Raw genomic sequence first — 57,403 nt, 5'->3', positions numbered from 1 at the left:
CCGACTCCTACCTGGAGTACGCGTTCTCGGTCATCCACTCCCGCGCGCTGCCCGACGCCCGCGACGGGCTCAAGCCCGTGCACCGGCGCATCCTCTACTCGATGCACGAGTCGGGCTACCGCCCCGACCGGGCGTACGTGAAGTCGGCCCGCGTGGTCGGCGACGTGATGGGCCGCTACCACCCGCACGGCGACACCGCCATCTACGACGCCCTGGTCCGGCTCGCCCAGGACTTCTCGCTCAACGTGCCGCTCATCGACGGGCACGGCAACTTCGGCAGCCCGGACGACGGCCCGGCGGCGGCCCGCTACTGCGTCACGGGTGACACACGTATTCGTCTTGCGGATGGAGCCAGTCCTCGGATCGCGGACCTGGTGAACCTGCCGCCTGATAGTGAGGCGGACGTCGACTTCGAGGTGCTCGACAAGGACGGGAAAGCCGTTCGAGTGAGCAAGGTATTCAACTCCGGCGTACACCCGACGATCCGGATCGAGACCGAGACGGGCTTTTCGTTGCGAGGTAGCGAGAACCATCTGCTGCTCTGCCTCGAAGCACCCATGAATGTTCCTGTCTTCCAGTGGCGCCGGCTGGACGAACTCACCCCCGGTGCCGTCGTCTGTGTCGCTCGCAACGCCTGGTCCCAGGTCACCCCCACCGCCCGTGAGTACATGCTGGGCATCCTTGGGGGCGCTTGGGCGTCCGAGGGCTTTGCCAGCGAGTCACGGGCGGGCTTCAGCAACACCGACGAGCACTTCTTCGGCGAGGTGCTCCACGCGTACGACCAGATCGTCGGTGGGCAGCGGTACGTCAGCAGACGGCACACGCGCCGCGATCGCAAGCTCATCCACGAGTTGGATGTTCAGTCCTGTGCCGGGGGCATGGACAGCTTCCGGGCCAGTCCCCTCGCGGAATTCATCGGCCATCAGGCCCGGGACAAGTTCGTCCCAGAGTTCGTCTGGAATGGTGGCTGGGGGGTGAAGCGGGCCTTCCTGATGGCGCTGTTCGAGGGAGACGGCGGTGTCCGGCGGGCCAAGGCTGGCTTCACCGTCCAGTACAGCACCTACAGTGACCGGCTCAGCCGAGAAATTCAGGAGTTGCTGGCGGAGTTCGGCGTCATCGCCGCTCGCCGCCGGTACCTGCGACCCAGTGGTTCGGTGGAGCACCGGCTACTCGTCTCGGGGCTGAGAAACATCAAGGCGTTCGCCAATCGAGTGGGCTTCCTACGGACCAAGCAGGCGAAGCTTCACCAGGTGCTGGGACACTCGCCGCTGCAACCGCACCGGCTGAGCAAGGACCACGTGCCCTTTGTGGCCGACTACGTTCGGGGTGCGCTGGACTTCGACCGCAGGGGCAGCGGCCGTAAGTGGCTGACCCAGCACAACTTCGACCGGGTCGAGCGCTGGGAAGTGGAGCGCCTCCGCATCATCGATCGGATCAAGGACCCTGAGATCCTCGCGACCATTCTGCCGATCATGGACTCGGGGTACCGGTTCGAGCGTCTGACCACGCTTGTCGAGTGCGAACCGACCGAGGTCTACTCGGTCCGGGTCGATTCGGAGGACCACTCCTTCCTCGCCGGTGGCTTCGTCAACCACAACACCGAGTCCCGGATGTCGCGGGAGGCCATGCTGCTCGTCGGCGAGCTGGGCGAGGACACCGTCGACGTCGAGCCGAACTACGACGGCTCGCTCACGCAGCCGACCGTGCTGCCCGCCGCGTTCCCCAACCTGCTGGTCAACGGCGCGTCCGGGATCGCGGTCGGCATGGCGACCAACATGATCCCGCACAACCTGGGCGAGGTCGTCTCGGCGGCGCGCTGGTTGATCAACCACCCGGACGCCACGCTCGACAAGCTCATGGAGTTCATCCCCGGGCCGGACCTGCCGACCGGCGGCCTGCTGCTCGGCCTCGACGAGGTGCGCCGGGCGTACGAGACCGGGCGCGGCGTGGTCCGGATGCGCGCCCGCGTGGAGATCGGCCCGCTGGAGGGCAGCCGGGGCCGGCAGGCGATCACCGTCGTCGAGCTGCCGTACGGCGTCGGCGCGGAGAAGGTCATCGCGGCGATCACCAACGAGGTCAACAAGACCAAGCGGCTCGCCGGCATCGCCGACGTCAAGGACCTCACCGACCGGGAGAACGGCACCCGACTGGTCGTCGAGTGCAAGGTCGGCGTCAACCCGCAGGCGCTGCTGGCCGACCTGTACCGGCTCACCCCGCTGGAGCAGTCCTTCGGCGTCAACAACCTGGTCCTCGTCGACGGGCAGCCGCAGACGCTCGGGCTCAAGGCGCTGCTGGAGGTCTTCCTGCGGCACCGCTACGAGGTGGTGACCCGGCGCAGCGCGTACCGGAAGCGCAAGCGCGAGGAGCGGCTGCACCTGGTCGACGGCCTGCTGATCGCGCTGCTGGACATCGACAAGGTGGTCAAGCTGATCCGGGCCAGCGAGGACGCCCAGGACGCCCGGGACGGCCTGATGCGCCGGTTCAAGCTCTCCGAGATCCAGGCCGGCTACATCCTGGACACCCCGCTGCGCCGGCTGACCAAGTACGACCGGCTGGAGCTGGAGGCCGAGCAGGAGCAGCTGCGCGCCGAGATCGCCAAGCTGTCCACCATCCTCGACGACCCGAAGGTGCTACGGAAGGTCGTCTCCGACGAGCTGGCCTCGGTGGTGAAGCAGTTCGGCGCGCCGCGGCGCACCACGCTGGTCGACGGCGACCTCAAGGAGGTGCTGGCCGCGTCCGCGCCGGCCGGCCCGCTGGAGGTGGCCGACGACCCGTGCCAGGTGATCCTCTCCGCCACCGGTCTGGTGGCCCGCACCGCGGCCGAGTCGGAGGAGACCGCCGAGGGGCGCCGCCGCAACGGCCGGGTCCGGCACGACGCGGTACGCGCGGTCGTCCACTCCACCGCCCGCGGGCGGGTGCTGCTGGTCACCAGCGCTGGCCGGGCGTTCAAGATCGACGTACTGCCGCTGCCGGTGCTGCCCGAGCAGGCCGGCACGGTGTCGCTGCGCGGCGGCATGTCGGCCGCCGAGCTGGTGCCGCTGGAGTCCGGCGAGACGGTGGTCGGCCTGGCCCCGCTCGGCCCGACGGCCGAGGGCTCGCCCGGGCTGGCCCTGGGCACCCGGCAGGGCGTGGTGAAGGTGTGCGCCCCGGACTGGCCGGTCCGCTCGGACGAGTTCGAGGTGATCGGCCTGCGCGAGGGCGACGAGGTGGTCGGGGCGACCTGGCTCACCGACGGCGGCGAGACCCTCGCGTTCGTCTCGTCCGAGGCGTCGCTGCTGCGCTTCGACGCGTCCCTGGTCCGGCCGCAGGGCATCAAGGGCGGCGGCATGGCCGGCATCAACCTGCCGGCCGGGGCGCGGGTCGTCTTCTTCGGCGCGGTCCGCACCGACGCCTCGGGGCAGGGCGAGCCGATGGTGGTCACCTCGACGGGCGCGACGGTCAAGGTCACGCCGTTCGGGGCGTACCCGGCGAAGGGGCGGGCGACCGGCGGGGTGCGCGCCCAGCGGTTCCTCAAGGGCGAGACGGACCTGGTGGTCGCCTGGGTCGGCCCGCGGCCGGTCGGCGCGACGCAGAACGGGGAGCCGGTGGAGTTGCCCCCGGCCGACCCCCGCCGCGACGGCTCCGGTTTCGCGGTGATGCTCGGCCCGACGGTGATCGGCCACCTCATCGAACGCGACTGACCGACGCGGCAGGGCCGGCGGCTACCGCCGCCGGCCCTGCCGCGTTGCCGCCGCCGACCCGCGTCGATCATGAGGTTGGCGGCGCCGAACCGAACATTTCCCACAGTCAACTCCATGATCGACCGGGGAATGCCAGGGGGAGGGGAGGACCGGGTCAGAGTTCCGGTTCCGGGCCCCGGCGGGACTCCGGCGACGTGCCGCGGAGGCGGGCGACCAGGCGCATGCCGTGGTAGATCACCAGAGCGGCGGCGGTGCCCAGGGCGATGCCGTTGAAGGAGAGGTCGCCGGCGGTCAGCGTGTAGTTCGCCGCGCCGACGATGAGCGCGACGGCGGCGGTCAGCAGGTTCACCGGGTCGTGGAAGTCGACCCGGTTCTCGATCCAGATCCGCGCGCCGAGGATCGCGATGAGGCCGTACAGGGCGGTGGTCGCGCCGCCCAGCACCCCGGCCGGCACGGTCAGGATCAGCGCGCCGAACTTCGGGCTGAGTCCGAGCAGCACCGCCGCAGCCCCGGCCACCCAGTACGCGGCGGTCGAGTAGACCCGGGTCGCCGCCATCACGCCGATGTTCTCCGCGTACGTGGTGGTGCCGGAGCCGCCGCCGGAGCCGGCCAGGACGGTGGCCAGGCCGTCGCCGAGGAACGCCCGCCCCATGTCCCGGTCCAGGTTGCGGCCGGTCATCGCGGCGACCGCCTTGACGTGCCCGGCGTTCTCCGCGATCAGCACCAGGATCACCGGGACGACCAGCACGACCGCGCGCAGGCCGAACTGCGGCGCGTGGAACTGGGGCAGGCCGACCCAGGCCGCCTCGCGCAGCCCGTCGACGGCCTTCGGGTCCAACTGACCGAGCACGGCGGCGAGCAGCCAGCCGACCACCACGCCGAGCAGGATGGACAGCCGGGCCAGGAAACCCCGGAACACGACCGTGGCGAGCAGGATCGCGAGCAGGGTGACCACCAGGCCGACCAGGGCCAGCGCCGCGCCGGCCACCACGATCCCGCCGAGCGCGGGGCCGATGTCCCCGCCGGCCTTCGCGGCCAGCACCGGCGCGATGAACGCGAACGACGACCCGAGGTACGACGGCAGCCGGTTGCGGGTGATCAGCAGGAACAGCAGGGTGCCGATGCCGGAGAAGAGCAGCGTGGTCGCCGGCGGGAAGCCGGTGATCAGCGGCACGGTGAACGTGGCGCCGAACATCGCCACCACGTGCTGCACGCCCACCCCCGGGGCGGGGCGGGCCGGCGGCGGGCCGGGCGCCGGTGGCGTCCACCGCCACCCGTCCGGGCGCCCGTCAGTTGCCGGTGAGGGCCCGGTCCCGGCCCGGGCGGGCCTGCCGCACGATCGCCGGGGACGGCTGCGCCGGACGGAGCGTGAGCAGGCTGCCGACCAGGCCGGAGAAGAACACCACCACGCCGAGCGCGATGGCGGTGGCCGACGGCAGCACCACCCGGAGGGTCTCGTGCGGGTTCAGGTCGCCGAAGCCGTCCAGCCCCCAGTAGGAGACGGCGCCGACGGTCCCCACCGTGCCGACGAGGAGCAGGAACAGGCCGACGGCGGCGCCGGTCTCCAGCCGCAGGAGGCGGACCCACCGCTCCGACGCGCGCTGCGGGACCAGCCGCTCCTGCCGCCCGTAGATCTCGGCGAGGCCGCCGAAGAGGACGAGCTGCAGCCCGACGAGCACCATCAGGCACGCGTAGACCAGCGTGCTGACGTCGAGCCGGACCGCGCCGAGGCTGAGCGGGCCGGGGGTGAGCGCGCCCACCCCGACCAGCCCGGTCAGGGCCAGCGCGGCCCCGGGCCGGACCAGGGTCTTGCGCGGGGCGAAGACGAGCAGGAAGCGCAGGTGCCGCCACCCGTCCCGCCAGGTACGCAGGTGCGGCGGGCGGGACCGCCCGTCCGGCGACAGGGTGGTGGGCACCTCGACGATGTCGTAGCCGGCCAGCGCGGCGCGGACCACCAGTTCGGAGGCGAACTCCATGCCGGGCATGCACAGCCCGAGGGCGCGGATCCGCTCGGCGTTGAACCCGCGCATGCCGCAGTGGAAGTCGCCGACCCCGCGCAGCCCGAACAGCATCCGGCCGAGCCAGCTCAGCACCGGGTTGCCCAGGTAGCGGTGCACCGACGGCATGGCCCCCGGGGCGATCCCGCCCCGGAACCGGTTGCCCATCACGACGTCGTGCCCGGCGCGCAGCGACTCGACGAACGGGCCGAGGTCCGACAGCGCGTACGAGTCGTCCGCGTCGGCCATGATGACGTACCGACCGCGGGCCTGCTCGATCCCGTTCAGCAGGGCGCCGCCGTAGCCGCGGATCGGGGCGTGCACCACCCGGGCGCCGGCCCGCTCGGCGATCGCCTGCGACCCGTCCGTGGAGCCGTTGTCGGAGACGAGAACCTCGCCGACGACCCCGCACTCCTCGAGCGAGCGGAGTGCCTTGCGGACGCAGATCTCCAGCGTCTCAGCCTCGTTGAGGCACGGCAGCAGGACCGTGACCTCGATCTCCTGTTCCTTCGTCATGCTTCCCGTTGCTTTCTGCCGTCGGGGGCGTCAGCCGTTCCGGCTCGCCGTCGATCGGTGGGGGCCGGTCAGTCCGGGCCGACCGCAGCCGCTGCCAGCCGACAGCCGCGGCGATCGGGAGGAACGCCAGGGCCGGCAATCCGTAGCGGAGGTCGAACATCGAGGTGGCGACCGAGAAGACCATGATTCCGATGCCGATCACCGCGTAGAGCAGGGCGATCATGCGCAGCCGTAGCCCGCCCCGGCCCGGCCACGCCGCCCCGAGCAGGGCGATCAGCGTCGCTGCGGCCAGCACCAGGGGCGGCGTGACCCCGTACCGGCCGTAGGTCTGCATGAACCGGCTCGCGGTGTTGGGCTCGACCTCCCGCGACGGGGCCGGCTGCCACTGGTAGTCGGGGCCGGCGGTGCGGGGCGTGCAGTCGTAGTCGACCGCCCAGTTGGTCGGGGCGAGGCGCGGCCGCCACAGGCTGGCCAGGCACGCCTCGGTCGGGCCGAGCCGGGCCGGCCAGAAGTACCGGGCCGTGTCCGACGCCACCGCCGCCAGGTAGTCGCCGGGCTGCTGTCGGATCACCTCGCGGGCGAACTCGTCGAGGTCCTCGGGCCGCTCGGCGTTGCGGATCGGGCTGTCCCGGTGCCAGATGAACCAGTCCGGCCGGTCGGGCCGCTGGCCCAACGGCTGCGTCGGGCAGAGCCTGCGCAGCCCGGGTCGCAGGTCCAGCCGGGCGCAGTCGGCGATCTGTGCGGTGCGGCCGTAGAGGAACTTGCCGCCCTCCATGCCGAGCGCGTCCCGGACCGTGCCGGTGCCGACGAACACCGCGCCGAAGAACGCGACGATGCCGAGCAGGTACGCCACCGGCGGCCGCCAGCCGCGCCACGGCAGCACGAGGAACACCAGCAGCGCGCCGAGGGCGACGATGCCGGTCGGGCGGGTGGCCATGCCGAGCGCGACGGCCAGTCCGGCGCCGAGGCTGGCGAGCGTGCCGGGCCGTTCCCGCCGGACCAGCAGCAGGGCGGCGCCGGCCAGCGCCACGGTGAACAGCGTCTCGGTGAGCAGGTAGTGCTCCAGCGTCAGCTGGGTGGCGTCGAGCAGGAGGGGCGCCGCGGCGAGCGCGGCCAGCCACGGCCCGACCCCGAGCCGGCGCAGCAGCAGGTACGCCGCGACGCCCAGGGCGAGCCCGGCGAGGTGCTGCACCGCCACCACCGAGGCGAGCGTGCCGGTCCACTCGAAGGCCTTGAGCAGCCACGGGAACGGCCAGCGGGGCTCCAGCTCGGGCCACTGCTGCGACCTGCGGAGGTACGCCCCGGAGTCGCCCTGGAACCAGAGCGCCGGCCGGTACGCGAGCATCATCACGACGCGCAGCGCGAGCCCCGCGGCCAGCAGCAGGACCAGCGCGGGATGCCGACGCGACAGGTCGGCCAGGAAACGAGCGGCCCGCCGCGCGGTCAGGCGTCCAACGGGCAAGGGAGACTCCACGGGACATTACAGACGGTCATGACGCACGGTGACGTTATCATGACGCACGGGGTCATAAGCGCTGTTCGACGACGGAGCGTGTCGGCGCGCTCGGTGGTCGTGCCGCGGGTGATCTGCCGACCCTGGTCCGAACGGGCCGTGCGGGCCACGTCGGACGGTCGCCGCCGGCCGACCATGCGGTCCTGGCGGCTGGGCGGCGCCGGTGGCTCAGGCGACGCCGGCCGGACGGAACTGGACGCTGACCCGGGGGCCCACCGCGCGGGTGGTCTTCGGGATCGCGTGCTCCCAGGTGCGCTGGCAGGAGCCACCCATCACGACGAGGTCGCCGTGGCCGAGCGGGAAGCGGAGGCTCGACCCGCCGCCGCGCGGGCGCAGCAGCAGCGGCCGGGGCGAGCCGAACGAGACGATGGCGACCATGGTGTCGGTGTGCGCGGCGCGGCCCAGGGTGTCGCCGTGCCAGGCGACGCTGTCCCGCCCGTCCCGGTACAGGCACATCCCGGCGGTCACGAACGGCTCGCCCAGCTCCGGCGCGTAGTGCGCGGTCAGCGTCGCCCGCGCCCGGGCGAGCACCGGGTGGGGCAGCGGCCGGTGGGCGGCGTACCAGCACAGCAGGCGGGGCACGTCGACCTCGGCGTCGTACAGGGTGCGGCGCTCAGCCCGCCAGGGCACCTCGGCGAGCAGCGCCGCCAGGACCCGGTCGGAACCGAGCACCCAACCGGGGAGGTGGTCCACCCAGGCGCCCCGGCTCAGCGCGTGCCGGCGCAGGCCGGCGAGGGAGCCGAGGGACGGCTCGTCGACGGCGAGGTCGAGCATCGACGGCTGGTAGGCGGCACCGGACATGACCCCACCCTACCGTTCGTTCGTACAGGCGTACGACGTCGGGCTTCCGTCACCTGCCGGTCACCTGCGGCACACGTGCGCGTCGCCGTCCGTCGCCGGGGCGGTCCTAGCGTGGTCCCGCTCCGCCCGGGTCGGGCGGATCTTCCGGTGCCGCGAGGAGGCCGTCCGTGCAGAGCCCGCCCGCCACCGCCCCGGTGGCCGCCCCGCCGGAGCGGGGCACGTCGCCCCGCCGGGCCGCCCCCCGGCTGGTCGGCTGGCTCGCCGCCGCGTGGCTCGGACCTCTGCTCGCGTACGCCCTGGGGGTCGCCGGGGTGCTGCCGGTGGTGGTGCTCGGGCTGACCGCCGCGCTGCTGCGCGGCGGCCGTACGCTGCTGGACCGGCTGGTGCTGGCCGGGGCGCTGCTGCTCGGGGCGGCCTGCGCCGCCGGGCTGCTTTTCTCCGCCTGGCCGTGGGGGCTGCACCCGGTTCCGGTGGCGGGCACGGCGCTGACCGTCCTGCTCGGCGTCGCCGCCGCCACCGGCCGCCGGCCCCGGCTGCCCCGCCCGGTCCCCGCCGACCTGCTCCCGGTCGCCGCCGCGCTGGTGGCGGCCGGGGCGCTGGCCTGGCCGTACCTGCGGGCGGGCGACCTCGCGGGTCGGCTCGCGTACGCGATGACCGGCGAGGACAACAGCCGGCACCTGGCCACGGTGGAGGGGATCCGCGCGGTCGGCGGGTACCTGTTCGCCGACCCGTCGGCGGCGGCCCGGATCGCGCCGGAGGGGATGGTCTGGTACCCGCAGGGCTTCCACCTCACCGCGGCGTTGCTGGACGGCTTCCTGCGCTCCTCGACCGCGCCCGCCGGCCCGGCCAGCACGCTCGACCACTACCTCGGCTGGTCGCTGGGCGCGTGGGGCCTGCTGGTGCTCGCCGTCACCTGGGCGGCGAACCGGCTCGCCGGCCCGCGGCTCGACCTGCCGCGCGCGGCGGCCCTGACCGGCGCGCTCACCGCCGCCTGCCTCGGCTCGGAACTCGCCCGCTTCGTCGTGTACGGCTACCCGGGCGAGAGCCTCGGGCTCGCCGCGACGGTGCTGCTGGTGGCGCTGGCCTGCCGGCCGGTGGCGCGTACGGGCACGCAGTTGGCCGTGGTCGGGGCGCTCTGCGTCGCGGTCGGCTTCGCGTACCTGATGTTCCTGCCGGTGGTCGCGGTGCTGGTGCTGGCCTGGCTGGTGCGCGACCGGCGCCGGCTGCGCCGCCGCCCGGCGGTGCTGGCCGTGGTGGCGCTGCTGACCGCCGTCCTGGCCCCGCTGCCGGCGGTCGCCGGCCTGCTGCGCACCGACCAGGTGGACAACGTCGCCACCGGCGGCGGGGTGTTCCCCCGCTACGACGCGTTCCTCGCGCTCGCCGGCCTGGTCGCCGCCGGCCTGTTCGCGGGCGGGCTGCGGCTGCCGGTGTGGCGGCGCTACGCGGGCGCGCTGGCCGCGGCGCTGGCCTTCGCCGGCGGCTTCCTCGTCTACTTCCGCGCGCTGGGCACCGATCCGCGCTACTACTACGGAAAGACGCTGCACCTGCTGCTGGCCGTGCTGCTCGTCGGCGCGGGCGCGGTGACCCTGCTGCTGCCCGCCCCGGGCCGCGCGGCGCAGTCCCGCCCCCGCGCGGCGCGGCCCCACGACCGTGCGGCGGAGTCCCGCCCCCGCGCGGCGCGGCCCCACGACCGTGCGGCGGAGTCCCGCCCCCGCGCGGCGCGGCTCCGCTGGCGCACGCCCCGGCCGGCGCGCGCGTTGGCCGCGGCGGCCGTGGTGCTGGCCTGCGCGGGGCTGGCCGGTCTGCCGCGCGGCACCGGGATCTTCGCCCAGCCGTTCGACGGGCGCACCATGACGTGGGCGGCGGCCTGGTGGTCGGGCACCCAGGCCCGCCCCGGGCCGGCGGAGCTGGCCGTGCGCGCGCTGGCCCAGGCGCCGGCCGAGGCCGGCGTGGTGACCGTGGTGGTCAGCGACCGCCGCCGCGAGGGCTACCTCGCCACCCTCTTCGTCGCCACCCTCCAGGGCACGCACGGGGCATCCGGGCCGGCCGTGTACCGGCTGCCGCTGTCCGAGCCGGCCCGCTCCGCCGCCCTGGTGGAGAGGGTGCCCGGCCGGATCCGGTTCGTCGCCGCGGACCCGGCCGCCGCCGGGATCGTCGAGGCGCTGCTGGCCGCCCACCCCGACCTCGCCGGGCGGGTCACGCTCCAGCGCCTGCGCTAGCGCCGGCCGGGCGCAGGACGGGTCAGCCGGGCGTCCGCGCGCCGACCAGGGCCAGCACCTCGTCGGCCACCCGGGCCCGGCCCCGGCCGTCCACCGTCGACCAGGCCCGCTCGGCCAGCGTGGCCCGCCGGCGCGGGGACTCCAGCAGCGCGCGCAGCGTCCGCGCGGCCTCCGCCCGGGCCGCCCGGCCGGCCAGCCCGGCGGCGGCCAGCGCGGGCAGCTCGCCCAGGCCGGCCGCGACGCCCTCGGCCACCACCCGGTGGTACGACTCCCGCTGGTTGTCCACCACGCAGACCAGCGCCGCCGCCGCGCCCAGGCAGCACAGCTCCCAGGTGGACGTGCCGGCGGCGCTGACCACCAGGTCGGCGGCAGAGATCAGGGCGGGCAGGTCGTCGGTGGGCGGGACGGGTCGCACGGCCTGCCCCCGGCCCGGGGCCAGCGCCGCCAGCGCCGCCCCGACGTCGGGCCGGCCGACGACCACGGTCAGGTCCATCGGGTGCCCGGTGGCGAGCAGCACCCGGGCCAGCACCGGCGCCGCCCCGAACGCGTCGGTGCCGCCGAAGAAGGCGAGCACCCGGGGCCGGCCGGCCGCCGTCGCCGGGCGCGGCGCCGCCGGCCGCGCGGCCACCACGGCGTCGCGCAGCAGCGGGTACGCCGTCCCGGCGAGCAGCCGCCCGGGCAGCGGCCCGTGCGCGGCGCCGAGGTTCTGGTCCAGGTACACGTCGGCGTCCTGCCCCCGGGTGTCGCCGTCGACGACCGCGAGGGTCACCACCCCCGCCGCCCGCAGCGCCCCCGCCCCCGCCGGGTCCAGCTCGTACGAGTCGAGCACCATCACGTCCAGCCCGTGCCGGCGGGCCGCGGCGACCAGGTCCTCGGGGCGCTCCGGCCCCGGATGCAGCGGCACGCCCCGGTCGGCGAGCTGGCGGGCCGCCCAGGCGACCCCCTCGACCGTGCCGAAGAACTCGACCCGGGCGCCCCGGGCGAGGAACTCCTCGGCCAGGGCGAGGCAGCGGACCAGGTGCCCGACGCCGCGGGTCGGCCCGGCGTCGCAGCGCACCCCGACGCGTACCGTGCTCAGGACTCCTCCAGCCGCTTCTGCCGTACCGAGGCGTTCAGGGCGCGCAGCGCCGGCTGACCGTCCAGCCAGTCGGCGAGCTTCGCCAGCGGCACGCTGACGTCGCCGAAGTGGTCGGTCACCGCCCGGACCAGCGCCCAGTCATCCTCGGTGTCGAGCGTGAGTCGCAGGGCGGAGCGGTCCGGCGTGAGCGTCACCCCGAGCACCCGGAACAGCTCCGGGTGGGTGTACGCGTACGAGGTTACGTGCACCCGGTGGTGCGCGGTGGCGATCCGGTGCAGCGTACGCAGCGTGTCGGCCCGGATGATCTCCGCGTCGAGCCCGCGCGGCAGCGTACGGGCGATCGAGGTGCTGACGTAGTCCAGCCCCGGCACCGCCCGGTACACGTCGGCGACCAGCCGGACGATCTCCGGGTCCAGCAGCGGGCAGTCGGCGGTGAACCGCATGACGGCGTCTGCGGGGTGCCGGTCCAGCGCGCCGACGAACCGGTCGAGCACGTCGTCGACGGGTCCCCGGTGGCAGGCCACGCCGAGCCGGGCGCACTCCGCGACCACCGCGTCGTCCACCGGGTCGATGCTGGTGGCGACCACCACCTCGGCGAGCACCCCGCCCTCGGCGGCGGCGCGGACCACCCGCCCGAGCACCGACCGGCCGGCCAGCGGCCGCAGCACCTTGCCGGGCAGCCGGGAGGAGCCCATCCGCGCCTGCACGATCCCGACGATCCTGGTCACGGCTGCCCCCCGCCCTCGCGGCGCTCCCGCAGCGCCGCCTTCGCCCGGCGCTTCGCCGCCCCCGCGCCCCGCTTGGCCAGCCGCGCCGGGGCGATGGCCAGCCGGCCGACCCGGTAGCTGAGCGAGCCGCTGAGCAGGTTGATCGTGGCCTCGGCCCGGCGCAGCGCCCGTTCCCGGGAGGTCAACAGGTCCTCGGTCCAGCGCAGCAGCGCCGCCAGCCGGGTCAGCTCCTCCTTCTGCCGCAGCCACGCCTCGCGCAGTTGCTGGTGGCTGTCCAGTCCGGGCGGCGGCGCGGTCGGCTCGACCGCGCGCAGCTCCTCGGCGAGGGCGAGCCGGGCCGTCCCGTCGAGCCCGCGCAGCGCCGCCGTGACCGCCACCTCCGCGTCCACGGCCGCCGCCACGGTCGCCCGGTCCAGCTCCCGCCCGGCGATCCCGCCGAGCACCACCGTCAGCCCGGCCACGTCGAGGGTGGACGGCCAGGGGTGGGCGTACCCGCCGGTGACCAGCGCCGCGGCGAACCGCCACAGGCCCCGGGCCAGCACCACGTCGACCGGCCACCCGTCGGCGGCCCGCCAGCTCGGGTCGAGCACCGCGAACACCGGTGCGGGGCCGGCGGCGTCGGCCACCACGACGTTGTCGGGTGCGGCCAGGGCCACCGCGCCGCCGAGCCGGCCGGCGTGGTCGGCGTGCCCGGCGAGCCAGTCCGCGTACCCACGCAGCAGCCGCCGCAGGGCGTCGAGGTCCCGGCGCAGGCAGGCGTCGAGCAGCACCGTACGCAGCAGCCGCCCCTCGGGCACCGGCCCGGCCAGCGCCGCCGGGTCGCGCCAGGCCGCCTCGCGGGTCGCGAACGGGGCGTCCCGCGTCGCCGTCACCGGCCCGGCGACCCGCCACCGCCAGCCCTCGGTCACCTCCACCGCGCCGATCCCGGGCGGCCCGGTCTGCACCAGCGCCACCGGCAGCCCGTCGGTCCGGGCCGACGGCGTCGGCCGTCCGTCCGCCTCGGGCCCCGCGAGCGGCGCCGGCGACCCGTCCGGGGCGTGGCCGGCGCGCACGGCCAGCACCAGCCACCCGGGCGCGAGCGCCGCGCCGAGGCCGGCGTGCAACGCGTCGACCGCCAGGCGCGCCGGGTCCTGGAGCACCGGCCGGCCGGCGAAACCGCCGGCGCACGCGCCGTGCAGCACGGCGTCGAACAGCCCCGACGTGGTACGGCCGGCCAGCGCCGCGGCGTCCACCAGCGCGGTCGGCGCGGCCGTTGCGGGGTACGCGGCGAAGCAGCCGGACGGGCGCAGCCCCACCCCGGCCAGCCGGTCCCGGAGCTGGTCGAGGCTGGCCGGCCGCCCCGTGTCCAGCGCCCCGCCGACCGCCCAGTCGGCGTCGTCGCGCCCGGCGTACCAGGGCGCCGCGGCGACGATCCGGTCCAGCCCGGCCGGGTTGTCCAGCCGCAGCAGCAGGGTCCCGCCCGGGGCGAGCGCGCCGGCCAGCCGCTCCAGCAGGCCGTCCCAGCCGACCCGGGCGCCCTCCACCGACTCGACGGCGTCCAGCCCGCAGGCGGCGACCACCACGTCGAACGTCTCGTCGGCGGGCAGCCCGCCCGGGCCGCCGACCACCACCGAGACCGGGCGGTCGCCGGCCCGGTCGGCCAGGGCGACGCCGTCGGGGTAGCTGCGCAGCAGGCAGGTCACCTCGGCGTGGCCCAGCCGCTCCAGCAGGGCCGGGTCGTGCGGACCGGCCAGCAGGACGCGCGCGCCCGCCGGCACCACCCGCTCGACCAGCGCCGCGAGCGGCCCGCCGCCGGGCAGCCGCCGCTCGGGCAGGTCCGACCAGGCCAGCATCTCCCCGCCGGGCAGGGCGATCCGGGGCGCGGTCTCAGTCGTCAACTCGTTCCTCCTGGAGGTTCGCCCAGCCCAGCAGCTCCCGCAGCTCGGCCGGCGCGCAGCGGTGGTCGGTGCCCAACTCGGCGCGGGCGATCTCGACGGCGGTGGGCAGGTGCACGGACTCGCCGTGCAGCTCCGGCCACTGCCGCCGGATCCGGGCGGTGCCGCCGAACGTCGGGTCCTCGTCGGCCAGCACCATCGGGTCGCCGTAGACGGCGGGCTCGCACCCCGCCGCGATGCCGTAGAAGATGGCGCTGGTCAGCCGGTTGGACGCGACCCGGCGGTGCCGGCGCAGCTCGGTGAGCTGCTTGTCGAGGAACAGCGGGTCCGTGTCCTTCCACCAGTGGCCCCGGTAGCCGTGGCAGATCACCCGGAACCCGGCCCGCTCGTAGAGCCGGCGCACCCGGCGCATGCCGTACTCGTGCCAGTACAGGCAGACGGTGACCGGGCCGGGCTCGGTGTCGCGGATCCGCGCGATCAGCTCGCGGTGGTCGCCGCGCACGTGCTGGCCCTCCCAGCCGTGGAACGGGTACCAGATGGTGCCCTCCCGCTGCTCGGCCGGCGGGTCGTCGGGGCGCAGCGACAGCAGGTACGCGAAGGGCGCGCCGGTCACCACGACGTTGCGCCGCCCCACCGACCAGGCTCGCCGCCGGGTCTGCTCCGACCACAGCAGGCTCGGCGTGCCCGCCACGTACGGGTGGCCGGGCGCGAGGCCGTCGCCGATGTTCCAGCCGTGCTGGACGTACCCGTTGATCCGCGGCGGGTGTCCGTCGCCCAGCCCGCAGTAGCGGGCCAGCACGTGCGCGTGCCCGTAGAAGTGGTTCGCGTGGTGCATCCGTGGCCCCTCAGGCGGCGGCGCGCGCCGGGGCGGCGTGCAGCGCGGCGGCCAGCGCGTCGACGACCCGCTCCTGGTCGGCGTCGGTGAGGTCGGGGAACAGCGGCAGCGAGAGCTGCTCGGCGTAGAACGCCTCGGCGACCGGGCAGGAGCCGCGCCGGTAGCCCAGGTCGGCGAACGCCGGGTGCCAGTGCGCGGGGATGTAGTTGACCTGCACCCCGATCCCGGCGGCCCGCATCGCCTCGTACACCGCGCGGCGGCGGCCCCCGTGCACCCGGACCGGGTACAGGTGCCAGGCCGGCTTCGCCCAGGCCCGGCGGCCCGGGATCGACACCCCCGGCAGGTCGGCCAGGGCCTCGTCGTACCGGGCGACCAGTTCGGCGCGGCGGGCGAGGAAGGCGGGCAGCCGACGCAGCTGGCTGCGGCCCAGCGCGCAGAGCACGTCGGGCAGCCGGTAGTTGAGCCCGAGCTCGTGCACCTCCTGGTGCCAGCCGCCCTCGTCCGGCCAGCGCTGCTCCTCGCGTACGCGGACCAGGCCGTGGTTGCGGAACCGCCGGGCCCGGGCCAGCAGCGCCGGGTCCACGGCGGCGACCGCGCCGCCCTCGGCGGTGGTGAGGTTCTTCGTGGGGAAGAACGAGAAGGTGGTGAGGTCGGCAAGCGACCCGACGGGCCGGTCGTGGTAGGTGGCGCCGATGGAGTGCGCGGCGTCGGCGAGCAGCAGCGCGCCGGTGCCGCCCAGGGCGGCGCGCAGGGCGTCGTAGTCGGCCGGGTGGCCGGCGTAGTCGACGGCCGCCACCACCCGCGTCCGGTCGGTGAGCGCGGCGGAGACGGCCGCCGGGTCCAGGGTGAACGTCTCGGGCTCCACGTCGGCGAAGACGACCTTCGCGCCGAGGGCCACGGCGGTGCTGGCGGTCGCCACGAACGTCATCGGCGGGACCACCACCTCGTCGCCGGGGCCGACCCCGGCCGCCGCGTACCCGACGTGCAGCGCCGCCGTGCCGTTGGACACGGCCGCGCAGCCGGCCCCGCCGGTCCAGCCCGCGAGGTCGGCCTCGAACGCGTCGACCTGCGGGCCGGTGGTGAGCCAGTCGCTGCGCAGCGCCGCCACCACGGCCGCGACGTCGTCGTCGGTGACGGACTGCCGCCCGTACGGGAGCATCGCCGTCACGCCGCGATGCCGAGCATGTCGCGCAACTGCTCCACGCTCAGCCACTCGTCGTTGCTGTCCGACTGGTACGCGAACCCGTCCGGCACCGGCTCGCAGTCGGCGGGCGGCTGGTAGCCCCAGCCGGCGATCGTCGGCTGGACGACGAACCGGTCCGCAAGACGCACGGTCCGCCGGCTGTCGTCCGGCGCGATCATCTCCTCGTGCAGCTTCTCGCCCGGCCGGATGCCGACCTCGTGGGTGGTCGCGTCCGGGGCGACCGCCTCGACCAGGTCCATGATCCGCATGCTCGGGATCCGCGGCACGAACAGCTCGCCGCCGCGCATCTGGTCGAACGAGTCGACGACGAACCGCACCGCCTGGTCGAGCGTGATCCAGAACCGGGTCATCCGCTTGTCGGTGATCGGCAGGCTGCGGCCCTCGGCGGCGAGCCGGCGGAACAGCGGCACCACCGAGCCGCGGCTGCCGACGACGTTGCCGTAGCGCACCACCGCGAACCGGGTCGGGTGGTGGGCGGCGTAGTGGTTCGCCGAGACGAACAGCTTGTCGCCGACCAGCTTCGTGGCGCCGTACAGGTTGATCGGGCTGGACGCCTTGTCGGTGGAGAGCGCGATGACCTTCTTCACGCCGGCGTCGATCGCCGCGTCGGCCACGTTCTGCGAGCCGCTGATGTTCGTGGCGATGAACTCCGACGGGTTGTACTCGGCGGTGTCCACCTGCTTGAGGGCGGCGGCGTGCACCACGTACTCCACCCCGTGCATCGCCCGGGTCAGCCGCTGCCGGTCCCGGATGTCGCCGAGGAACCAGCGCAGCCGGGGGTCGTCGCCCAACTGCTGGCGCAGCTCGTACTGCTTGAGCTCGTCCCGGGAGAACACGACCACCCGGGCCGGGTCGACCTCGGCCAGGATGTGCCGCAGGAACGTGCGGCCGAAGGACCCCGTTCCGCCGGTGATCAGAATGGACGACCCGTTCAACTCGCTCAACTGGTGCTCCGATGGTGGTGGGTTTCTCGGCCTGGTGGCCGGCGGACGGATCGGACGCTAGGCCGGGTGGGTTAACTGGCCGACGCCACGCGGTGAACGCGTGCGACGCTCGCGGTGAACTGGGGCGCATCCGTGGGGGCGACTGACCAGGTCCGTCGCCCGCGCCCGGCGGCCGTCAGATCAGCTCCCAGCCCAGCGCGGTGCCGCGGGGCACGTCGCGGCGGAACGTGCGGCCGAGCACCCGGTCGAGGTCGGCCGGCGGCAGCCCGCCCGCCGGCCGGATCGACCGGACGTTCTCGACGGTCACCGGGTCGCCGGCCCGCACGTCGGCCACCACGTACAGCGACCGCCGGAAGCGCAGCCCCTCCCGCTCGGTCGGGGTGGGGCCGATGGCGGTGGTGCCCAGCGCCGCCCAGGCCCGCTCGGCCTCCACGCGCAGCTCGGCCAGCTCGGTCGGCTCCAGCGAGAAGTCCGAGTCCACCCCGCCGTCGGCCCGGCGCAGCGTGACGTGCTTCTCGATCAGGCAGGCCCCGAGCGCCACCGCGGCGACCGGCACCCCGATGCCGGGGGTGTGGTCGGAGAGCCCGACCGGCACGCCGAAGGCGTCGGCGAGCACCGGCAGCCGGCGCAGGTTGCTGTCCTGCGGCGGCGCCGGGTAGGACGCGGTGCAGGCCAGCAGCACGATGCCGCCGGCGCCGCCGTCGCGCGCGGCCCGGACCGCCGCGTCGATCTCGCCGATCGTGGCCATCCCGGTGGAGATGACCAGCGGCTTGCCGGTGCTGGCCACCAGCCGGATCAGCGGCAGGTCCACCAGCTCCGACGAGGCGATCTTGTACGCCGGGACGTCCAGCTCCTCCAGCAGCCGCACGGCGGTGGCGTCGAACGGCGAGGAGAACACCGTGAGCCCGTGCCGCCGGGCCCGCTCGAAGATCGGCTCGTGCCACTCGTACGGCGTGTGCGCCCGCTCGAAGAGCTGGTAGAGCCGCTCGCCGCCCCACAGCTCGTGCCCGCCGGAGATCCGGAACTCGGGCGCGTCCACGTCGATGGTGATCGTGTCCGGCGTGTACGTCTGGAGCTTGAGCGCGTGCGCCCCGCTCGCCGCGACCGCGTCCACGATGGCCAGGGCCCGGTCCAGGTCACCGTTGTGGTTGCCCGACATCTCGGCCACCACGAAGGGGCGCTCCCCGGTGCCGACCGCGTGCGGCCCGATCTTCACTGTCGCCGTCATCGGAATCGCGGCGTGGATACCCTCGCCGTCAGACGGGGGAGGACACGCCGCTCCCTCCTTTCGGGTGATCGTCCTACATGGATGAGAAAATGTGCGGTATGGGTGGGGTGGTGAAACGGGCGTTCAAGTACCGCTTCTACCCGTCCCCTGAGCAGGCCGAGCAGTTGAACCGGACGTTCGGTTGTGTGCGCCTGGTGTACAACCGGGCACTTGAGGCGCGTACTCGGGCGTGGGCGGTGGACCGGCAGCGCACCACCTACGTGCAGACGTCGGCGTGGTTGACGGAGTGGAAGCGCTCGGAGGAACTCGGGTTTCTGAACGAGGTGTCGTCGGTGCCGTTGCAGCAGACGCTGCGGCACCTGCAGGCCGGGTTCGCCGCGTTCTGGGACAAGCGCGCTCGGTATCCGCGGTTCAAGTCCAAGCGCAGGTCCCGGGCGTCGGCCGAGTACACCCGCTCGGCGTTCCGCTGGCGCGACGGGGAACTGACTCTCGCGAAGATGGACGCGCCGCTGGACATCGTGTGGTCCCGGCCCCTGCCCGAGGGCGCGCAGCCGTCCACGGTCACCGTGTCCCGGGACGCCGCGGGCCGGTGGTTCGTGTCCTTGCTGGTGGAGGACCCGACCGTTACGCCTCTGCCGCCGGTGGACGCGGCGGTCGGGGTGGACGCCGGGATCATCAGCCTGGTGACCCTGTCCACCGGGGAGAAGGTTTCCAACCCTCGGCATGAGGGTGTCGATCGGCGGAAGTTGGCCAGGGCGCAACGTGACCTGTCCCGTAAGGAGAAGGGCTCCCGCAACCGGGCCAAGGCCCGCGTGAGGGTGGCACGGATCCACGCCCGTATCGCCGACCGACGGCGGGATCACCTGCACAAGCTGTCGACTCGACTCGTCCGCGAGAATAAAGCGGTCGTGATCGAGGACCTCAGCGTGCACATCATGGTGCGCAACCACTGCCTGGCCCGTGCCATCTCCGACGCGGCGTGGTCCGAACTGCGCAGAATGCTGGAGTACAAGGCCGCCTGGTACGGGCGGGCGGTGGTCGCTGTCGACCGGTGGTATCCGTCGTCGAAGACCTGCTCGGCGTGCGGTCGGCTCCATCCGGCCATGCCGCTGTCGGTCCGGTCGTGGACCTGTTCCGGCTGCGGGGCCGAGCACGATCGGGACGTCAACGCCGCCCGCAACATCCTCGCCGCCGGGCTGGCGGAGAGGTAAAACGCCTGTGGAGGGACGGTAAGACCCGACCCGCGCACGCGGTGACGGCACAGCCCGACGAAGCAGGAACCCCCTCGGGTGACCGGGGGAATCCCCGCCCTTCAGGGCGGTGGAGGATGTCAAGTTCCCCTGCCCAGTTCCGTCCACACCACCTGGTGCGGCGTGCCGTCGACGTCCCGCTCGTAGCGCCGGACGATCTCGAATCCGAAGCGCCGGTGCAGTGCCAGCACCGGTCGGTTGGTGGCCAGCGTCTCCCCGCCGAGGGTCCGCGCGCCGAGGGTGTCGAAGGAGTACGCGATCGCCGCGCGTTCCAGCGACAGCCAGGCCGGCATGAGCCGCCCCCGCGCGTCCAGCCCCTCGACGTCCAGGTAGAAGCCCCAGGTCAGCGCCTTCTCCGGGCTGCACACTCCGGAGAAGGTCACCACCCCGCAGGGCTCGCCCCGGTGCTCGTGCACCAGCAGCCGCCGGTCCGGGTCGGTGCGCACCGCGGCCCACCAGGCGGCGTGCTCGGCCGGGCTGATCTCGTGCCGGGTGAGGCTGACCTCGCGGACCCGCGGGTGGTTGCGCCAGCGCAGGATCGTCTCCACGTCGGCGTTCCCGGCCGGACGGAGTCGGTCGGCGTCCCGGGTCGGACGGAGGCCTTCGGCGTCCCCGGCCGGGCGGCGGCGGTCCGCGTCCCGGGCGGTGGGTCCGCTCATCCCCGGCCCGCCAGCGCGCTGGGCTGCTCGGCCGCGGCCTCGACGGGCCGGCCGGGCGGCCCGCTCCCGGGGTCCGCCCCGGCGGGCGCGGGCTCGGCGGCACGGGCCGGACGCACCCGGCCGGCCAGCCGGTGGGCCCGGCGCAGCGTGCTGTACGCGAGGTAGCTGTCCCGGGCGACCAACCGGTGCTTCAGCCCGGCCACCCCCACCGGCCGGGGGTAGCCGCCCGCCGGCAGGTACCGGCGGTAGTGCTCGGCCACCCGGCGGAAGAACGCGCGCCGCAGCCGCGGGTGCACCCGGCCCTCGTTGCCCATCACGACGAGGTAGTGGTTGACCATCAGGGCGAACAGGTCGGTGCGGATGCACTCCTGCGTGACGTGCCGGGCCACCCACTCGTGCAGCCGCTCGTACTGCGTGAACGCCTCGAAGTGCCGGCGGCTGCGGGTGGAGGTGATCGCGCCGAGGCGGCCCTGCCGGTAGCGGTAGCAGACCCGGTCCAGCACCGCGATCCGCTCGGCGGCGATCAGCAACGGGTGGCTGAACGGGATGTCCTCGTACCAGCCGGGGTGGAAGCGCAGCCCCAGCTCGTCGAGGAACGCCCGGCGGACCACCTTGTTCCACGCGGTGTGCTGGACCCGCAGCAGCTCGGGCCGGTCGGCCAGGCGGACGCAGCCGTCGACCCCGCGCAGCAGGTGGCTGCTCGCGTCGACCTCCAGCCGGCCGTTCTCGTGCACCCGCAGGTGGTCCAGCAGCAGCACGTCCGGCTCGTCGCGGCGCAGCCGGTCCAGCACGGCCGGCACGCTGCCCGGGGGCAGCCAGTCGTCGCTGTCGACGAACCAGACGTACCGGCCGGTCGCCGCCTCCAGCCCGGCGTTGCGGGCGAGGCCGAGCCCGACGTTGCGGGTCAGCTCGACCACCCGCACCTGGGGACGCCCGGCCGCGTACGACCGCAGCATCTCCCCGCACCGGTCCGGGGAGGCGTCGTCGACCGCGACCAGCTCGACGGCGTCCGCCTCGGCGGCGGGCAGCCCGCCCAGGACCGACTCCAGGCACTGGTACAGGTACGCCTCGACGCCGTGCACGGGCACGACGATGCTCAGCAGTGGGCTTCGCGTCGGCTCATTGACCACGCCCGACACCTTCGACCGCCCGGATGGACGGCCCCGGAACCTGGCGTTGCCGCCGGGCGTGGGGTGGCTGAACAACCACCCCACGGAGGGTTAACGCTTGAGGATCTGCCGCACCCGGCCACCCACCGCCGCCCGTACCCGGGCGTGCAGCCGCTGGCTGTTCAGCTCGGTGACGGTCTCCGTCAGCTCCTCGTTCCGGTCGCGCAGCCACTGGATGCGGGCGATCAGCTCGGCCGGGTCGACGGCGCTCTGCGCGCGTACGGCCGGGGGGTACGTCGTCTCGGCGACCTGCCGGTCGAAGCGGGTGGCGCTGTCGCCGTCGGCGAACGAGTGGCCCAGGTCGTGCTTGGCCAGGAAGCCCACCATCGTCTCGAAGCGGGCCTTGTGCCCGTTGTTCAGCGCGGTGTAGTCGGCCTCGTCGTAGAGCTGGATGGCGTCGATGTCGGCCGGCACGTCCTTCATGATCCGGTGCGGGATGTCGAAGTAGCGGGCCAGTTCCAGGGTGCGCGAGTCGTGCGCGAACAGGTAGCCCGGGGTGCCGGCGATCAGCGCCGTGATCGTGCCGTGGATGCGGGTGCCGAAGTTGAAGTCGAACCGGGACAGGTAGTCCATCCAGGTCCACGGGTCGACGAACATCCGCACCTTGTCCTCCAGGAACAGCGGGTGCGAGGTGTGGATCGGGATGGCGGCGCTCTTGCCCCGGTCCTCCTTCGCGTCGCCGTACAGAAGGGTGCCGAGGGTCTTCAGGTCCTGGGGGATGTACCGCAGGTTGGGGTAGCGGTGGTGCGAGGTGATCACCTTCGCCATCGACTTCACGTACGGGGAGATCGTCAGCGCGACCCGGTCCTCGACCGTGAGCGTGGCCTTCTTCTTCTCCACCCGCAGGCTGTCGCCGTGCAGGAACATCGACGGGCAGCCGATCACGTCGACCGCGGTGAAGCCCAGGGCGCGCAGGTAGCTCTCGGTGATCTCGCCGCGGACGCCGATCGTGTGCGACCGGTCGAGCACCGCCTTGACGAACCTCTTCACCCCGTCGTCGAGCGGGCGCAGGTACTCGCGGTCGCCGTCGACGTTCGTCTGCGCGCCGACGCCCATGACCACCACCGGGATCTTGAGCCGCTCGATGAGCCGGGTCATGTTGACGAGCCGGTGGGCGTAGCTGCGGCGGAAGGCGTTCGCCAGCGGCACCACGAAGACGTCGTACCGCTCGTTGATCTCGTCCGCGTCGCGCGGGTTGGCGCGGAACTCCGAGGAGGCGATCTCCGCCGTCGCGGTCCGCAGGATCTTGTGCGCCGCGTGGCTGAACACGAGATTGCCTGTGTTGTCGCCGATCCAGTTGCGCTCGAACGTCTCCTCGGGGGAGTAGACGTCGAACGGGCCCTTCTTGGCCCGCAGCAGGATCCGCTTGTGCATCAGGGGCTTCCCTCTCATCGTGTCCGCGCCGCCGCGATAGTAGGCCATCGCGGCCCCGCCGTCGGGTACGCGCACGCCGAGCGGCCGTCGCCGGCCCGCCAGGTAGGGTGCCCGGCATGACCAGCGCCCCCGCCGCCGTACGCGCCGAGGCACCGGCCCGCCCGGCGAGCCGGCTGCCCTCGCTGACCGGGCTGCGCTGGATCGCGGCCCTGCTGGTCTTCGGCTACCACGTCGGCACGATGCGGGTCGTCGCCGAGCCCGACTACCAGGCCGTCGTCAGCTGGACGTTCAGCCTCGGTCTGTCCGGCGTGGAATTCTTCTTCATCCTCAGCGGCTTCGTGCTGCTGTGGTCGGCCCGGGACGGGGAGCGCCGGCGGGACTTCTGGCGCCGCCGGCTCGCCAAGGTCTATCCCAACCATCTGCTGATGTGGGCGGTGGCGCTGCTGGCCGGGGTCTGGCTCTTCGCCGAGCCGGTGAACGTCCGCGCCGCCGTGGAGAACCTCCTGCTCGTCCAGGCCTGGGACCCCACCCCGGGATACTTCTACAGCGTCAACTCGGTGAGCTGGTCGCTGTCCTGCGAGCTGTTCTTCTACTTCTGCCTGCCGTTCGCGCTGCCCGTGGTGCGGCGGGTACGCCCCGGGGTGCTGTGGGCGGTGGTCGTGGCGGTGCCCCTGCTGATCCTGGCGCTCTGGCCGGGTCAGCGCCTGGTGCCGCAGGAAAGCACCTGGTGGTTCACCCAGATCTTCCCGGTGGTGCGCTCGCTGGAGTTCTGGATGGGCGTCGCCGCGGCCGAGCTGCTGCGGCGGGGCCGCTGGCGGGGCCCCCGGCTCACCGTGGCCAGCCTGGTCTTCGTGGCCACCTGGATCGTCGCCGCGCAGTGGGTCCGCGCCGAGCTGTGGGCGGCGCTGCTCGCCGCGGCGTACGTGCTGGTCATCGCGGCCGCGGCCGACGCGGACGTGCGCGGCGCGCGGACGCCCTGGCGTAGCCGCCCGATGGTCTGGCTCGGCGAGGTCTCCTTCGCCTTCTACCTGGTGCACGTCTTCGTCATGATCACCGTCCTGCGGCTGGCCGGCCGGCTCGGCGCGGGCCTGCCCGGCTGGTGGGGGCCGCTGGCCGCGATCGGGTTCCTGCTGGTGAACCTCGGGCTGGCCGCGCTGCTGCACCGCTTCGTGGAGGTGCCGCTGACCCGCCGGCTCGGCCCGTCCCGCCGACCCCGGCCCCCGGCCGTGGAATCCGCCGTCGCGCCGCCGCCGGCCGTGGAATCCGCCGTCGCGCCGCCGCCGGCCGTGGAATCCGCCGTCGCGCCGCCGCCGGCCGTGGAATCCGCCGTCGCGCCGCCGCCGGCCGCGGAACCCGCCGTCGCGCCGCCGCCGGCCGCCGCGCCGCCCACGGTCCCCGGCCAGCGCGGGCGCCCCCGCGAGTACGCCGCCCTCCCCGAGCGCTGACCGCCCGGGTCACGACCGGAGGGTTGGCACGTCAGCGACCCGACACGCCGGGAGAACCGCTCCTCCTCCGTCAACCTTGACCGTCACCTGGCCGGAGACCTCGTAGTCGACACGCCCGGCGTCCGTGCGCCGTACCGCCGGCGGCGGTAGCGTGGACGCGTGCCGCCCGTCGCGCTCACCTGTCCTCTGTGGTGGGTCGCGCGCTGGGCCGCCCGGATGCTGGCCAGCCTCGCGGTCGCGGTCGCCTTCTCCCTCGGGGCCGGCTCGCTGCCGTTCGACGCCGTGATCCCCGCCGACGCGTCTGCCGCCCGGTCCCCGGCCGGCGGCCTCTCCATCAGCGCCGTCGGTCACACCGATCCCGGCGCCCCGTTCGTCGGCCGGCCGGTCGTGCTCGGCGCGCCCGCCGGGGCAGCCCCGGCTCCGGGCGCCCCGGTCGGGCTCCGCGCCGTCGCGGACCACGCCGCGGCGAGCGTGGGCACCGCCGCCGCGCACGGCACCGCCGTCGCGCACACCGGCAGCACCGTCGCCGCGAGCACCGGCACCGGCACCGCGAGCACCGGCACCGCCGCCGTAGCGCACACCGGCACCGTCGCCGCGCACGGCACCGTCGCCGCGAGCACCGGCACCGGCACCGCGAGCACCGGCACCGCCGCCGTCGCGCACACCGGCACCGCCGCCGCGCACGGCACCGTCGTCGCGAGCACCGGCACCGGCACCGTCGCCGCGCACACCGGCGCCGTCGCCACGAGCAGTGGCACCGCCGCCGCGAGCAGCGGCACCGTCGTCGCGTACACCGGCAACGCTCTCCCGGCCGGGGCGGCCGCGCCGCCGCTTTCCACCGGGCACCCCGTGGCCCGGGCGGCCGGGCCGGGCCGGGCGCCGCTCGGGCCCGCCCCCGCCGCTTCCGGCCCCCGCGCGCCCCCGCGGCCCTGACGCCCCGCGGGCCGAGCCCGCTTCCACCGCGCTCCAGGACCCCTCGCGTTCCCGCCGGCCCGACTCCGGTGGCGCTCCCGCGCCGCCCGGTCGGCCGGTGCGGGCTCCGCTTCCGCATCCACCCCGTGAGGTGCCGACGTTGGACACCGTTCTCTACCAGTTCCTGATCGAGGTGCCGCAGGCCGCCGTCATCTGGTCGGTCCTGCTCGTGCTGGCGCTGACCGTGCTCACCGTCCTGGTGACCCGCCCGCAGCGGGACCAGCCGGCGGGCGATCCCGCTCCGTCCGCCGTCGAGGCCGCCGCCGAGGAGTTGGCCGACCTGCGCCGGTACGCCGAGGAGGTGGCCGTGGCGGCGGCCGGCGCCGCGCGGACCGCCCGCCGCCGCCGCGACGCGTGGCTCGCCGCGCAGGAGTCCGCCGAGCGGGCCTGGCGGGCGTACGACGCGGCGGAGACGGCCGCCCGCCGGTTCGGCGGCGCGGGTGCCCTGCCGACGCCCCGCACCCCCCGCACCCCCACCGAGTACGCGGCCCGCGAGCGCTGGCTGCACCACGCCGCCACGGCCGCCCACCTGCGCGGCGAGCTGTCGATGGGGCAGCTCTGCGACGTCTTCGCCCGACGCGGCGGCTGGGACCCCCGGCGGCACCCGGTGGAGCAGGAGGTCGTGCTGGCCCGTGCGGTACGCGACGGCAGGCGGGCCGGGTACGTGGCGGCGGCGGAGCGGGAGCGGGCCGCCTGGCGCGACGCCGAACTGGCCGCCGAGGCCGCCCGGATCCTGGTGGCCGAGGCGTCCGCCGCGGCTGAGCGGGCCCGTCCCGCCCCGGCGCCCGTCGCCCCCGCGGCGGCCTCGTCCCGGCGGCCCGCGTGGGTGGCCCGGTGGCGTCCGGCCCGGGCCGGCTGACCCCGGCCTCGCGTGGGTGGCCCGGTGGCGTCCGGCCCGGGCTGACTGGCCCCGGCCCCGCGTGGGTGGCCCGGTGGCGTCCGGCCCGGGCCGGCTGACCCCGGCCCCGCGTGGGTGGCCCGGTGGCGTCCGGCCCGGGCTGACTGACCCCGGCCCGGGCTGACTGGCCCCGGCCCGGCCTGACTGGCCCCGGCCTGCCCACATGCTGGGCCGACGGGCCGAACTTTGCCGGGTGAGCCCGGTCACGTCGCCTCGGAAACGGGCGTCGGCAACCATTCGGTGTGTGTGGCGACCGCAATTCCCCGACGATCACGACCGATTGTCCGATTGTCGACCGGCGGCGCCGGAATGGTCGCCTATCCCATTGAGTCACGTCAGTTCCCGGATGTGCCGCAAAAAAATCGGCCGTCGAAGGTTTAAGCAGGTGACGCCCGGTTGGCAGGCCGGCGACCGGCCAGTAGTGTCGGCCCGTCCGGTGCGGTAACCGATCGCAAGAGGCGACGCCGCGCCGACCCGCTCAATCGTGACCAGCACGAACCGGGGACCCAGTGCACGTGTGGGGTGAATCCGCGGGCCGCGGCCCGCGGTAGGGCGATCTTCCCGCCCGAATCCGTCAGCTAACCCGGTAGGCGGTGTCGGAAGGAGTTCCATCCTCGTGCAGCACCAGCACACCTCTTGGTTGTTCGTCCCGTGGAGGAACGCGTGAACGACAACCTGAAGCAGCAGCTGCGGCGTCTCGCCGCCCGGCGGCCGTACCGGATCGTCGCCGGCTCGGCCGCGGCGCTCCTGCTCGCCTCCGGCACCGGGGCGCTGCTCGCGAACGGCGACGACGCCCCCGCCCCCCGGCAGGCCACGACGGCCGTCGCCGAGATCGCCCCCCGCCTCGACGGCGCGGCGACCCGGGGCCAGGCCCGGGCCGTGACCGACGCGCCGAGCGCCACCTCGACCGCGCCGAACCCGGACCTGACGGCCACGGCCGCCCCCACGCGGTCCGAGTCGAAGCCGGCCGCCCCCAAGCCGCCGTCGTCGAAGGCCCTGGACTACGACTACCAGGCGCAGACGACCTACTACAACTGCGGCCCCGCCGCCGTGCGCAACGCGCTGTCGGCCACCGGGATCGCCAGCGACCAGGACACCCTGGGCGTCAAGCTCGGCACCACCGAGATGGGCACCAACTCGGCCGAGGACACCACCCGGGTGCTCAACCAGATGGTCAAGGGCAGCCCCTACAAGACCCGGATGATCCCGGGCAACGCCGCCACCCCGGCGCAGATGGACCAGCTCCAGGCCGACGTGGTCAGGGCGATCTCGGCCGGGCGGGGCGTCGTGGTGAACATCGCCGGCTCCGCCACCGACGTCGACGGGGGCTGGCACTCGTTCCCCGGCGGCCACTACATCGCCGTCGTCGGGTACGAGGACCAGGGCCGCACGGTGCGGATCGCCGACTCGGCGAACCCGGCCGTGCCGTCGTACTGGATCAGCACGATCGCGCTGGCGAACTGGGCCGCCACCCGCGGCTACTCGGCCTGACCCCTCCTCCCCGCACACCGGGCGCCGGCTTCCCCGAGCCGGCGCCCGGTGTCGTCTGCCGGTCCGTGCTCTCGCCCGGCGCCGGTGACGGTGGGACACTGCGCCCCATGACCGACGACACCGGAACCCGACGCGTGGTGGTGCTGCTGCACGGCATGGGCGCCACCGGTGAGGTGTGGCTGCGCTGCGCGCCGCTGCTGGAGCACCGGTGGCCGGGCCGCTGGCTGGCGCCCGACCTGGCCGGGCACGGCTGCTCCCCGGCGCTGCCCGGCTACTCGTTCGCCGGGTTCGCCGACCGGGTGGCCGAGACGCTGCGGCCGGGGGACCGGCTGGTGCTGCTCGGGCATTCGCTGGGCGGGGTGGTCGCCCTGGCCCTCGCCGCGCGCGGCCGGCGGCTGCCGGTCGACGCCGTCGTGGCGCTCGGCGTCAAGGCCGTGTGGTCCGCCGCCGAGCTGGACCGGGCCCGCGAGCTGGCCGCCCGCCCGGTCACCTGGTTCGCCGACCGGGACGAGGCGGCCCGCCGCTACCTGCGGGTTTCCGGCCTGACCGGGCTGCTCGCCCCGGAGGATCCGGCGGTGGACGCCGGGCTGCGCCGCGAGGACGGCCGGTGGCGGCTGGCGATGGACCCGGCGGCGTTCGCGGTCGGCGCGCCCGACCTGCCGGCCCTGCTGGCCGACACCGACGCCCCCGTCGTCCTGGCCCGGGGCGAGCACGACCCGATGGTCAGCGACGCTCAGCTCGGGGAGTTCGGCCGCCCGGTCGTCACCCTTCCCGCCCTGGGCCACAACGCCCACGTCGAGGACCCGGCCGCGGTCCTGGCCCTCCTCGCCCCGTACGCGGCGCCAACGCGGGGCTGATTCCGCCCCGTACGCGGCGCCAACGCGGGGCTGATTCCGCCCCGTACGCGGCGCCCGCGCGGGGCTGACCTCGCCCCGTACGCGGCGCCCGCGCGGCTGACCACGCGTCGGCGGGCGTGGTCGCCGGGGCGTGACGCCGCCGCTCCCGGCGTGGAGAGCGGCGACGCCACGTGCGGCCGTCAGCAGTAGCAGCCGGTGGACGGCAGGGACGACGGCGCGGGGACGGCGGTGCCGTCGTAGATGGCCAGGAGCATGTTCTGAAGGCAGCGGTTGGCGCCATTGACGCGGACCTCCAGGTGCAGGTGCGGGCCGGTCACGTTGCCGGTGGCCCCGGTGTAGCCGATGACCTGGCCGGCGCTGACCCGGGAGCCGGAGGCGACCGAGCGAGACGACAGGTGGCAGTAGAGGTAGTACGCGCCGTCGTCGCCGGTGATGCCGATGCCGTAGCCGCAGCTGCCGCTCGCGTAGCCGACCGTGCCGGAGGTGATCGCGTACGTGGTGGTGCCGGTCACGGTGGGCAGGTCGATCGCCGGGTAGTCGTGGTGCGGGTCGTCGTACTCGCTGCGGGGCAGCACCGACTTGCCGATGACCAGACGGTAGTTGCCGGTGCCGCTGCCGCCGCTGCCGCCGACCGCGTACTGCCAGGAGGCCGTTGGCCGACTGGAAGTTCTTCACCGTCGTGGTGGTGGCGGGGCCGTAGGCGCCGTCGGCCGCGATGCCCTGACCGCGGTAGCGGAGCAGGTACTGGGCGGTGGTGACGTTGGCGCCGGTCGAGCCGCTGCTCAGCGTCGGCCAGGCCGGCGCGGCGGCCTGGGCCGCCGTGGGCCGGCTGACTGGCCGGGGTGAGGGCGCCGGGTCAGGCTGTCGGGGACAGGGGGGAGCCGTCGTGGGCGACGGCCTCGGCGGCGCGCGGCGTGGGCGCGGCGGTCGGGTCCCCGCCGGCCGCCAGCTCCCGTCGGGCCGCCGCCAGGAACGCCTCGGCGTACGACTCGGCCGGGAAGTCGCCCAGGTACCGGGCCCGGGTCGCCCAGCGGGCCGCCGCCGACGGGTCGGTGTCCAGCAGCCGCCCGAGCACCTCGTCGAGGTTGCCGGCGTCCCGCCGCAGCATGTAGCCCGACCCGGCCAGCGGGAACCGCTCGACGAACCGGTCGCCGTCGGCGCCCATGTCCGTCACCGCGTACGGCTTGCCCGAGTAGAGGTAGTCGGAGATCACGCCGGAGACGTCCGAGACGAGCGCGTCGGAACGGTTGACGCAGTCGACCAGGGACATCCCCCGGCTGGCCGCGGCACCCCAGACGTGCTGGCGGCCGGTGCGGGCACGGTCCGCCGCGAGCAGCTCCTCCAGCCGGGCGAGCTGCCGGGCCGACGCCGGGTTCTGCGAGGTGTACGGGTGGGCGCGCAGGATCACCGTGGCGCCCCGGGCCAGCAGCCCCCGGACGATCGTCTCGCCCACCGGCAGCGAGCAGTAGTTCGCGTCGGCGTGGTGCCCGGTCCACGTCGGGGTGTACAGCACGGTCGGGTTCGCCAGGGCGGTGACCTGCGCCCGGCGTACCTCGATCGACTCGACCTGCGGGCGGCCGACCACCACGAACTTCTCGGCCGGGATCTCCACACCCGCGCGGGCGTACCGGTCGATCGCCGCCGGGCCGGCGACGAAGATCCGGTCGAAGATGGCCGAGACCGGGTTCGCGCTCGGCGCCTTGTCGCTGTCGCCGTGGTGGATCTGAATGTGGGTGAGCTGCGAGAACCGGATGCAGTGGCTGTTCTTCGCCCCGTGGTTGACATAGAACGCCACCCGCAGGCTCGGCACCAGCGCCTCGTCCATCGACCTGGTGGTCGGGCAGTAGACCACGGGGGCCGTGGTGGCCGCCGCGATCGGGGCGAGGAACTCCGGCTCCCGGACCATCACCAGGAACGGCCGGCCGATCCGCTCCAGGTACGGCAGCCACATGGTGACCTGGTACTCGGAGCCGGGCGGGGCGGAGAAGTGCAGCAGGAACTCCGGCTGGTGCCGGCGCAGCGCCCGGGCCACCGCCCCGCCGCCCGCGCCCGGGCGGAACCGGCGGCGGGCCAGGTCCAGGGCGACCGCCCCGGCAGCGGCGCCGACGAGCAGGGCCGCCACCAGCGCGACCGCGGCGGGCAGCGCCAGCGCGGCGGCCAGGGCGACGGCGGCGAGCAGTGCCAGCAGGGCGTCGCCCAGCCCGGCGGCGACCAGCGGCGTCCACGACCGGACGGGCAGGTTGGCGGCCCGGATCTCCAGGTTGCCGGCCTGCCGCAGCGGGCCGACGAGCAGCACCAGCCCGAGCAGGACGAGCGCGGTGGCGGCCAGGGCCGGGTCGAAGCCCGCGTCGAGCCGGCGCGCGTACCCCACCAGGATGCCGGCGGCGAGCAGCACGGCCTCGGCGGTGCTGTCGGCCGCCGGCCGGACCCGGCGCTCCCAGGCCGCGGCGGCGAGGGCCGCCACCGCGAGCGCCAGCCCCCAGCCGGTCGCGCCGGTGAGCGCGAGGACGAGGAACGCCAGCACCGCCAGGCCGGTGGCCGCCGCCCGGGCGGTCAGCTTCCTGACCAGGTCACCACGCATGTCGGTACCCGTTTCTCCCGCCGCGCCGGCGAACTCAGCCGGCCGTCGCCGGGGCCGCAGGCTTGCCGGCCTGGCCGGGAATGCCCGCCGCGGGCGCCTCACCGGGTGCCCGACGCACGTCGATGACCTGCCCGGTGAGCTCCGAGACCAGCACGTCCAGCGACGACTGGGCGACCGTCTCGGCGGCGAGCAGGGTGTGCTCCGGCTCCTCGCCGAACGCCTTGGTGCGCATCGGGGTGGCGGTGCGCTCCGGGTTGATGCAGTTCACCCGTACGCCGTACTCGGCCCACTCGTCCGCGAGGGCCTGGGTCAGGTTGACCAGCGCGGCCTTGGTCGCCGAGTAGAGCGCGTAGCGGGCCCGGCCCCGGGTGTACGAGCTGGAGGTGTACAGCAGCAGCTGGCCCTTGGTCTGCTGCAGGTACGGCAGGGACTGCCGGGCGATGGTGACCGGGCCCACGAAGTTGACGTGCAGGACCCGGTCCATGGTCTCCTGGTCCATCTCGGTCAGCTCGCCCTTCTCCAGGATGCCGGCGGTGACGACCACGTGGTCGATCCGGCCGGTGGCCTCGAAGGCGGTCCGCAGCGCGGCCTCGACGTCCTCGGCGCGCTCGACGTGGGTGCCGGTGGTGGAGCGGCTGAACGGGAAGACCTGCGCGCCGTAGCCGCGGGCCAGCTCGGTCAGCTCGTGGCCGATGCCGTAGCTGCCGCCGAAGACGACGATCGTCCGGCCCGTCAGCTCCTCGGTGTAGGCGCGCTGGTCGGTCAGCCGGGGCGCCTGCGCGGCGGCGAGCTGGAACAGCTTGTCCGCCAGGTGCACGTCGACCGGGTGGGTGACCTTGATGTTCTCGTCCGAGCCGTCGATCACCTTGATCGGGGTGCCGGGCAGGTAGCGCAGCACCACGCCGCAGTCGTCGGTGGCGGCGAAGTTCGGGTCGTCCGCCGCGATCCGGTACGCCTCCCGGATCGTGCCCGAGCGGAACGCCTGCGGGGTCTGGCCGCGGCGCAGGGTGGAACGGACCGGGATGTCGGTGATGCAGTCGTTCTCGTCGACCTGGACGATCGTGTCGGCCGACGGGATGGCCACGTCGACGGCCGAGTACGTCCACAGCGCGTTGACGCACTCGCGCACGATGCGGGCGCTGACCAGCGGACGCACGGCGTCGTGGAAGAGGATGTTGACGTCGCCCTCGCCGACGGCGTCCAGCGCGATCCGGGTGGTGGCGTTACGGGTGTCGCCGCCCTCGATGACCTTGCTGACCTTGCGGAAGCCGGCCTTGTCGACGATCTGCTGCGCCTCGGCGACGTGCCCCGCGGCCATCAGCACGATGATCTCGTCGATCTCGGGGGCCGCCTCGAAGACCGCCAGGGTGTGCTCGATGATCGGCTTGCCGGCGATCTTCAGCAGCTGCTTGGGGATGCCGAGGCCCAGCCGGGTCCCGGTGCCGCCGGCCAGCACCACCGCCACTGTCCGCGCGGGCCGCCACGGTGCCGGGGTCTCCGGTGCGGCGTCCAGGCCAGCGGTGTGGTCCTGCGTCATGTGCCGATCCTCACTTCCAGGGAAGGGATGCCAAACGTTGGGTTGCGACCGCACTACGGCCGGGTGAACGATAACGCGTACACCGCGCCGCCCCCAGGGACGACGCGGTGGGTCGGCACCCGCACGACACCGTACGGGCGCCGCAGCCCTACTTGCCGTTCGAGAATTCCTCGTAGGCGCGCAGCACCTCGTCGGTCGGGCCGTCCATCCGCAGCACGCCCGACTCCAGCCAGATCGTCCGTTCGCAGGTGTCGCGGACGGAGGAGAGCTGGTGGCTGACCAGGAACACCGTCCCGGCGCTCTCCCGCAGCTCGCGTACCCGCTGCTCGCTGCGCTTGCGGAAGCCCTTGTCGCCGGTCGCGAGCGCCTCGTCGATCAGCAGCACGTCGTGCTTCTTGGCCGCCGCGATGGAGAACCGCAGCCGGGCGGACATGCCGGAGGAATACGTCCGCATCGGCAGCGAGGCGAAGTCGCCGCGCTGGTTGATCCCGGAGAACTCGATGATCTGTGGAGCGAGCCGCGCGACGTCGTCGGGGTGCATGCCCATGGCCAGGCAGCCCAGTGTGACGTTCCGCTCACCGGAGAGGTCGTTGAGCAGGGCGGCGTTGACGCCGAGCAGCGACGGCTGGCCCTGGGTGTAGACCGCGCCCCGGTTGACGGGCAGCAGCCCGGCGATGGCCCGCAGCAGGGTCGACTTGCCGGAGCCGTTGCTGCCGATCAGCCCGATCGCCTCGCCCCGGTACGCGGTGAAGCTGACCCCCTTGACCGCGTGCACCTCGCGGACGTTCGGCGCGGAGGTGCGGGACACGATCCGCTTCAGGGCGGCCACCGGGCTGGTGCCGCCGGTGGCGCCCTTGTGCACCCGGTAGACCACGTGCGCGTCGTCGACCACCACGGTCGGGATGCGCTCGGTGATCCTCGGCAGGGTCACGGTGACGTCGTTGGACGCCTCGATGTAATCAACCACGGCCGTACTCCTGTTCCCCGCGCCAGAAGTAGATGAAACCCCCGACGCCCATCAGCAGCGCCCAGCCCACCGCGTACGCCCAGGCCTGCAGCATCGAGGAGCTGAGCAGCGGCGCGCCCTCCAGCAGCGCGTGCCGGGCCAGCTCGATGTAGACCAGCATCGGGTTCGCCTCGACCAGGCGGGTCGCCCAGCCCGGCAGCCTCTCCTCGAACAGGGCGACGCTGTAGAGCACGCCGGAGCCGTACATCCAGGTGCGCAGGACGAACGGCATGACCTGCTTGAGGTCGGCGATCTTCGCGCCCATCCGGGCGACCGTCATGGTCAGCCCCGCGTTGAACACCGCCTGGAGCAGGACCGTCGGCACCAGCAGCAGCCACTCGACGGTGAGCGGCTCGCCGGTCACCAGCACGATGCCGACGAGCACCAGCAGCGAGGCCATCAGCTGCTGGAACTGGGTGAGCATGACGGCCAGCGGCAGGCAGGCCCGGGGGAAGTGCAGCGCCCGGATCAGCCCGAGGTTGCCGGTGATCGACTGGGTGCCGTTCTGCACCGTGGTCTGGGTGAAGTTGAAGATGAACAGCCCGGCGGTCAGGTACGCGATGAAGTTCGGGATGCTGTTCTGGTCGAGCACCACACCGAAGATCAGGTAGTAGACCGCCGCGTTGGTCAGCGGGGTGAGCACCTGCCACAGCTGCCCGAGCCGGGCGTTGCTGAACGAGGCGACCAGCTTGGCGTTGGAGTACGCGGCGATGAAGTGCCGGTACGCCCACAGGCGGCGGGTGTACTCCGCCAGGGACGGCCGCTCGCCGGCGACCCGGAGCCCGTACCGGGCGGCCAGCTGCGCCTGGGTCAGGCCGGCGTCGGGATCGGCCAGCGCGGTGTTGGCCATGGGATGGGCGCTCCGATCTTGTGGGGCAACGGGATGCGCGTGAACGATATCGAGCGTGGCCGGTGCGTGGAGCGCCGCCTCGTCGCTGCGTGGAAGGTAGTCCAAAACACGTCGGGACGCAACCGTACCGTCGTTGCGCTACATTGTTCCACGTGACAGCCGAGAAGAGTCACGTGACGACCGGGAAGCGGCGGGCGCCGGCCGGCGCGGCGGTGCTCCGTGGGGAGATCACCACGGCCATCCGGCGCGCGTTGATGCAGGAGCTGGCCGCCGTCGGCTACGGCCGGCTCTCCATCGAGGCGGTCGCCCGCCGGGCCGGGGTCGGCAAGACCGCGATCTACCGGCGGTGGAGCTCGAAGCTCGAACTGGTGCTGGAGGTCGTCGCCGCCGCCGCCGGCAGCAAGCTGCCCGCGCTGGACACCGGCACCCTGCGCGGCGACCTCGCCCTGCTGTTCCAGGTGCTGGCGCACGCCCTGCGCCACCCGCTGGCCTCGCAGATCATCCCGGACCTGCTCGCCGAGGCGGCCCGCAACCCGGAGATCGACGAGACCCTCCAGGCGCTGCTGCGCGCCAAGCAGCAGGAGATCGGCGGCTCGCTCGTCGCCCGGGCCGTCCGACGCGGCGAGCTGCCGGCCGACACCGATCCGGAGGCGGCCGTGGACCTGATCGTCGGGCCGCTGTACTGGCGGCTGGCCATCGCCCGCACCGCGCCGGCCGAGGCGTACCTCGACGCGCTGGTCGAGGCGGTGGCGACCGGGCTCGGCGCCGCCCCGGCCGTGCCCCGGCAGCGGGACGCCGTACCGGTCGCCCCCGCCTGAGCGGCCCGCGCGACCCCCGGCCGCGGCCCCGCCGCACGGCCGCGGTCCGGCGCACGCCGCACCCCGTACCGTCGGCGCGCCGCGTCCACCGGCTGCCGGGGGACCGTCGGCGCGCCGCGTCCACCGGCGGCTGGGGGACCGTCAGCGCGTCGCGTCCACCGGCAGCCGGGAGACGATGTGCCGGGCGATCTCCAGCGAGCTGGTCGCGGCGGGGGACGGCGCGTTCAGCACGTGCACCTGCCGGTCCGCCTCGACGATCAGGAAGTCGTCCACGAGGCCGCCGTCGGGCAGGATCGCCTGGGCGCGTACCCCCGCGCCGGCCCGGACGATGTCGTCCGGGGTCAGCTCCGGCACCAGCCGCGCCAGGCTGGCCGCGAACCGCTTCCTCGACAGCGACCGGGCCACCTCGGTCAGGCCGTACCGGTAGTGCCGGCGGCCCAGCGCCCACAGGCCCCGGTACGTCAGCTCGTCCCAGACGTCGCGCGGGCTGAACCGCCCCCACGAGTAGCCCTCCCGAGCCGTGGCCAGCACGGCGTTCGGGCCGGCGTGCACGCTGCCGTCGATCATCCGGGTCAGGTGCACCCCGAGGAACGGGAACTGCGGGTCCGGCACCGGGTAGATCAGCCCGCGCACCAGGCCGCGGCGCTGGGGGGTCAGCTCGTAGTACTCGCCCCGGAACGGCACGATCCGCACCGGCGTCGACACCCCGGCCAGCCGGGAGACCCGGTCGGCGTGCAGGCCGGCGCAGTTGATCAGCACGTCGCCGACCACGTCGCCGCCGGTGGTGTTCACCACCACCCCCTCGGGTCGGGTGGCGATCCCGGTCACCTCGGTCCGCGTGCGCAGGTCGGCGCCCCCGGCGGCGAGCAGCGCCGCGAGCGTGCGGCAGACCGCGCCGAAGTCCACGATGCCGGTCGAGGCGACGTGCAGCGCGGCCACGGCCGCCACGTGCGGCTCGTACTCGGCGGCCTCCGCCGCGTCGATCAGCCGCACCGGTAGGCCGTTGGCCACCGCCCGCTCGTGCAGCGCGTGCAGCCGCGGCAGCTCCGCCGGGTCCGTGGCCACGATCAGCTTGCCGCAGATGTCGTACGACAGCCCGTGCTCGGCGCAGAACTCGACCATCGACGCGCTGCCGGCCCGGCACAGGCTCGCCTTGAGGCTGCCCGGCTTGTAGTACACCCCGGCGTGGATCACGCCCGAGTTGTGGCCGGTCTGGTGGGCCGCCCAGCCGGCCTCCTTCTCCAGCACGGTCACCGAGTCGCCGGGTCGGTCGGTCATCAGCCGGTGGGCCACCGCCAGGCCGACGATGCCGCCGCCCACGACCACGAACCTCGTCATCTCGTCCCCCCTGCCGGCGTATTCCGAGGTGATGGTAGCCAAGCCGGACGTGCCCGATTCGTCGCAGCCGACCAGGGGTGGCCTAGACTGCACCGGGTCGACTTCTAGGGAGTCTCATGTCAGACGACGTCATCGCGCTCGGTCAGCCCACGGTCGGGGAAGCGGAGCTCGCGGCGATCGCCGAGGTCTTCGCCTCCGGCTGGCTGGCGGGCGCCGGACCGACGTGCCGCAGGTTCGAGGAGCGCTTCGCCGCCGCGACGGGCACCGCCCACGCGCTGGCCACCAACAACTGCGGCGCCGCCCTGCACCTCGCCCTGCTCACCCTCGGCGTCGGCGCGGGCGACGAGGTCATCGTCGGCGACTACACGTTCCCCGCCACCGGACACTCGGTGATGTGGACGGGCGCGAAGCCGGTCTTCGCCGACGTCCGCCCCGACATCTGGACGGTCGATCCCGCCGCCGTCGAGGCCGCCATCACCCCCCGTACCGTCGGGATCATCGCGGTCGACGTCGCCGGCCAGCCGGCCGACTACGACGAGCTGCGCGCCATCGCCGACCGGCACAAGCTGTTCCTGGTCGAGGACGGCGCCTGCGCCGCCGGCGCCACCTACAAGGGCCGCCCGGCCGGCAGCCTCGCCGACATCGCCGCCTTCAGCTTCCACGGTCGCAAGGGCATCACGGCCGGCGAGGGCGGGGCGCTCACCTCGGACCGCGAGGACCTCGTCGCCCACGCCCGGAAGCTGCACACGTACGGCATCGAGGGCGCGCTGACCCGGGCCGCCTCCACCGACCTGCCCATCCCGACATTCGACGAGCTGGGCTACAACTACCGGCTCTCCGACGTCGCCGCGGCGATCATGCTCGCCCAACTGGACCGGCTGCCCGACCTGCTGGCCACCAAGCGGCGCATCGCCGCCCGCTACGGCGAGCTGCTCAAGGACCTCGACCTGGTCACCGTGCCAGCCGAGCTGCCGGACCGGGAGCACCCGTGGCAGGCGTACATCCTCACCCTCGACCCCTCGGTCGACCGGGGCGCGGTGGCGACGGGGCTGCGGGGGCGCGGCGTGCAGTGCAACTTCGGCACGTACGCCTCGCACGTGCAGCCGCTCTACGGCGAGCCGGCGCGGCCCTGCCCCGTCTCGGCCGACGTCTTCGCCCGCCACCTCGCGATCCCGATGCACGCCAACCTGACCGACGAGCAGGTCGACCGGGTCGCCGCGACCGTTCGTGAGGTCGTCACCGCGGTCGCCGCCGGCCGCTGAACCACCCTCGGAAGGGAACCGAATCCGCATGAGCAAGAAGGTCTTCATCACCGGCGGCGCCGGCTTCATCGGGCTGCACGTCATCCCGCTGCTGTTGGAGAAGGGCTACGAGGTCCGCATCTTCGACAACATGGCGCGCGGCGACCGGGCCCGGGTGAACGAGCTGGTCAAGACCGGCAAGGTCGACCTGGTCGAGCAGGACGTGCGCTACGGCGGCGCGGTGCACAACGCGATGAAGGGGTGCTCCCACGTCATCCACTTCGCGACGGTCTCGATCAACAAGAGCCAGGCCGACCCGTACGAGTCCATCGACATCAACATGGTCGGCAACAACAACGTCTTCGCCGCCGCCGCCGACCACGGCGTGCAGCGGCTGGTGTTCGCCTCCTCGGCGTCGGTCTACGGCGACCCGAAGAAGCTGCCGATGCACGAGGACGACCAGCTCGACCCGCTCACCCCGTACTGCATCTCGAAGCGGGCCGGCGAAGATCTGCTCGGCTACTACCAGCGCAGCAAGGGCCTGTCCTGGATGGCGCTGCGCTTCTTCAACGTGTACGGCCCGGGCCAGAAGATCGAGGCGTACTACACCAGCGTCATCAACACCTTCATCCAGCGGCTGCGCGCCGGCCAGGCCCCGATCATCGACGGCAAGGGCGAGCAGTCGATGGACTTCATCCACGTCACCGACCTGGCCCGCGCCGTGGTCGCGGCGTTGGAGTCGGAGCAGGACAACATGCCGCTGAACATCGGCACCGGGGTGGACACCTCCATCGCCCAGCTGACCAAGATCCTGATCCAGGCGGTGGGCACCGACGTCGAGCCCATCTTCAACCCGCGCGACGTGCTGGTCAGCCGCCGGGCCGCCGACATCACCCGGGCCCGCGAGGTGCTCGGCTGGGAGCCCCGGATCACGGTCGAGGAGGGCATGAACGAGCTGGTGCGGAACTCGGCGGGCTGAGCCCCGAGACGCCGTGGGGGCGCCGGCCACCGGCCGGCGCCCCCACGCCCGTCGTCTGCGCGGTGTCCACGGTCGCCGTGCCGGTCACCGGCTCAGCCGTCGGCGCCGAGAACCCGCGGCGTCACTCCTTCTCCGAGGCCATGGCCTTGGCCCACGCGGACAGCTCGGCGGCGACGTCGTCGGGCAGGCCCGCCGGCAGGTCGGCGCGGCCCTTCAGGTACTGCTCGAAGGCGTCGACCACGTCCTCCGTGCAGCCGCGCCGGGACAGGCCCACCCGGTTGACGCCGGTGGCCCGGGCCGGGTTGCCCACGGTGATGGTGAACGGCTCCACCGCGCGGCGCACCGCCGAGCCCATGCCGACCATGGCGCCGGGGCCCACCTGGCCGCGCTGGTGCACCACCGTGCCCAGCCCGATGTTGGCCCAGGACCAGACGTGGGTGTGCCCCCCGAGCAGCACGGCGTCGGTGATGGTCACCCCGTCGTTGAGCACGCAGTCGTGCCCGATGTGGCTGCTGGTCAGCAGGTAGCAGTCGGCGCCGATCCGGGTCGTCTCCTGGATGCCCTGGTTGACCGTGACGAACTCCCGGAGGACGTTGTTGTCGCCGATCACGACGCCGCCTCCCGCGCGCCCGCCGTCGGGGTCCCAGGCGGCCGGGTGGGGACCGCCCCGGTACTCGGCCGGGGTCCCGATCACCACGTGCGGCCCGATCCAGTTGCCGTTGCCGATCCGGGTCGGCCCCACGATCACGCTGTACGGGCCGATCGTGTTGTCGTCGCCGAGCTGCACGTCGGCCCCGATGACGGCGGTCGGGTGGATGGTGTTCGCCATGCTTGTCCGCTCTGCAAGGTGTGTCCGGCTGATGGCCGGCCGGCAGGGCCGGCGCCGGTCGGAGAGCCTACCGGATGGGTGGGTCCGCCCCGGCCGGCCGCGGCTGCCGGGCGGGGCGGACCGCGGGTTCGGGAGGTGCGGGCAAGGCCACCTGGCAGGACGGCAGTCACCGCCTGTTCACGGTGCTGAGGTAGCGTAGGCCCGCGTCGCCTCCCGGCAGATCCTCCGGACCGCCCGTACGATCCACCGGTGGGCCCCGGACCCCCACTCCGCCCCTCACACCGACCTCGACGGGAGTTACCGCTGTGCGGATCGCGGTCGTCAACAACTTCTTCCCCCCGCGGCCCGGCGGGAGTTCGCACCTCGCCGCGGCGCTGGCGGAGCGCTACGCCGCGGCCGGTCACGAGGTCCTGGTCCTGACAGCCGCCTACCGGGACGCGCCGGCGGAGGAGCAGCGGGGCGGTTACCGCGTCGTCCGGCTGCCCGCCATGCCGATGCCGAAGCTCGGCCTGTCCATCGACTTCGACATGGCCTTCACGCTGGCCCGGCCCGGCAACCTGCGCCGGGTCTCCCGGCTGCTGGCCGAGTTCAGGCCCGACGTGATCCACCAGCACGGCCAGTTCTTCGATCTCAGCTGGATCTCCGGCTGGTACGCGCGCCGCCACCGCGTACCGGTGCTGCTGTCGATCCACACCCGGCTGGAGAGCCCGGACCCGAAGTACGCCGCGCTGTTCCGGACGCTGGACCGCTTCCTGGTCAGGCCGATCATCACGCGGTTCCGGCCCAGCTACGTGATCATGGACGAGCTGGCGGCCCACTACTGCGCGGAGCGTTACGGCGCGACCACGGCGAACTTCGAGTACATCCCGGTCGCGGTGGAGCCGAGCCGCTTCGAGGGCGCCCCGGAGACCGACGTGCGCGCCCGGCACGGCGTCGGCGACGGCCCGCTGATCGTCTCGCTGGGCCACGTGATCCCGCTGCGGGACCGGCTGGCCCTGGTCGAGGCGCTCCCGGCCGTCCTGGCCAAGCACCCGGACACCAAGGTGATGATCATCGGCCGGGTCTACTACGACGCGTTCGCCAAGCGGGCGGCGGAGTTGGGCGTCGACCACGCGATCATCACCACCGGCGTGGTGCCGCCGGCCGACGTGCCGGCCTACTTCGCCGCCGCCGACGTGGTGGCCCACGACCTGCAGGGCGGCGGCTTCGGCACCGCCAGCCTGGAGGCGATGGCGGCCGGGCGGGCCACGATCGGCACGGTCACCGAGACGAACTTCCCGGCCGTGCGGCTGCGCAACTGGGAGAACTTCGTGCTGGTCCGGCCGAACGACCCGGCCGACCTGGCCGACGCGGTGATCCGGCTGCTGGACGAGCCGGAGGAGCGGGAGTGGATCGCCAAGCGCCAGCGCGACCTCGTGTACTCGCACTTCACGCTCGACGTGGTCACCCGCCAGCACCTGGAGGTCTTCGCGAGGATGGTGGGTGAGCGGGCGTGAACATGTTCTCCGACGACGAGCGCAGCAACCGGCTGCGTACGGGCATCCTCAACGACTTCGTCGGCGGCCTCCTCAACGACGTCGAGCGGGCCCGCTTCCTCGGCCTGCCCGAGACCACCCGGATCCGGGAGCGGACGAAGATCGTCAGCCCGGAGAACCTGGTCATGGGGGAGCACTGCTGGATCGGGGAGAACACCGTCCTGGACGCCAGCGGCGGACTGGAGATCGGCGACCACACCAGCATCGGGTTGAACTGCCTCGTGTTCACCCACTCGAGCTGGTTGGCGAACATGATGCTGGAGAACCACTCCGGCAGCGACCTCATCGAGCGCAAGCCGGTCAAGATCGGCAAGGGTTGCTTCATCGGCGGCAACAGCGTGATCATGATGGGTGTCACCATCGGTGACTGCGCGACCGTCAGCCCGCTGTCGGTGGTGACCAAGGACGTTCCCCCCTACAGTCTGGTGTCGGGCAACCCCGCGCGGGTGTTCCAGCGCTATGACCAGGACCACATCAAGGCCGAGGCGGAGCGGGTCCGCGCCGAGAACGCCGCCCGGCGGGCCGAGGCGCAGGCGCGTGGGGAGGCCCCGGTCTGGGGCTCGCCCGCGGTGCGCCGCGACGGGCAGTGACCATCCCTTCCCTTAGCGATCAACGGAGTAGAAGCGAAATGACCCTCACCGACCGCCTGCGTACCGTCTTCGTGGACGCCCTGGAACTGCCCGAGGGCACCGACGTGGAGAGCCTCACCTACCGCGGCATCGAGCAGTGGGACTCCCTCGGCCACATGACCCTGGTCGCCGCGATCGAGGACGAGTTCGACGTCCAGTTGGAGACCGAGCAGGTCATCGACATGAGCAGCTTCAAGGTCGCCCTCGACATGCTGCGGGGTCTCGGCGTCGATGAGTGAGCTGACCGGCCGGGTGGCCCTCGTCACCGGCGGCACCCGGGGCATCGGCCTGGCCACCGCCCGCGCCCTCGCCGCGGCCGGCGCCACGGTCGTCGTCACCGGCCGCGACGCCGGTCGGGCCGAGGCCGTGGCCAAGGAGTTCGGCGGGCACGGCCTCGGCCTGGAGGCGGCGGACTTCGACGCGGTCGGCGCCACGGTCAAGCAGGTCGCCGCCGAGCACGGCGGGCTGGACGTGCTGGTCGCCAACGCGGGGATCATGGAGAGCGGCCTGCTCGGCATGATGCGGGCGGACGACGTCCGCCGCACGCTGGACGTCAACGTCGCGGGCGCCGTCGCGGCCGTGCAGGCGGCCGGCCGGGCGATGGCCCGCAAGCGCAGGGCGGCCGACGGCACCGAGCGGCGGGGCGGCTCGATCGTGCTGCTCGCCTCGGTCGTCGGCACGTACGGCGCGGCCGGCCAGTCCGTGTACGCGGCGTCCAAGGCCGCCGTGGCCGCGCTGGCCCGTTCCGCCGCGCGTGAGCTGGGCGGCCGGGGCATCCGCGTCAACGCCGTCGCGCCCGGGGTGATCCGCACCGACCTCACCGCCGCGCTGCCGGCCGAGGTGCTGGACCGGCAGGCGTCGGCCGCGGCGCTCGGTCGCCTCGGCGACCCCGACGAGGTGGCCGACGTGATCCGGTTCCTGGCCGGCGACGCGGCCCGGTACGTGACGGGCCAGGTACTCGGCGTCGACGGAGGGCTGGTGCCGTGAACCTGGTGGCCCCGACCGCCCGCCTGATCGACGCCGCCACCGGCGACGTCCTCGGCGGCGGCGAGCTGGGCGCCGAGGTCGACCGGCACGCCACCGCGTACGGCGGGTTTCCGCCCGGGGTGGTGTTCGCCCGCAGCGGCACCTCGGTGGCCGCGGTGCTGCGGTACGCCGGCGCGCTGCGCGCCGACCGCCCCGTGGCCCTGCTCGACCCGTCGCTGGACCCGGCCGTGCTGGCCGACTTCGTCCGCCGGTTCGAGCCGGCCGTCGTGGTCGGCCTCGCCGAGGGTGGCGCCGGCGCCAGCCCGGGGGAGCGGCCCAAGCAGTACCGCGAGGTCGACGACGCCGTGCTGGGCCCGCTCTGGGTGCGCGAGCGACCCACGGCCGACCAGCCGCACCCGGACCTCGCGGTGCTGCTGGCCACCTCCGGCTCCACCGGCGACCCGAAGTTCGTCCGGCTCTCCCGCACCGCCGTGGAGTCCAACGCCGCCGCGATCGCGCGGGCGCTGGACCTCGGCCCGGACGAGATCGCCCCGACCAGCCTGCCGCTGTACTACAGCTTCGGCATGTCCGTGCTGAACAGCCACCTGGCCGCCGGGGCGACCGTGCTGGTGGTCGACGGCGGGGTGCTGGCCCGCGAGTTCTGGCAGGCCGTGCAGGCCCACGGCGCGACGTCGCTGGCCGGGGTGCCGTACAACTACGAGATGCTGCACCGGATCCGGTGGAGCCCGGCGAAGTACCCGTCGCTGCGTACGCTGACCCAGGCCGGCGGCAAGCTGCGCGACGAGATGATCCTCGCCTTCCACGAGAGGATCGCCGCGGTGGGCGGCCGGTTCCACGTCATGTGGGGCTGCACCGAGGCGGCGCCCCGGATGAGCACGCTGCCGGCCGACGCGCTGCCCGAGCGGGTCGGCTCGGTCGGCCCGGCGCTCGACGGCGGGTCGTTCACCGTCCTCGGCCCCGACGGCACGGAGACCGACCGTCCCGGCGTGGTCGGCGAGCTGGTCTACCGCGGCCCGAACGTGATGATGGGGTACGCGGAGAGCTCGGCCGATCTGACCCGCGGCGACGAGCAGGGCGGGGTGCTGCGTACCGGGGATCTCGGCCACCTCGACGCCGACGGCTTCGTCTGGCTGCGTGGCCGGCTCAAGCGGTTCGGCAAGATCTTCGGCATCCGGGTGAACCTGCACGACATCGAGGAGCTGGCCCGCGACCAGGGGCCCGTCGTCGCGGTCTCCGGCCCGGACAAGGTCGTCGTGTTCGTCGAGGGGATCACCGGGGACGACGCGAAGGCCCTCGCGGGCCGGCTCGCGGAGCGGCTCAAGCTGCACCGGTCCGGCTTCGACGTCCGCACCATCGAGCGGTTGCCGCAGCTGCCCAACGGCAAGATCGATTACCGCTCCCTGGAGGCGCTGGTATGACGCTGTTCACCCTCGACCAGGCGGCGCGCGAGGCAAAGCTGCTGCCCGAGCTGGTGGAGCTGACCGAGCACCACCGGGCCAACAGCCCGGAGTACGCCCGGCTGCTCGCCTCCCTGGGCCACCTGCCCGGCCGCCGGTACGACCGGGTGGCCGACCTGCCCTGGCTGCCGGTGCGGCTGTTCAAGCACCACGCGCTCAAGAGCATCGCAGACGACGAGGTCTTCAAGGTGCTCACGTCCTCGGGCACCACCGGGGACGTGAGCCGGATCTTCCTCGACAAGGAAGCCGCCGGCGTCCAGCAGAAGATGCTCTCCGCCACGCTGAGCACGGTGATCGGGCCGAAGCGGCTGCCGATGCTGCTGGTCGACACGAAGGCGCTGTTCGCCAACCGGCAGTCGTTCTCCGCGCGGGGTGCCGGGGTGCTCGGCCTGATGAACTTCGGCCGCGACCACACCTTCGTGCTCGACGAGCACGACCAGCCCGACCCGGACGCGGTGCGCGCCTTCCTCGACAAGCACGGCGACCAGCCGTTCCTCATCTTCGGCTTCACGTTCATGACCTGGCTCTACCTCTACGAGCTGGCCCGGGACCACAAGCTCGACCTGAGCAACGGCATCCTGATCCACAGCGGCGGCTGGAAGAAGCTGGTCGACCGCGCGGTGGACAACGCGGAGTTCCGCCGCCGCTTCACCGAGGACACCGGGCTGACCAGGATCCACAACTTCTACGGCATGGTCGAGCAGATCGGCCTGACCTTCCTGGAGGGGCCGGACGGCGGCGGCCTCTACTGCCCCGACTTCTCCGACGTCATCGTCCGCGACCCGCACACCTGGGAGGAGGTGCCGGTGGGCACCCCGGGCGTGGTGCAGGTGATCAGCACCCTGCCCCGGTCGTACCCCGGGCACATCCTGCTCACCGAGGACCGGGGCGTCGTCCACGGCGTCGACGACGGCGTCTGGCCGGGCAAGCGGTTCTCCATCCTGGGCCGGCTGCCCCGGGCGGAGGCGCGCGGGTGCAGCGACACGTTCACGGAGGCGGCATGAGCGAGGGGCGGCAGCGAGCGAATCAGCAAGGCAGCGTGAGCGGCGCCGAGCGCAGCGAGGTGACGGTGTGAGCGAGCGGCAGCGAGCGAATCATCAACGCAGGTTGAGGGCTCAGGCCGGCGCCGAGCGCAGCGAGGTGACGGTATGAGCGGCAAGGTGATCGAGCGGTTCCCGGCGGGCGGCGCCATCGGCGTCGACGACCTGGTCGCCGCGCTGCGGTCGGCCCCGGCCGGTGGGCCGCTGACCGTCGGCGACGAGCGGGTGGTGGAGTTCCTGGTGGCGTTCGCCCGCCGGCTGCTCCGTCCGGCGGTCGCCCGCCGGCACCCGGAGTTGGCCTCCCTCGGGTTCTTCCTCCGCCGGGGCGAGATCGCCAAGGCGCTCGAGCGGGTGGGCGACGAGCCGGGGCAGCTCCGCTTCCCCCGAGGGCTGGTCTTCCACGTCCCGCCGGCCAACGTCGACACCATCTTCGTCTACTCCTGGGCGCTGTCCGCGCTGGCCGGCAACGCCAACGTGGTGCGGATATCGTCCCGGTCGGCCGGGGCTGCCGACGCGGTGCTGGACGCGCTGAACGACACCCTCGCCGACGCGGACGAGGCGGTCCGGCAGACCCAGCGGATGGTCACGTACGGCCGGGACGACGCGGTGACCGCCGCGCTGTCCGCCGCCGCCGACCTGCGGGTGATCTGGGGCGGCGACCGGTCGGTCGCCGAGATCCGCCGGCACCCGCTCGCGCCGCACGCCCGGGACCTGACATTCCCGGACCGCTCCTCCTTCACGGTGATCGGCGCGGCCGGCTGGCTGGCCGCCGAGGAGCGGGACCGGGACGCCGCCGCGCTCGGCTTCTACAACGACTCGTACTGGTTCGACCAGGCGGCCTGCGCCTCGCCCCGGACTGTGTACTGGGTCGGCGACCCGGCGGCGACCGCGACGGCCCGCGCGGACCTGCTGGCCCGGCTCCGTACGGTGCTGGACGGCAAACGGCCCGAGGTGGACGCCGCGATGGCGGTCGAGAAGCGGGTCGCCACGTACGGCCTGGCCATCGAGGGAGCCGCCACGGCCGTCCACTTCGACGGCAACGACCTGGCGACGGTCGACCTGGCGGAGCCGGGCGGCATCCCGCGCCGCTGGCTCGGCGTCGGGACGTTCCCGCAGGCCCGGGTCGACACGCTCGCGGACCTCGCGCCGCTGGTGGTCCGTCGGGACCAGACGGTCACCCACTTCGGGTTCTCCGCCGACGACCTGGTCGCCTTCGCCCGCACGCTCGCCGGCCGGGGGGTGGACCGGATCGTCCCGGTGGGCGACGCGCTCAACTTCGCCGCCACCTGGGACGGGTACGACCTGATGCGCGAGTTCACCCGGATCACCACCGTCACCACCCGCTGACCGCAGCGACAAGGGCCCGGTCACCGACCGGGCCCTTGTTCGCGTCTTCGCTACTCGGTGGCGGGGGCCACCACGGCCCCGCCCTCCCGGCGCAGTTGCCGCACCCCGGACAGGGCGGCCAGCCCGGCGGCGATGACGTCGGCGATGGTGAAGATCAGCCGGGACGCCAGCGCGATGCCCATCGCCGCGCCGACGCCGCCGCTGCCGACCAGGAACGGGGCCAGCGCGGCCACCAGCACGGCCTCCCGCACGCCGAGCCCGGAGGGGGAGAGGAAGGCGAACATGCCCACGGTCATCGCGATGGCGAACGAGCCGACGCTGCGCAGCAGGCCGTCCAGCCCGGGGGCGGCCTGGGCGTTCGCCAGCAGCCACAGGTGCACGCCGAACAGGCCGTAGCCCAGCGCGCTCCAGCCGACCACCCGCAGCACGCCGGGCCAGGTGAGCCGGTGCTCCAGCGGCGGGCGGCGCAGCACCTTCAGGGTGAGCTGGACGAGCGCGGTGAGCACCCGCGGCAGGGCGCAGACCAGCGCGACCGGGAACAGCGCCGCCACGATCCAGAGCGCGACCCGCACCGAGTCGGCGTAACTGGACTCGTCGCCGGCCGCCGCGTCGCGCAGCGCCGGCAGGCTCAGCAGGCCGAGGCCCAGCGCGGCGGTCACGCCGAGGCCGACGCTGACCAGGGTGGCCAGGAAGGCCCGCGCGCGCGGGAGTCCCGCGCGTCGGCTCAGCTCGATCTGGAGCACGTACGCCCACACGCTGCCGGGGATGTACTTGCCCAACTGGCCGACGAGGCAGATGCGCAGGGCCGCGGCGATCGACACCCGGTGCCCCAGGTCGGCCACGGCGGCCCGCCAGGCCATCGTGTTCGCGACCATCCCGAGCAGCGCCGCCAGCACCGACAGCGCCACCGACTGCCAGGCCAGGCCGAGCCAGGTCGACTGGACCTGGGGCCACTGGTCGACGACGCTCCAGGTCATCCCGGCGGCGATGGCGACGATGACGACCACCCGTACGCCGAGCGACAGCCACCGCCGCAGCGGGCTGGCCGGGGCCGGCGCGGCGCCGGCCGGCAGGGCGTCGGTCGACGGCGTCGGCGCTGTCGCGGGGGCGGCGCTCTTGCGCGTGGCCGTCTCTACCATGCGTTACCTGCCTCCGCGTCGCATTCGCCCGTCGCCGGGGTGGGGTGGTCAGAGCAGGGAACTACACTAGCCCAGGTCCCGCGCCGTACGTACCCCGGCGCGCGTGGTGTGGAACCTCTCGACGGCGGACCGTCGCTGCCTCGTCGCAGCTCACCGCTGTTACCGTCTGCTCGCTGCCACCAACCCCCGAGGAGAGACGCCGTGATCCCCATTTCCGTGGTCAGACTCGACGAGGCGGCCGAGCAGCTCGCGGTGGAGGTGATCCGTTCCGGAGTGCTGGCGCAGGGTCCGATGGTCGCCCGGCTGGAGCGGGAGTTCGCCGACCTGGTCGGAGTGGAGCACGCGGTGGCCGTCAACAATGGCACGACGGCGCTGGTCGCCGCCCTGGAGGTGCTCGACCTGCAGCCCGGGGACGAGGTCGTCACCAGCCCGTTCACGTTCGTCGCCACGCTGAACGCGATCCTGGAGGCGGGCGCGACCGCCCGGTTCGCGGACATCCGCGAGGACGACTTCTGCATGGACCCGGAGGCGCTGGCCGCCGCGATCGGGCCGCGGACCAGGGTGGTCATGCCGGTGCACCTGTACGGGCAGCCGGCCGACATGGGCGCGATCGTCCCGCTGGTCGAGCGGCACGGGCTGGGCCTGGTGGAGGACACCGCGCAGTCGCTGGGGGCGACCGTCGACGGGCGCGGGGCGGGCAGCTTCGGCCTCGGCACGTTCTCCCTCTACGCCACCAAGAACCTCACCACGGGCGAGGGCGGCATGATCACCACGAACGACGCGGCCCTCGCCGACCGGCTGCGGGTACTGCGCAACCAGGGCATGCGGCAGCGCTACCAGTACGAGGTCGCCGGCCACAACTACCGGCTCACCGACCTGCAGGCCGCCCTCGGCATCCCGCAGCTGGCCAGCTACGCCGACAGCGTCAAGCGGCGCAGGGACAACGCCGCCCGGCTGTCCGCCGGCCTGGCCGACGTCCCCGGCCTGCGCCTGCCGGCCGAGCTGCCCGGCCGCTCGCACGTCTGGCACCAGTACACGGTGCTGGTCACCGACGCCGCCCCGGTCAGCCGCGACGAGGTGATCGCCCGGCTCACCGAACAGGGCGTCGGCAGCGGCATCTACTACCCGAAGACGGTCTACGACTACGACTGCTACCGCGACCACCCCCGGGTGGTCGCCGACCCGGCCCCGGTGACCGGTCGGGTGGTCCGGCAGTGTGTCTCCCTCCCGGTGCACCACCACCTCGCCGACGGCGACGTGGACCGGGTGGTCGAGGCCGTCCGCAAGGCGGTGGGCGCGTGACCGCCCCGGTGCGCTTCGCCCTGGTCGGCACGGGCGTGATGGGCTCCCTGCACGCCCGGGTCATCGCCCAGTCGGACCGGGCCCGGCTGGTGCGGGTGATCGAGCCCCGCGAGCCCGTCGGCCGGGACGTCGCCGACCGGTACGGCGCCGAGTGGGCCCCCGACCCGGCGAACCTCTCCGACGTCGACGCGGTGGTCATCGCCGCGCCCACCGAGCTGCATCACGGTTTGGCCGGCGAGGTGCTCGCCGCGGACAAGCCGCTGCTGATCGAGAAGCCGGTCTGCGGCAGCCTCAGCGAGACCGAGGACGTCGTGGCGACCGCCGAGAAGCGGGGCGTGCCGCTGCTCTGCGGGCTGCTCGAGCGGTTCAACCCGGCCGTGCTGACCGCGTTCGCGTTGGTCGACCGTCCCGTCCACCTGACCGTCACCCGGCACTCCCCGTACGCGCCGCGGATCCGCACCGGCGTGGCGTGGGATCTGCTGGTGCACGACGTCGACCTGGCGATCCAGGCGTTCGGCGGGCAGGAGCCGAGCTCGGTGCGGGGCTCCCTCGGCTACTTCCACCCCGACTCGCTGCCCGGCGCGGAGGACGTCGCCGAGGTGGTGCTGACGTTCGACAACCCGGCCCTGGCCAACGTCTCGGCGAGCCGGATCGGCCAGCGCAAGGTTCGCACCCTGGTGATCAGCGAGGTGGACCGGCTGATCGAGGCGGACCTCATCCGCCGGGACGTCACCATCTACCGGCACGTGTCGCTCGACGCGGCGACGCCGGACGGCCGCGGCTACCGGCAGCAGTCCATCATGGAGGTTCCGGAACTGGTCTCCAACCGGGAGCCGCTCGCCGCCCAGCTCGACCACTTCCTCGACATCCTCGACGGGGTTCTCGACGCGGATGTGGCACGCCAGGGGATCCTGCCGGCGCACCGGGCGGTCGGCCGGCTCTTCGCCGGCGACTCCCACTGAGCCTCGCCGGCGGCGGCCCGGGTGGCCGGCCCCGCCGGTGACCACGTCCGGGGTAGGCTGCCGTCCTGCGCCGGGCCGGTCGTGCCCGCCCACGGCGGGGCGGCCCGACCACGAATCCTCCCACTCGACCGAGAGCAAGGACGCCCTGTGTCGACCGTCGCGAACGACGCCGAGCCCGTGGGGGACCAGCGCATGCCGGACGAGCAACGCACCGGGGGCCAGGACGCCAGGCGGCGGTTCGGGGCCTTCGTGGCGTCTCTTCCGCGCCGGATGACCGATGCGTCCGTGCTGGCCTTCGCACTGTTCACCGTCCTGTACCACGCGGCCTTCCTGGTCGCCCTGCGGCCGTCGGTGACGTTTCTGGTCTGGCTCGTCTGCTGCGCCGTGCTCGGCGTGCTGGCGCTGGTCCGGGCCCTACGGCGGCGGGCGGTCGAGGCCCCGCCCGCCCCGGTGGAGCCCGCCGCGGACAGGTCGCGCTGGTGGTGGATCGCCGCGGGCGCCGGCGTCCTCGCCGCCGGCACCGCCGCCGTCGGGGGTCGGATGCCCTGGTGGGTGCCCGCCGCGCTCGGGCTGTTCGCCTCCGCGGTCGTGGTGCTGCGCGCGCGCCGGGCGTGGCTGGTCCGCGCCGAGGCGGGGGAGCCGGTCGCCAGGGGCGGGCAGGCGACCTACGCGCTGCTCGTGTCGGTCGGGGTCGCCGTCTCCTCGCTGTTCATGGCCCGCAACACCCAGGACGACGTCTTCTACGTCGGCAAGTCGGTGTGGGTGGCCCAGCGGGACATCGTCCCGCTGCGGGACTTCCTGTTCACCGAGAACGTCGCCGCCCCGCTGAGCACCCAGCCGCCGATCTCCTCGATCGAGGTCTTCGCCGGCGCGCTCGGACGTTTCCTGGGCATTCACGCGGCCACCGCCACGTGGTACGTGCTGCTGCCGGTGCTCGCCGTGCTCGCGGTGCTCGCCCTGTGGCGGCTGGTCCACCGCTGGGCGCCCCGCCGGCCCGTGCTGGCCTTCACGGTGGCCGTCGCCTACCTCTACCTCGTGGCCGGCTCGGACGCCGCGCTCGGCACGTTCCACCTGCCCCGGCTCTACGAGGGCAAGGGCATGTTCGTCTCGGCGGTCATCCCGCTCATGTGGGTCTACCTGACCGACTGGTTCGAGTCACGGTCGAGGTGGAAGCTGTTCCTGGTGGGCGCGCTCTCGGTGGTGGCGACCGGGCTGACGTCGACATCGGCGATCATCCTGCCGCTGCTGGTCGGCGCCGCCGGTCTGGCCATGCTCCTGGTCGGCCGCTGGCGGGACGCGCTGACGGCCGGAGTCGTCGCGCTGGTCTACCCGATCGGCGCGGTGGTCGTGTCGCGGCTGGTGCTCGGGCCGGTCGCCGCCGGCGGCGACGTCCAGTTCTTCGACGCCGAGGGCACCTACCGCCGCACCCTGCTGGTCGGCGTGCTGGGGGTCGTCGGCGGGCTCGCCCTCTGGTGTGCGCCCATGCTCGTCCGGCCGCGCACCCCGAGACTGCTCGCGGCGAGCGCGGCGGTGACACTGAGCATGCTGCTCGTGCCCGGCGTGCTGGAGGCGCTCGGCGCTGTCAGCGGCGTCTCCGCCGTGCTCTGGCGGGTGCCCTGGATCCTCGCGCTGCCCGGCCTGGTCGGGATCCTCTGCACCGTCGATCTGCCGAGGTTGTCCCGGCTGGCCAGCGCGGTCGTCGCCGCGGCGCTGGTCGCGTCCTTCGCGTCCTTCGGCACGCCGATGTGGGCCAAGGAGAGCTTCGTCGAGGTGGCGCCGCACCCGATCTGGAAGCTGCCGCAGCAGCGTAAGCAGATCGTCTTCTGGATCGACGGGCTGGACCGTCCGTCCGGCCTGCTGCTCGCTCCGTCGACCCTGATGCGCACCGCGCCCATGATCGACAGTCGGCTGCGGGTGGTGTTGCCCCGCGACGGCTACCTGCTCGAGTACGACCAGAACTCCGACTTCGTGCGGGACCGCCGACGGTTGGCGAAGCTCGCCGACGGCACGGAGATCGCCCCGCTGCCGGAGCTGGCGGCGTCGATCGAGCGACTGAACGTGACGACCATCTGCGTCTACTCCGTCAACCGGGCCGGCCGCGACGCCGTGGCGCAGCTCGGCTTCGAGGAATTCGCGAAGCGCCCGGCCCCCGGCGCGGTGCGATGTTTCCGGCAGAACGGATGACCGTGCCGAGCGGGACCGGTGCGGGACCGACCGCCCGCAACGGAAGGAAATCCGCAATACCCCAATAGGGCGCTCTCAACGTCTCGCGTTAAGGTCTGAGGGCGAATGGGGCCGTGCACGACGAACGAGTGGACCCCGCTGCTAGCCGTACTAGACGTCGAGGCCGGCCCCGGTGGGGTCGGCCCCGTCGCCGATTCCGTCTGGGGGAGAGTGACCGTTGTTCGGCAAGTTGATCGGACCGGCGGGAGTGGCCGCTCGCGGGGCGGTGCTGCTGCTGTTCTATTTGATCGCCCTCGTCGCGGGGGCGCTGGGCGCGGTCTGGTTGTTCGCGGTGGCCGGGGCCGTCGCCGTCGTCGGTGAGCTCGCCCTGCCCCGGTGGTCGGCGCCCACCCTGACGCTGCTGGAGAAGGTCGGCCTCGGGCGCGGTTACCGCCAGCTGACCCGTGACCTCTCGGCCGTCCTGCTCGTCGTCGGGACGCTCCGCCCCACTCCGGTGCAGCTGACCGCGATCCTGCTGCTGCCCGCCGCGGTCTGGGTGATCTCGGTCTTCGCCGGGGCGCTGAACAGGATGATCGAGCGCCGTAACCCGCAGTCCGCGCTCGTGCGCAACATCGAACTCGGCCCGCTGCGCTCCGCGCCCCGCCCGCCCGAGTGGGTCTCCGCGGTCGCGGGCGAGCCGCTCGCCATGGTCAACGTCCTGCTGGTGCCGGCGGCGGTGCTCGCGGCGGCGCAGGACGACGTCGCCCCGATGCTGGCGGCCGGCGCCGCGGCCGTGCTGTCGGCGGCGGTGGCCGGCGGCATCGTCGCGCTGACCTGGCTGCGCGGCCGGGGCATGGGCAAGAGCACCCTGCTGCCGGCCGTGCAGCGGTGGATGGACACCTACCGGCCGGAGGTCGCCCTCTACTTCGCCGGTCCCGCGAAGGACGTCTACCAGGCCAACATGTGGCTGGCCCCGACCGAGGCCCTCGAGCGGCGGGCCGTGGTGCTGATGCGCAGCCGGGAGGCGTTCCAGGAGTTGGCCGACACGCGGCTGCCGGTGATCTGCGTGCCGGCCGGCCCGGACTTCATGAACCTGGAAATGGGCAGCATCCGCGCCGCGCTCTACGCGGCGAACGTCGGCGCGAACATCCACATGCTCCGCGAGCCGGGCACGAAGCACATCTTCGTCGGACACGGCGACAGCGACAAGCAGGCCAGCGTCAACCCGTACAGCAAGGTGTACGACGAGGTCTGGGTGGCCGGGCGCGCCGGGCGCGAGCGCTACGCCCGGGCCGGCGTGGGCGTGCTGGACGCCGACATCGTCGAGATCGGACGGCCGCAGCTGGCCGGGGTGCACACGTTCGGCTCCGAGTCGGTCGACCGGCCCTTCACCGTGCTGTACGCCCCGACCTGGGAGGGCTGGCTCGAAGACGACCCGTACCACACCTCGCTGGTGCTGATGGGGGAGCGGATCGTCAAGGGCCTGCTCGCCACCCGGCCGTCGGTGCGGCTGATCTACAAGCCGCACCCGCTGACCGGCACCCGCTCGAAGGCGGCCCTGGCGGTGCACCAGCGGGTGGTGGGGCTGATCCGGGCGGCCGGCGGCGACACCGAGGCCACCTCGCTCGACGGCCCCGGCCACCGGGTGGTCACCGGCCGGGTCCCGGCCCTGTTCGACTGCTTCAACCAGACCGACCTGCTGATCAGCGACATCTCCAGTGTGGTGTCCGACTTCGTGCAGAGCCAGCGGCCGTACGTGGTGGCCAACCCGAGCGGGCTGTCGGAGGACGAGTTCCGGCGCAACTTCCCGACCGCCCGGGCGGCGTACCTGCTCTCGGCCGACTGCGGCGAGCTGGAGAAGATCGTCGCGCTCACCCGGGCCGGTGACGACCCGATGACGGAGGCGCGCCAGGAGCTGAAGGTCTACCTGCTCGGCCCGGACGAGCCGAACCCGATGGAGCGGTTCCGGCAGGAGATCGGCCGCCTCTGCGGCTGAACCGTCCGCGTCGCGTGCGGGCCCGGGTGACCACGGTCGCCCGGGCCCGCGCCCGTTTCCGGGGCCGGTCAGGCCAGCAGGCGCGCCACCGCGTCGGCGGCCGGGGTGTCCGCCGGCAGCGCGTGGGCCTCGACCACGGCGGCCACCGGCAGCGCCCCGTACAAATGGGGGAAGAGTTCCCCGCCCCGCGACGGCTCCCAGCGCAGCCGCCCGTCGAGCGCGGCCGGGTCGACGGCGAGCAGCGTCAGGCCGGTGACGCCGGCGAAGTGCCGGCGGGCTGTCTCCACGACCTGCCCGGCGGCGGAGAGGTGGATGAAGCCGTCCTGGTGGTCCACCGCCGAACCGGCGAAGTGCCCGGCGTCGCGGGCGGCGTCCCACTCGGCGGTGGTCAGCAGTTTGTAGATCACCCCCGCAGCGTACGGCGGGCGGGAAACCCGGCCGCGCGGCCCCGGGGACCGGCCCGGACCGGGCGGTGTGCCGTCCCGCCGGCCGGGCGGCCCTCCCGCCCGGCGCCGGCTTCTGCGACGATGCGACGGATCGGTTCGAGGAACGGGGGTCCGGGTTGCGCATCCTGCTGGTCGAGGACGACCTTCGGGTCGCCGCCGCCCTGTCCTCGGCCCTGATCCGGCGCGGCTACGAGGTGGAGCACGCGGCCACCGTCGCCGCGGCCCTCTCCGCCGCACCCTGCGATCTGGTGCTGCTCGACCTGACCCTGCCCGACGGCGACGGCACGGACCTGTGCCGGGCCCTGCGCCGGCGCAGCGCCCAGCTCGGCATCATCGCGGTCACCGCCCGGGGCGAGGAACGCGACCGGGTCCTCGGCCTGCGGCTGGGCGCCGACGACTACGTGGTGAAGCCGTTCTCGATGGTCGAGCTCCAGGCCCGGATCGAGGCGGTGCTGCGGCGGGCCGCGCACGCCGCGCCGGAGCGGGACGTGATCGAGGCCGGGGCGGTACGGATCGACGTCGCCGCCCGCACGGTCACCGTCGACGGGCGGGAGGTCAGCCTCACCCGCAAGGAGTTCGACATCCTGCTCTCGTTGGGCCGGCAGCTCGGGGTGGCGGTGCCCCGGGACCGCATCCTGCTCGACGTCTGGGGCACCACCTGGGCCGATCGGCACACCGTCGAGGTGCACGTGGGCTCGCTGCGCGGCAAGCTGGGCGACCCGCGGCTGGTGGAGACGGTCCGCGGGGTCGGCTACCGGCTGCGCGCGGAGTGAGGGGGGTGGCGTGCGTCGTCGGCTGGTCATCAGCTACCTGCTGCTGATGGTGCTCGTGCTGCTGGCGCTGGAGACCCCGCTCGCGGCCACCCTGGCCAGCCGGGAGACCGAGCGGGTGCGGGCCGACCGGCTCGCCGACGCGACCCGGTTCGCCTCGCTGGCCGGGCCGGCGTTGCGCGGCGGTGCCCCGGGGCCGCTCGGCGGCGAGCTGGCGAGCTACGACGAGTTGTACGGCATCGGCGCGGCGGTGGTCGACCGGGACCGGCGCACGGCGGTGTCGTCGCGCGACTGGCGACCCGGGCAGGGGACCGAGGCGGCGTTGGACTACGCGCTGTCCGGGCAGCAGTTCAGCGTCCCCGACTCGGTGTGGCCGTGGGGGGACGACCCGGTCGTGGTGGCGGTGCCGATCAACGACGGCGGCGAGGTCCTCGGGGCGGTCGTCATCGCCACGCCCGCCGACGGCATCCGGCGGAGGGTCACGGCGTGGTGGCTGCTGCTCGCCGCGATCGGGATCGTCGCGGTGCTGGCCTGCGTGTTGACCGCGTTCGGGCTGGCCGGGTGGGTGCTGCGCCCGGTCACCGAGCTGGACGCCGTCACCCACGAGATCGCCGAGGGGGACCGGAGCGCCCGGGTGCAGCACCGGCTGGGCCCGCCGGAGCTACGCCGCCTCGCCGCGAGCTTCAACAACATGGCCGACGTGGTGTCGGACGTGATGGACCGGCAGCGGGCCTTCGTCGCGCACGCCAGCCACCAGCTGCGCAACCCGCTGACCGCGCTGCGCCTGCGGGTGGAGGAGCTGGGGCTGAGCCTCAGCGACCCGCAGGGACGGGCGGAGCACCAGCTGGCGCTGGAGGAGACCGACCGGCTGGCGCGGCTGCTGGACGCCCTGCTCACCCTCGCCCGCGCCGAGCGGGAGGAGAACCAGCGGGTGACGGTGGACGCCGCCGAGGTGGCCGCGTCCCGGGTCGCCGCCTGGCAGCCGTTGGCCCGGCACCGGTCGGTCAGCCTCCGGCTGGCCTCGGTCGCCGGCCCGGCGTACGCCCGGACCGTGCCGACCGCGATCGACCAGGCGCTCGACGCGCTGATCGACAACGCGGTGAAGTTCAGCGGGGCCGGCGGCGAGGTGACGGTGACGGTCCGGCCCGCCGACGGCGGGATCGCGCTGGAGGTGCGGGACACCGGGCCCGGCATGACGCTGGACCAGCTCGACCGGGCCACCGAGCGGTTCTGGCGGGCGCCCGAGGTGCAGAACGTCGACGGCGCCGGGCTCGGCCTGACCATCGTCGCGGTGCTGGTCGACGCCTCCGACGGCCGGCTCACCATGCGTCTGGCGGAGCCGTGCGGCCTGGTGGCCGGTCTGTGGTTCCCGGCCCCGGTCCCCGCCGGCCCTGCCGCCCCGGCGGGTACGGCCGTCCGCGGCCCGGCGGTCAGCCCCGACGGACCGGCCCTGTCGGCCCGCTGAGGGCGGTTCCGCGCCGCGCCGGCCCGCGGGGGTCGGCCCGCCGGCGGCCGGTCAGGGCTTGTTGGACCGGTACCAGCCGGCCGCGCCCGGGTGCAGGGGCAGGGGGGTGGTGGCGATGGCCGAGCGGGGGCTCATCCGCCCGGCCGCGGGATGGGCCGCCGCCAGCTCTGCCCGGCGTTCCATCAACAGCCGGGTCACCTCGCGGACCAGCGCCTCCGGCAGGTTCGCCCGTACCACCAGGTAGTTCGGGTTGG

At 74.1% G+C, this 57,403-nt stretch carries 47 protein-coding genes, 4 pseudogenes and 1 riboswitch (2 of these 52 only partly in view); of the genes and pseudogenes, 26 read left to right on the top strand and 25 right to left on the bottom strand.

The window, feature by feature from the left end; genetic code table 11:
* From ABGB16_RS06220 to ABGB16_RS06210, 3 pseudogenes are all read left to right on the top strand, one after another.
* Window positions 1-311 (top strand): annotated as a pseudogene (locus ABGB16_RS06220) (DNA gyrase subunit A) (its annotated part extends 97 nt beyond the left edge of the window); the annotation flags it as partial.
* 12 nt (window positions 312-323) lie between these two features.
* Window positions 324-1,205: pseudogene (locus ABGB16_RS06215) on the top strand (LAGLIDADG family homing endonuclease); the annotation flags it as partial.
* Between the two features lie 393 nt (window positions 1,206-1,598).
* Window positions 1,599-3,680 (top strand): annotated as a pseudogene (locus tag ABGB16_RS06210) (DNA gyrase subunit A); the annotation flags it as partial.
* Between the two features lie 154 nt (window positions 3,681-3,834).
* Here the strand turns inward: ABGB16_RS06210 and ABGB16_RS06205 are convergent.
* The 4 genes from ABGB16_RS06205 to ABGB16_RS06190 form a co-directional block, all read right to left on the bottom strand.
* Entirely contained in the window at window positions 3,835-4,893 is a 1,059-nt protein-coding gene (locus ABGB16_RS06205; protein ID WP_347666981.1) for a solute carrier family 23 protein, read from the bottom strand.
* Window positions 4,894-4,969: 76 nt separating this feature from the next.
* A complete protein-coding gene (locus tag ABGB16_RS06200) occupies window positions 4,970-6,193 on the bottom strand; it encodes a glycosyltransferase family 2 protein (RefSeq protein ID WP_347666980.1) in 1,224 nt (407 codons plus the stop codon).
* Entirely contained in the window at window positions 6,135-7,655 is a 1,521-nt protein-coding gene (locus ABGB16_RS06195) for a glycosyltransferase family 39 protein (RefSeq protein WP_347666979.1), read from the bottom strand. Before ABGB16_RS06195 ends, ABGB16_RS06200 begins: the two co-directional genes overlap by 59 nt.
* 219 nt (window positions 7,656-7,874) lie before the next feature.
* Window positions 7,875-8,507, bottom strand: a complete 633-nt coding sequence (locus tag ABGB16_RS06190; RefSeq protein ID WP_347666978.1) for an alpha-ketoglutarate-dependent dioxygenase AlkB — start codon at window positions 8,505-8,507, stop codon at window positions 7,875-7,877.
* Window positions 8,508-8,674: 167 nt separating this feature from the next.
* On the opposite strand from ABGB16_RS06190, the gene ABGB16_RS06185 reads away from it, so the two are divergent.
* Window positions 8,675-10,726: a hypothetical protein gene (locus ABGB16_RS06185; protein ID WP_347666977.1), complete on the top strand. Its 2,052-nt coding sequence runs from the start codon at window positions 8,675-8,677 to the stop codon at window positions 10,724-10,726.
* A gap of 22 nt (window positions 10,727-10,748) precedes the next feature.
* Here the strand turns inward: ABGB16_RS06185 and ABGB16_RS06180 are convergent, their stop codons facing one another.
* The 7 genes from ABGB16_RS06180 to pseI form a co-directional block, all read right to left on the bottom strand.
* Window positions 10,749-11,804, bottom strand: a complete 1,056-nt coding sequence (locus ABGB16_RS06180; RefSeq protein ID WP_347667023.1) for a spore coat protein — start codon at window positions 11,802-11,804, stop codon at window positions 10,749-10,751.
* Window positions 11,801-12,532: a glycosyltransferase family protein gene (locus ABGB16_RS06175; protein WP_347666976.1), complete on the bottom strand. Its 732-nt coding sequence runs from the start codon at window positions 12,530-12,532 to the stop codon at window positions 11,801-11,803. The genes ABGB16_RS06180 and ABGB16_RS06175 overlap by 4 nt, the downstream gene beginning before the upstream one ends.
* A complete protein-coding gene (locus tag ABGB16_RS06170) occupies window positions 12,529-14,409 on the bottom strand; it encodes a class I SAM-dependent methyltransferase (RefSeq protein ID WP_347666975.1) in 1,881 nt (626 codons plus the stop codon). Before ABGB16_RS06170 ends, ABGB16_RS06175 begins: the two co-directional genes overlap by 4 nt.
* Window positions 14,399-15,241: a hypothetical protein gene (locus tag ABGB16_RS06165; RefSeq protein ID WP_347666974.1), complete on the bottom strand. Its 843-nt coding sequence runs from the start codon at window positions 15,239-15,241 to the stop codon at window positions 14,399-14,401. Before ABGB16_RS06165 ends, ABGB16_RS06170 begins: the two co-directional genes overlap by 11 nt.
* Before the next feature lie 10 nt (window positions 15,242-15,251).
* Window positions 15,252-16,409 (bottom strand): aminotransferase class I/II-fold pyridoxal phosphate-dependent enzyme, encoded by a 1,158-nt coding sequence (locus ABGB16_RS06160; protein ID WP_347666973.1) that lies wholly within the window; start codon window positions 16,407-16,409, stop codon window positions 15,252-15,254.
* A complete protein-coding gene (pseB, locus tag ABGB16_RS06155; protein WP_347666972.1) occupies window positions 16,406-17,389 on the bottom strand; it encodes a UDP-N-acetylglucosamine 4,6-dehydratase (inverting) in 984 nt (327 codons plus the stop codon). The genes ABGB16_RS06160 and pseB overlap by 4 nt, the downstream gene beginning before the upstream one ends.
* 175 nt (window positions 17,390-17,564) lie before the next feature.
* Window positions 17,565-18,617: a pseudaminic acid synthase gene (gene pseI, locus ABGB16_RS06150; RefSeq protein ID WP_347666971.1), complete on the bottom strand. Its 1,053-nt coding sequence runs from the start codon at window positions 18,615-18,617 to the stop codon at window positions 17,565-17,567.
* A 98-nt stretch (window positions 18,618-18,715) separates the two neighbouring features.
* Between pseI and ABGB16_RS06145 the strand changes: the two genes are divergently transcribed.
* Complete coding sequence (locus ABGB16_RS06145) at window positions 18,716-19,828, top strand: RNA-guided endonuclease TnpB family protein (RefSeq protein ID WP_347666970.1); 1,113 nt, start codon at window positions 18,716-18,718, stop codon at window positions 19,826-19,828.
* Window positions 19,829-19,947: 119 nt separating this feature from the next.
* Here ABGB16_RS06145 and ABGB16_RS06140 read toward each other — a convergent pair whose 3' ends face one another.
* The 3 genes from ABGB16_RS06140 to ABGB16_RS06130 all read right to left on the bottom strand — a co-directional run bounded on the left by ABGB16_RS06140 (window position 19,948) and on the right by ABGB16_RS06130 (window position 23,069).
* Window positions 19,948-20,526, bottom strand: a complete 579-nt coding sequence (locus ABGB16_RS06140) for a GNAT family N-acetyltransferase (protein WP_347666969.1) — start codon at window positions 20,524-20,526, stop codon at window positions 19,948-19,950.
* Window positions 20,523-21,656, bottom strand: coding sequence for a glycosyltransferase (locus ABGB16_RS06135; protein ID WP_347666968.1), 1,134 nt, complete (start codon window positions 21,654-21,656; stop codon window positions 20,523-20,525). Before ABGB16_RS06135 ends, ABGB16_RS06140 begins: the two co-directional genes overlap by 4 nt.
* A gap of 90 nt (window positions 21,657-21,746) precedes the next feature.
* Window positions 21,747-23,069, bottom strand: coding sequence for a polysaccharide pyruvyl transferase family protein (locus tag ABGB16_RS06130; RefSeq protein WP_347666967.1), 1,323 nt, complete (start codon window positions 23,067-23,069; stop codon window positions 21,747-21,749).
* Between the two features lie 116 nt (window positions 23,070-23,185).
* Between ABGB16_RS06130 and ABGB16_RS06125 the strand changes: the two genes are divergently transcribed.
* From ABGB16_RS06125 to ABGB16_RS06105, 5 genes are all read left to right on the top strand, one after another.
* Window positions 23,186-24,514 (top strand): acyltransferase family protein, encoded by a 1,329-nt coding sequence (locus tag ABGB16_RS06125; protein WP_347666966.1) that lies wholly within the window; start codon window positions 23,186-23,188, stop codon window positions 24,512-24,514.
* A 159-nt stretch (window positions 24,515-24,673) separates the two neighbouring features.
* On the top strand, window positions 24,674-25,447 hold the full coding sequence (locus tag ABGB16_RS06120) for a hypothetical protein (protein ID WP_347666965.1): 774 nt from the start codon (window positions 24,674-24,676) through the stop codon (window positions 25,445-25,447).
* Window positions 25,448-25,577: 130 nt separating this feature from the next.
* Window positions 25,578-26,345, top strand: a complete 768-nt coding sequence (locus ABGB16_RS06115; protein WP_347666964.1) for a hypothetical protein — start codon at window positions 25,578-25,580, stop codon at window positions 26,343-26,345.
* Window positions 26,346-26,849: 504 nt separating this feature from the next.
* A riboswitch (cyclic di-AMP (ydaO/yuaA leader) is annotated at window positions 26,850-26,992 on the top strand.
* Window positions 26,993-27,035: 43 nt separating this feature from the next.
* Window positions 27,036-27,875: a C39 family peptidase gene (locus tag ABGB16_RS06110; RefSeq protein WP_347666963.1), complete on the top strand. Its 840-nt coding sequence runs from the start codon at window positions 27,036-27,038 to the stop codon at window positions 27,873-27,875.
* Window positions 27,876-27,982: 107 nt separating this feature from the next.
* Window positions 27,983-28,732, top strand: a complete 750-nt coding sequence (locus tag ABGB16_RS06105) for an alpha/beta fold hydrolase (RefSeq protein ID WP_347666962.1) — start codon at window positions 27,983-27,985, stop codon at window positions 28,730-28,732.
* Between the two features lie 179 nt (window positions 28,733-28,911).
* Here the strand turns inward: ABGB16_RS06105 and ABGB16_RS06100 are convergent, their stop codons facing one another.
* The 6 genes and pseudogenes from ABGB16_RS06100 to ABGB16_RS06075 form a co-directional block, all read right to left on the bottom strand.
* On the bottom strand, window positions 28,912-29,307 hold the full coding sequence (locus tag ABGB16_RS06100; RefSeq protein WP_347666961.1) for a M23 family metallopeptidase: 396 nt from the start codon (window positions 29,305-29,307) through the stop codon (window positions 28,912-28,914).
* An 82-nt stretch (window positions 29,308-29,389) separates the two neighbouring features.
* A pseudogene (locus tag ABGB16_RS06095) lies at window positions 29,390-29,518 on the bottom strand (peptidoglycan-binding protein); the annotation flags it as partial.
* A gap of 70 nt (window positions 29,519-29,588) precedes the next feature.
* On the bottom strand, window positions 29,589-31,313 hold the full coding sequence (locus ABGB16_RS06090) for a CDP-glycerol glycerophosphotransferase family protein (protein ID WP_347666960.1): 1,725 nt from the start codon (window positions 31,311-31,313) through the stop codon (window positions 29,589-29,591).
* A gap of 34 nt (window positions 31,314-31,347) precedes the next feature.
* The gene (locus tag ABGB16_RS06085) at window positions 31,348-32,850 is read right to left on the bottom strand and encodes a bifunctional cytidylyltransferase/SDR family oxidoreductase (protein WP_347666959.1); all 1,503 of its coding nucleotides are present in this window, start codon (window positions 32,848-32,850) and stop codon (window positions 31,348-31,350) included.
* A 148-nt stretch (window positions 32,851-32,998) separates the two neighbouring features.
* Entirely contained in the window at window positions 32,999-33,817 is an 819-nt protein-coding gene (locus ABGB16_RS06080) for an ABC transporter ATP-binding protein (protein WP_347666958.1), read from the bottom strand.
* A complete protein-coding gene (locus tag ABGB16_RS06075; protein WP_347666957.1) occupies window positions 33,810-34,706 on the bottom strand; it encodes an ABC transporter permease in 897 nt (298 codons plus the stop codon). The genes ABGB16_RS06080 and ABGB16_RS06075 overlap by 8 nt, the downstream gene beginning before the upstream one ends.
* A gap of 212 nt (window positions 34,707-34,918) precedes the next feature.
* Between ABGB16_RS06075 and ABGB16_RS06070 the strand changes: the two genes are divergently transcribed.
* Complete coding sequence (locus ABGB16_RS06070; protein ID WP_347667022.1) at window positions 34,919-35,524, top strand: TetR/AcrR family transcriptional regulator; 606 nt, start codon at window positions 34,919-34,921, stop codon at window positions 35,522-35,524.
* Between the two features lie 141 nt (window positions 35,525-35,665).
* Here the strand turns inward: ABGB16_RS06070 and lhgO are convergent, their stop codons facing one another.
* Complete coding sequence (lhgO, locus tag ABGB16_RS06065) at window positions 35,666-36,862, bottom strand: L-2-hydroxyglutarate oxidase (RefSeq protein WP_347666956.1); 1,197 nt, start codon at window positions 36,860-36,862, stop codon at window positions 35,666-35,668.
* Between the two features lie 116 nt (window positions 36,863-36,978).
* On the opposite strand from lhgO, the gene ABGB16_RS06060 reads away from it, so the two are divergent.
* Window positions 36,979-38,124 carry a DegT/DnrJ/EryC1/StrS family aminotransferase gene (locus ABGB16_RS06060; RefSeq protein ID WP_347666955.1) on the top strand — a complete coding sequence of 382 codons (1,146 nt, stop codon included), beginning with the start codon at window positions 36,979-36,981 and terminating at the stop codon, window positions 38,122-38,124.
* A 28-nt stretch (window positions 38,125-38,152) separates the two neighbouring features.
* Window positions 38,153-39,082 carry an NAD-dependent epimerase/dehydratase family protein gene (locus tag ABGB16_RS06055; protein WP_347666954.1) on the top strand — a complete coding sequence of 310 codons (930 nt, stop codon included), beginning with the start codon at window positions 38,153-38,155 and terminating at the stop codon, window positions 39,080-39,082.
* A gap of 121 nt (window positions 39,083-39,203) precedes the next feature.
* Here the strand turns inward: ABGB16_RS06055 and ABGB16_RS06050 are convergent, their stop codons facing one another.
* Window positions 39,204-39,911, bottom strand: a complete 708-nt coding sequence (locus ABGB16_RS06050; RefSeq protein WP_347666953.1) for a UDP-N-acetylglucosamine acyltransferase — start codon at window positions 39,909-39,911, stop codon at window positions 39,204-39,206.
* Window positions 39,912-40,216: 305 nt separating this feature from the next.
* On the opposite strand from ABGB16_RS06050, the gene ABGB16_RS06045 reads away from it, so the two are divergent.
* The 7 genes from ABGB16_RS06045 (at window position 40,217) to ABGB16_RS06015 (ending at window position 46,906) form a co-directional block, all read left to right on the top strand.
* Window positions 40,217-41,407: a glycosyltransferase family 4 protein gene (locus ABGB16_RS06045; protein WP_347666952.1), complete on the top strand. Its 1,191-nt coding sequence runs from the start codon at window positions 40,217-40,219 to the stop codon at window positions 41,405-41,407.
* A 2-nt stretch (window positions 41,408-41,409) separates the two neighbouring features.
* The gene (locus ABGB16_RS06040) at window positions 41,410-42,036 is read left to right on the top strand and encodes an acyltransferase (protein ID WP_347667021.1); all 627 of its coding nucleotides are present in this window, start codon (window positions 41,410-41,412) and stop codon (window positions 42,034-42,036) included.
* Window positions 42,037-42,074: 38 nt separating this feature from the next.
* A complete protein-coding gene (locus ABGB16_RS06035) occupies window positions 42,075-42,314 on the top strand; it encodes an acyl carrier protein (RefSeq protein WP_347666951.1) in 240 nt (79 codons plus the stop codon).
* Window positions 42,307-43,062: an SDR family oxidoreductase gene (locus ABGB16_RS06030; protein ID WP_347666950.1), complete on the top strand. Its 756-nt coding sequence runs from the start codon at window positions 42,307-42,309 to the stop codon at window positions 43,060-43,062. Before ABGB16_RS06035 ends, ABGB16_RS06030 begins: the two co-directional genes overlap by 8 nt.
* Window positions 43,059-44,480 carry an AMP-binding protein gene (locus ABGB16_RS06025; RefSeq protein WP_347666949.1) on the top strand — a complete coding sequence of 474 codons (1,422 nt, stop codon included), beginning with the start codon at window positions 43,059-43,061 and terminating at the stop codon, window positions 44,478-44,480. Before ABGB16_RS06030 ends, ABGB16_RS06025 begins: the two co-directional genes overlap by 4 nt.
* Window positions 44,477-45,523, top strand: a complete 1,047-nt coding sequence (locus ABGB16_RS06020; RefSeq protein ID WP_347666948.1) for an acyl-protein synthetase — start codon at window positions 44,477-44,479, stop codon at window positions 45,521-45,523. Before ABGB16_RS06025 ends, ABGB16_RS06020 begins: the two co-directional genes overlap by 4 nt.
* A 144-nt stretch (window positions 45,524-45,667) precedes the next feature.
* Window positions 45,668-46,906 carry an acyl-CoA reductase gene (locus ABGB16_RS06015; RefSeq protein WP_347666947.1) on the top strand — a complete coding sequence of 413 codons (1,239 nt, stop codon included), beginning with the start codon at window positions 45,668-45,670 and terminating at the stop codon, window positions 46,904-46,906.
* 50 nt (window positions 46,907-46,956) lie between these two features.
* On the opposite strand, the gene ABGB16_RS06010 is transcribed toward ABGB16_RS06015, so the two are convergent.
* Complete coding sequence (locus tag ABGB16_RS06010) at window positions 46,957-48,045, bottom strand: lysylphosphatidylglycerol synthase domain-containing protein (RefSeq protein WP_347666946.1); 1,089 nt, start codon at window positions 48,043-48,045, stop codon at window positions 46,957-46,959.
* A gap of 201 nt (window positions 48,046-48,246) precedes the next feature.
* Here ABGB16_RS06010 and ABGB16_RS06005 point away from each other — a divergent pair, with 201 nt between their 5' ends.
* From ABGB16_RS06005 to ABGB16_RS05990, 4 genes are all read left to right on the top strand, one after another.
* On the top strand, window positions 48,247-49,347 hold the full coding sequence (locus tag ABGB16_RS06005; RefSeq protein WP_347666945.1) for a DegT/DnrJ/EryC1/StrS family aminotransferase: 1,101 nt from the start codon (window positions 48,247-48,249) through the stop codon (window positions 49,345-49,347).
* Window positions 49,344-50,309: a Gfo/Idh/MocA family oxidoreductase gene (locus ABGB16_RS06000; protein WP_347666944.1), complete on the top strand. Its 966-nt coding sequence runs from the start codon at window positions 49,344-49,346 to the stop codon at window positions 50,307-50,309. Before ABGB16_RS06005 ends, ABGB16_RS06000 begins: the two co-directional genes overlap by 4 nt.
* A gap of 147 nt (window positions 50,310-50,456) precedes the next feature.
* On the top strand, window positions 50,457-52,493 hold the full coding sequence (locus ABGB16_RS05995; RefSeq protein ID WP_347666943.1) for a DUF6077 domain-containing protein: 2,037 nt from the start codon (window positions 50,457-50,459) through the stop codon (window positions 52,491-52,493).
* 217 nt (window positions 52,494-52,710) lie between these two features.
* Window positions 52,711-54,468: a CDP-glycerol glycerophosphotransferase family protein gene (locus ABGB16_RS05990; RefSeq protein ID WP_347666942.1), complete on the top strand. Its 1,758-nt coding sequence runs from the start codon at window positions 52,711-52,713 to the stop codon at window positions 54,466-54,468.
* 68 nt (window positions 54,469-54,536) lie between these two features.
* Here the strand turns inward: ABGB16_RS05990 and ABGB16_RS05985 are convergent, their stop codons facing one another.
* On the bottom strand, window positions 54,537-54,875 hold the full coding sequence (locus tag ABGB16_RS05985; RefSeq protein ID WP_347666941.1) for a DUF952 domain-containing protein: 339 nt from the start codon (window positions 54,873-54,875) through the stop codon (window positions 54,537-54,539).
* Between the two features lie 155 nt (window positions 54,876-55,030).
* Here ABGB16_RS05985 and ABGB16_RS05980 point away from each other — a divergent pair, with 155 nt between their 5' ends.
* Together ABGB16_RS05980 and ABGB16_RS05975 are read left to right on the top strand one after the other, a co-directional pair.
* A complete protein-coding gene (locus ABGB16_RS05980; RefSeq protein ID WP_347667020.1) occupies window positions 55,031-55,687 on the top strand; it encodes a response regulator transcription factor in 657 nt (218 codons plus the stop codon).
* 10 nt (window positions 55,688-55,697) lie between these two features.
* Window positions 55,698-57,149, top strand: a complete 1,452-nt coding sequence (locus ABGB16_RS05975; RefSeq protein ID WP_347666940.1) for a HAMP domain-containing sensor histidine kinase — start codon at window positions 55,698-55,700, stop codon at window positions 57,147-57,149.
* Window positions 57,150-57,200: 51 nt separating this feature from the next.
* Here ABGB16_RS05975 and ABGB16_RS05970 read toward each other — a convergent pair whose 3' ends face one another.
* A protein-coding gene (locus ABGB16_RS05970; RefSeq protein ID WP_347666939.1) for a TAXI family TRAP transporter solute-binding subunit crosses the window boundary here: on the bottom strand, window positions 57,201-57,403 show its 3' end. The gene runs 745 nt beyond the window's last position; only the last 203 of its 948 coding nucleotides appear in the window; the start codon falls outside the window, past its right edge; the stop codon is at window positions 57,201-57,203.

This window comes from Micromonospora sp. B11E3, from assembly GCF_039871625.1.
Taxonomy (GTDB): domain Bacteria; phylum Actinomycetota; class Actinomycetes; order Mycobacteriales; family Micromonosporaceae; genus Micromonospora.
Note: the sequence above shows the minus strand (reverse complement) of the source record. Positions and strands in the feature narration are given on the sequence as shown.

Bases quoted from the DNA above. Each gene is read 5' to 3' on its own strand.
- ABGB16_RS06075 (WP_347666957.1), bottom strand. From the start codon at position 34,706: ATGGCCAACACCGCGCTGGCCGATCCCGACGCCGGCCTGACCCAGGCG.
- ABGB16_RS06060 (WP_347666955.1), top strand. From the start codon at position 36,979: ATGTCAGACGACGTCATCGCGCTCGGTCAGCCCACGGTCGGGGAAGCG.
- ABGB16_RS06165 (WP_347666974.1), bottom strand. From the start codon at position 15,241: ATGCACCACGCGAACCACTTCTACGGGCACGCGCACGTGCTGGCCCGC.
- ABGB16_RS06140 (WP_347666969.1), bottom strand. From the start codon at position 20,526: ATGAGCGGACCCACCGCCCGGGACGCGGACCGCCGCCGCCCGGCCGGG.
- ABGB16_RS06190 (WP_347666978.1), bottom strand. From the start codon at position 8,507: ATGTCCGGTGCCGCCTACCAGCCGTCGATGCTCGACCTCGCCGTCGAC.
- ABGB16_RS06085 (WP_347666959.1), bottom strand. From the start codon at position 32,850: ATGACGCAGGACCACACCGCTGGCCTGGACGCCGCACCGGAGACCCCG.
- ABGB16_RS06145 (WP_347666970.1), top strand. From the start codon at position 18,716: ATGGGTGGGGTGGTGAAACGGGCGTTCAAGTACCGCTTCTACCCGTCC.
- ABGB16_RS06015 (WP_347666947.1), top strand. From the start codon at position 45,668: ATGAGCGGCAAGGTGATCGAGCGGTTCCCGGCGGGCGGCGCCATCGGC.
- ABGB16_RS06090 (WP_347666960.1), bottom strand. From the start codon at position 31,313: ATGCGTGGTGACCTGGTCAGGAAGCTGACCGCCCGGGCGGCGGCCACC.
- ABGB16_RS06200 (WP_347666980.1), bottom strand. From the start codon at position 6,193: ATGACGAAGGAACAGGAGATCGAGGTCACGGTCCTGCTGCCGTGCCTC.
- ABGB16_RS06050 (WP_347666953.1), bottom strand. From the start codon at position 39,911: ATGGCGAACACCATCCACCCGACCGCCGTCATCGGGGCCGACGTGCAG.
- ABGB16_RS06040 (WP_347667021.1), top strand. From the start codon at position 41,410: ATGTTCTCCGACGACGAGCGCAGCAACCGGCTGCGTACGGGCATCCTC.
- ABGB16_RS06055 (WP_347666954.1), top strand. From the start codon at position 38,153: ATGAGCAAGAAGGTCTTCATCACCGGCGGCGCCGGCTTCATCGGGCTG.
- ABGB16_RS06125 (WP_347666966.1), top strand. From the start codon at position 23,186: ATGACCAGCGCCCCCGCCGCCGTACGCGCCGAGGCACCGGCCCGCCCG.
- ABGB16_RS06130 (WP_347666967.1), bottom strand. From the start codon at position 23,069: ATGCACAAGCGGATCCTGCTGCGGGCCAAGAAGGGCCCGTTCGACGTC.
- ABGB16_RS06020 (WP_347666948.1), top strand. From the start codon at position 44,477: ATGACGCTGTTCACCCTCGACCAGGCGGCGCGCGAGGCAAAGCTGCTG.
- ABGB16_RS06035 (WP_347666951.1), top strand. From the start codon at position 42,075: ATGACCCTCACCGACCGCCTGCGTACCGTCTTCGTGGACGCCCTGGAA.
- ABGB16_RS06010 (WP_347666946.1), bottom strand. From the start codon at position 48,045: ATGGTAGAGACGGCCACGCGCAAGAGCGCCGCCCCCGCGACAGCGCCG.
- pseI (WP_347666971.1), bottom strand. From the start codon at position 18,617: ATGACGGCGACAGTGAAGATCGGGCCGCACGCGGTCGGCACCGGGGAG.
- ABGB16_RS06030 (WP_347666950.1), top strand. From the start codon at position 42,307: ATGAGTGAGCTGACCGGCCGGGTGGCCCTCGTCACCGGCGGCACCCGG.
- lhgO (WP_347666956.1), bottom strand. From the start codon at position 36,862: ATGACGAGGTTCGTGGTCGTGGGCGGCGGCATCGTCGGCCTGGCGGTG.
- ABGB16_RS06105 (WP_347666962.1), top strand. From the start codon at position 27,983: ATGACCGACGACACCGGAACCCGACGCGTGGTGGTGCTGCTGCACGGC.